The following is a 57049-nucleotide window of genomic DNA, read 5'->3' as shown; positions in this document are numbered from 1 at the left end:
AGCACCTGCGGGACCGGCCCGTCTCCGACCTCCTCCCACAGGGACTGGCGCACGAACCCGTCCCCTCCGTGTTCGAGACCGGCGGCACCACCGGCTCGCCCAAACGCCTCCTCTACACCGAGCGCTGGGTGCGCCGGGCCCTCGACTGGAAGACCGCCGAACTGCGCGAGGCGGGCTTCCCCAGCGGCAGACCGTGGCTGGTGGCGATGCCCTCGGGCCCGCACGCCTTCGGACACACCACCCGCCTCCAGGCCAAGGCCCTGGGCTCCGTCCTGCACACCGTGGACCTCGACCCGCGCTGGGTGAAGAAACTGATCGCCGCGGGCGACAGCCCCGACCCCTACCTCGCGCACCTGGTCGACCAGCTCGGCCACGTCATACGCAGCCAGGAGGTCGCCGCCATCACGACCACCCCACCGATCTTCTCCGAACTGCTCCTCCACGACGAACTCGCCGACCGGCTGCGGGGCACCCTGAAGTACCTGGCCTTCGCCGGGGCGCACCTCGACGACGACACGTACGACCTCATCGCGGACGCCCTGCCCGACACGGTGATCCAGAACATCTACGGCAGCACCATGGTCCTCACCACCGCACGGGCGCGCCCCACCGAGGACGCGTCCGACACCGTCTACGACGGCTACTCCCCGTTCGTGGTCTTCGCCGTCGTCGACCCCGAGACCCGGCTCCCCGTCGCGTACGGGGAACGGGGACAGGTGCGCATGACGCACATCAGCAGCGGGGTCTTCATCCCCAACAACGTGGAACGGGACTCGGCGATCCGGGTGCCCGCGCCCGACGGGGCCGTCGGGGACGCCCTCGGGTCGCCACGACCGCTCGCCGCGTTCGACGGGGAGCCGGTCATCCAGGGGGTGTACTAGATGGGAGCCCCCGCCCGCGTCCCGTCCCGCGCCGACCGCCAGGCCGAAGACGTCCTGGAACTCCCGCTGTTGACGCACCGGGGACGGCTCAGCACCCGGGCCAGGGAAACCGTCCACGCCCTCGACGGTTCCCCGCTGGCCTCCCTGTCGCTCAGCCCCGACCTGCTCCTCTCGCAGAGCGTCCGGGCCCAGGCCGCCGCCGCCCCGCTGCCCGCCCGGGAACGCGCCGCACGGCTCGTCGAGGCGTCCCGACGGTTCCTGGACGACGTCCTCGGCGGACTCTCGTTCGCGGAACACTGCGCGTACGTCAACCGGGTGTCCGGCCACAACGCCCCGCTCACCGAGGAGTTGGGGCGCGCCGTCGCCCTGGCCATCGCGCAAGCACCCGACCGGGCCGACCGCGCCCGGCCCCACGGCTCGGTCCGCACCTGGCAGGAGGCCGCCGCCGGAACGGGCAGCGGCGTGTGGACCCGACGGGGCGAGACGCTCGCCGCCGTGCTCTCCGGCAACACGCCCACCATCCAGAACGGCTGGCTCCAGGCGCTGGCCCTCGGGTACCGGGTCGCGGTGCGCCCCTCGCGCCGCGAACCCTTCACCGCCCACCGGGTCATCGAGGCGCTCCGGGCGGCGGGCTTCCCGGACACCGCCGCGGTGTACCTCCCGACCACGCACGGGGGAGTGTCCACCCTGCTGCGCCGGGCCGACCTCGGTCTCGCCTACGGCGGCGACGAGATCGCGAACGCCTACGGCTCCTCACCGACGGTCAAGGTCGGCGGACCGGGTCGCTCCAAGACGCTCGTCGCCCGCGACCGCCTCTCCCCGGCCACCCTCGCCGCCGTGGCCGACTCGGTGAGCGCCCTGTCCGGCTCCGCCTGCGTGAACACCACCGCGGTGCTGGTGGAGGGCGACCACGAACGGTTCGCCCGTGACCTCGCGGCGGTGCTGCGGGCTCGCGCCGGCGCACACCAGACCACCCCCCGACACCTGGGCCCCCGGGTGACCCGTGCGTCGGCGGACGCGCTGATCGGGTACCTGGAGCGCCACGCCTCCCACGCGCACCCGCTGATCCCCCTCCAGGAGGTGACCACCGACCATCCCGACGGCGGTGTGGTGCTCGGCCCCGCGGTGTTCGCCGTCGCGGACCCCCAGGACCGGCTCCTCGCCACCGAACTGCCCTTCCCCTGCGTCTGGGTGGCCCCCTGGACCGCGGCGGACGGCATCGGTCCGCTCCGTGACTCCCTGGTCGTCAACGCCGTCACCCGGGACGAGGACCTGATCGGTGCGCTGCTGCGCGACCCGAGCGTGCGCAACGTCCACGTCAACGCCCCCACCGTGCACAGCGACGGGAACCTGCCCCACGAGGACTACGTCGGTGACTTCCTGATGCGGAACAAGGCCGTCGTGTCCGTCTGACACGTGCCGCACCGGCAGCCGGCCGAGGACGTCCGGACCGGCGCCGTGGAGGAGGCCGACCGACCCCGTGCCTCCTCCACGGCTCCCCTCCCGCTCCCACCCGGCCCCGACCCGCCTCCCGCTTCGACCGTCGCAGCAGGTCACCACCGGTTCGGCGGGTGGGTACGAGGGCGGCGCGGTGCCCTTGAGGAACTGCGGGTACGGTCCCCTCGGCGCATCCTGGTTTCCGTGACAGGGTGTTGCGGGCAAGCCTCAGGGGCCGACAGAAGAGGGGGAACCGTGATCGTCTGGATCAACGGTGCGTTCGGTGCGGGCAAGACGACCACCGCACGGGAACTGATCGAGCTGATCCCGAACAGCACGCTCTTCGACCCCGAGGTGATCGGCGGTGCGCTGTCCCAACTGCTGCCGCCCAAACGCCTCGACGAGGTCACCGACCACCAGGACCTGCCGATCTGGCGCCGTCTGGTGGTGGACACCGCCGCGGCGCTCCTCGCCGAGGTCGGCGGGGTCCTCGTCGTCCCCGCGACCCTGCTGCGCCAGGACTACCGGGACGAGGTCTTCGGCGCGCTCGCCTCCCGGCGGATCGACGTGCGCCACCTCCTGCTGGCGCCGGCCGAAACGATCCTGCGAGAGCGGATCGAGCAGCGGGAGGCCCCGTCCGGCCCGGTGGACCGCCAGACCTGCGTCCGACAGCGGAGCCACGACCACGTCGAGCCCTACCTGGCCGCCCTGGGATCGTGGCTCACCGCGGACGCCCACCTCATCGACAACGGCAGGCTCAGCCCGCACGAAACGGCCGTGCGGATCGCCGAGGCCGTCCGCAGCGGAGCCGCACCCGCCGTCGACATCGTGCAGACGCCCCAACCCACCGCGGAGACGGTGGCCGCCGGAGTGCTCCTCTTCGACGCCCGCGACCGCGTCCTCCTGGTCGATCCGACGTACAAGGCCGGCTGGGAGTTCCCCGGCGGGGTCGTCGAACCCGGAGAGGCACCCGCCCGCGCGGGACTGCGCGAGGTGGAGGAGGAGACCGGGCTCCGCCTCGACGGCGTGCCCCGGTTGCTCGTGATCGACTGGGAGCCCCCGGCGCCGCCCCGCTACGGAGGGCTGCGCTTCCTCTTCGACGGCGGTCGTCTCGACCCCACCGCGACGGACCGGCTGCTCCTGCCCGACACCGAGTTGCGCGACTGCCGCTTCGTCACCGAGGACGAGGCCGGGCGGCTGCTGCCCCCCGAGCACCACGCGCGCCTGCGGTGGGCGCTGCGCGCCAGGGAACAGGGCGCGCCCGTCTACCTGGAGGCCGGGGCACCGGTCTAGGACCCCGCCGACGCCCGTCGTCCCGGCACCCGAGGGGCGGCACCACCGGCACCGGACGGGACGCCCCCGGCACCCGACCCGCCGTCACCGAGGGGCGCGGGGGCGACGACCCCCGCGCCCCCCACCGTCAGGCGCGCGCGTACCCCGTCAGGAACAGGGCCTCCGCCAGGGCCAGCCGCTCCAGTTCCTGCGGGGACACGCTCTCGTCGACCGCATGGATGCGGGCCTCCGGCTCGCTCAGCCCGATCAGCAGGATCTCCGCCTGCGGGTACAGGGTGGCGAGCGTGTTGCACAGCGGGATCGAACCCCCCTGCCCGGCGTACTGCATCCGCTCGCCCGGGTACGCCGTGCTCATCGCCTCGGCCATGGCCCGGTACGCCGGACTCGACGGGTCCGCACGGAACGGCTGGCCCTCGCCGCTCTGCTCCACCCGCACCCGTGCCCCCCACGGCGTACGGGACTCGACGTGCGCGACCAGCAGCCGGGTCGCCTCGGCGGCGTCCACGCCCGGCGGCACCCGCAGGCTCACCAGGGCCCGCGCACGCGCCTGCACCGACGGCGTCGCCTCCGCCACCGACGGGCAGTCGATGCCCAGGACCGTCACCGCCGGCCGCGCCCAGATCCGGTCCGCGACCGTACCCGAACCGATGAGCTCCACCCCGTCCAGCACCCGGGCGTCCGCGCGGAACGACTCCGGCGGATACGCCAGGCCCTCCCACGTCCCCTCGCCGGACAGCCCGTCCACCGTGGTCGAACCGTCCGGCGCGCGCAACGAGTCGAGGACGCGGATCAGCGCGCCGAGCGCGTCCGGGGCCGCTCCGCCGAACTGCCCCGAATGCAGATTGCCCTCCAGGGTCTCCATCTCGATCCGGACCATCGTCATGCCGCGCAGGGTCGTGGTCACCGTCGGCAGCCCCACCCGGAAGTTGCCCGCGTCACCGATGACGATGCTGTCCGCGCGCAGCAGCTCGGGGTGCTGCTCGGCGTACCGTTCGAGCCCTCCGGTGCCCTGCTCCTCGGAGCCCTCCACGATGATCTTCACCCCCACCGGCACCCCGCCGTGCTCCTTCAGCGCCCGCAGCGCCACGAGGTGCATGACCAGCCCGCCCTTGCAGTCGGCGGAGCCACGCCCGTACCAGCGGCCGTCCCGCTCGGTCAGCTCGAACGGCGGAGTCGACCACGCCGACTCGTCGAGCGGCGGCTGCACGTCGTAGTGCGCGTACAGCAGCACCGTCGGCGCGCCCTCGGGACCGGGCAGGTGGCCGTACACCGACTGGGTGCCGTCCGGCGTGTCGAGGAGGGCCACGTCCTGGAAGCCCTCGGCGTGCAGGGCGTCCACGATCCAGCGCGCGGCCGCCTCGCTCTCGCCCTTCGGGAACCGGGTGAAGTCCGCCACCGATCTGAAGGCCACCAGTTCGGCGAGGTCGGTGCGGGCCCTCGGCATCAGCGAAGCGACGGTGGCAGCGAGCGGATTCGGCGACATGGGCACGCTCCTGGAGGGTGCGACGTTGGTACTCGTGTACGGGGCGGGACGCTGGGTCCGTGGGAGGTGCCCGTGCGATGCCGGTGGAGGGCACGTACCGGGCGCCGATGATCCTCCCACAGCGGCAAGCGGCGGCGCCCGCCGTAGGATGCCTGATGGAAGCGCGGCAAGCTGTGGGATCGGAGCGGTAGACCAACGTGAGCAGCGAGAACACTTCGGACGAGGCCCGTCACGTCTGGGACGTCGTCGTGGTCGGGGCGGGACCCGCAGGGGCCTGTGCCGCCTATGCGGCGGCAGTGGCGGGGCGCAGCGTCCTCGTGCTGGAGAAGGCCGAACTGCCCCGCTACAAGACGTGCGGCGGCGGCATCATCGGCCCCTCGCGCGACGCGCTGCCGCCCGGCTTCGAACTGCCCCTCCAGGACCGGGTGCAGTCGGTGACCTTCACCCTCGACGGCAAGTTCAGCCGGACCCGCCGGTCGAAGCACACCCTGTTCGGCCTGATCAACCGTCCCGAGTTCGACCAGCAACTGGTGGAGCACGCGCAGAAGGCGGGCGCCGAACTCCGTACCGGGGTCACGGTCACCCGGGTCGAGCAGCACGGCTCGGCCGTTCCCGACCGGCGTACGGTCGCCGTGGTCCTCCAGAGCGGCGAGACCCTGCTCGCGCGGGCCGTCGTCGGCGCGGACGGCAGCGCCAGCCGGATAGGGGCGCACGTCGGGGTCAAGGTCGACCAGGTCGACCTGGGGCTCGAAGCCGAGATCCCGGTGCCGCCGACGGTCGCCGAGGACTGGAAGGGGCGGGTCCTCATCGACTGGGGCCCCATGCCCGGCAGTTACGGGTGGGTGTTCCCCAAGGGAGACACCCTGACCGTGGGGGTCATCTCCGCCCGCGGCGAGGGCGCCGCCACCAAGCGGTACCTGGAGGACTTCATCGCCCGCCTCGGGCTCGCCGGTTTCGAACCGAGCATCTCCTCGGGCCACCTCACCCGTTGCCGCAGCGACGACTCGCCGCTGTCCCGCGGGCGCGTGCTGGTCTGCGGTGACGCGGCCGGGCTGCTGGAGCCGTGGACCCGCGAGGGCATCTCCTTCGCCCTGCGTTCGGGCCGACTGGCCGGTGAGTGGGCGGTGCGCATCGCCGAGTCGCACGACGCCGTCGACGCCCGGCGGCAGGCGCTCAACTACGCGTTCGCGGTCAAGGCGGGCCTGGGCGTCGAGATGAGCGTCGGCAAGCGGATGATGTCCCTGTTCGAGCGGCGGCCGGGGATGCTGCACGCCGCGCTGACCGGATTCCGACCGGCGTGGAAGGCGTTCACCCGGATCACCCGGGGCACCAGCACCCTCGGGGAGATCGTGCGGACCCATCCGATGGCCGGACGCGTGCTGTCGTCGATCAACCGCTGACCGCGGCCGCCCGCCTGTGGCACGGGTACCCGGATACTCCCCAGGGAGTATCCGGGCCCACCTCGTCCGGTCGACGCCCCGAGCACCCCGGACGTCTAGCGTGAGGGCCATGGCAGAGCGGCAGGTGCACGACGACGACGGCCCGGACCGGGAGGGCCCGCCGTGGCGGTGGTGGACCGGGCCGGGGCGGGGCGACGGCCCGGACGAGGGCCCGACGGGAACCGGGGCCGGCGCGCGGTGGCCCTGGCGCTCCACCCTCCTCGTCACCGCGGTCGCCGTCATCGGCACCACCTTCGCGGCCCAGGCCCAGCCCGACCGCGAGCCCCTCGGAGTCGCCGGCCGACTGCTGCTCGTCGGGTGCGGACTGCTCCTGGTGGCCCGGTGGCGCCACCCCGTCGCGGTCGTCTTCGGCACCGCCCTCGGGGCGCTCGCCTACCTCGCCGCCGGATTCCCCTACGGACCGGTGTTCCTGACCTTGGCCGTGGCCTGCTTCAGTGCGGTGGTGGCCGGTCACCGGCGGGCCGCGTGGACGGCCGTCGGCCTCTGGTGGGCGGGGCACCTGCTGGTGTCGCACGCAGGGACCCGCTGGCTGCCGCCGACCGGTGACGCCGCCGCCCCCTGGAGCAGCGAGGTGATCATCGGCGCTTGGCTGGTGGCCATCCTCGCGGTGTCGGAGCTGGGCCGGGTCCGCCGGGAACAGTGGCACCGCGAGCGGGCCGAGCGCAGGGCGGCGGCGCACCGCCGCGCCGACGAGGAGCGCCTGCGGATCGCCCGTGAACTGCACGACGTCCTCGCCCACAGCATCTCCGTGATCAACGTGCAGGCGGGCGTGGGCCTGGCCCTGCTGGACTCCGATCCGGAGCAGGCCAGGACCGCGCTGACCACCATCAAGGGGGCCAGCAAGGAGGCCCTCGGCGAGGTCCGGCAGGTCCTCGACGCGCTCCGCACCCCGGGCACCGCCCCGCTCGCGCCCGCTCCCGGCATCGACCGGCTCCCCGAACTGGCCGAGCAAGCGGCCCGTGCCGGACTCGCCGTCGAGGTCACCACCGAGGGCACGCCCCGCCCGCTGCCGCCCGGGACGGATCTGGCCGCGTTCCGGATCGTCCAGGAAGCACTCACCAACGTGGTGCGGCACTCGGGTTCGCGGCGGGCCCGCGTGCTGGTGCGCTACGGGGACGACCGCCATCTGCTGCTGCTCGTCGACGACGACGGTCCGGCGACCGCAGCGGAGGCGGGCGGCAGCGGCAACGGACTCGCCGGGATGCGGGAGCGCGCCGCCGCGCTCGGTGGCACCATCGAAGCGGGGGCCCGGCCGGACGGCGGGTTCCGGGTGGGCGCCGACCTGCCCCTCGTGACCCGGCGAGCGCCCGTCGAGCCGCCCCGGGAGGGCCCGTGATCCGCGTACTGCTCGCCGATGACCAGGCCCTGGTCCGGGCGGGGTTCCGGGCGTTGCTGGACGCACAACCGGACGTCGAGGTCGCCGGTGAGGCCGCTGACGGCGAGCAGGCCGTGCGGATGGTCCGGGAGCTACGGCCGGACGTGGTCCTCATGGACATCCGCATGCCGCGGCTCGATGGGCTGGCGGCGACCCGCCGCGTCGTCGGTGACCCGGACGCCGGCGCGGTCCGCGTGGTCATGCTCACCACCTTCGAACTGGACGAGTACGTCTTCGAGGCCATCCGGGCGGGCGCCTCGGGGTTCCTGGTCAAGGACACCGAACCGGAGGAACTGCTGCGCGCCGTGCGGGCGGTGGTCGCCGGGGACGCACTGCTGTCGCCCGGGGTGACCCGGCGGCTCATCGCGGAGTTCGCGGCCCGTTCCAAGGTGCCGGAGGCGGCGGCGTCGTTGGACCCGCTCACCGACCGGGAGCGCGAGGTGATGGCCCTCGTCGGGATGGGCCTGTCGAACGAGGAGATCGCCCGGCGGCTGGTCGTCAGCCCGCTCACCGCCAAGACGCACGTGAGCCGGGCGATGGTGAAGCTGGCGGTCCGGGACCGTGCCCAACTCGTCGTCCTCGCCTACGAGTCCGGACTGGTCCGGCCCGGCTGGCTCGGTTGAGGACCCCGCCGTTCTCCGTTCGCTCCCGGGCCCGGCGGACGACCGTCGGGAAACGGGGACCGACCCGGGCCCGTCGATGCCGGACTGCGCCCGGAGGCGGTCGGCGCGCACCCCGGTGATGAGGAAGTTCTCACTGGTGCAAAAGGGGTTGAGGGGGCCGTCCCGCGCCGCTGACCCCGTCTCAACGGGGCGTATGGACGTCGGGGCACACCGGATGAGAAGGTCCCCAGCCGTCACGAACCGGCCAGCTGTTGTGTACGCGTCGAAACCTCACACCTCCTTCACCCACCCCCTGCTACGGTTGCCCGCCATGACCGTGAAGTCCTCCGAACACCCCCTCGTGGACCGCTGGCGGGAGATCCTGACGCTGCACGCGCGCACCATGTGCGAGTTGGACCGGGAACTCCACCGGTACGGCCTGGGCGTCAGCGACTTCGAGGTGCTCGACGTCCTCGCCGAGTACGAGGAGCAGGGCAGAGTCGGGGAGCACCGCGTCCAGGAGATCGCCGCGCACGTCCATCTGAGCCAGAGCGCGCTGTCCCGGCTGATCGGCCGGCTGGAGCGGGACGGGCTCGTGGAGCGCGGCATGTGCGCCCGGGACCGGCGGGGGGTCCAGGTGCGCTTGACGCCCAAGGGACGGGAAGCCCACGCGGGTGCGCTGCCGGCGCAGCGCGCGGTGCTCGGAAGGACGTTGCGCGAAGCCTGAGCCGGCCTCCGGTCCGACGGACGGGGGAACGGGACCGCTCGGGACCAGGAACTCGGGGCACCGCCGGAAGTGTTCGGTGAGCGGGCACCGCCGCCGCACGGCGAACGGCGATCCGGTCATCCTTCGTCCGCCGCAGGCCATTCTTTGCCGCCTCATTTCCTTGCGGATGCTTTCGCTTGACCCTGTGCCCAAGGCGGGCCGTCCGTCTCGTCGCGCCCCGCAAGGGGTCCGTGCCCGACCAGCGAGGCCGGTCCGCAACGCCACGGCAGAAGGAGTCCCGGCATGATCCGCGTTTCCCGGACGCTGTCTTCAGGGTGGTTCGCGGCGGTGGGGGCCGCCGCGCTCATCACCGTGTTGACGCCCGCGCACGCTGCCCACGCCTCGCCGCTGTCCTGCGGTCAGACCGTCACGACCAGCGTCGTCCTCACCGCCGACCTGCTCAACTGTCCCGGAGACGGACTGGTCGTCGGCGCCGTCGGCATCACCGTCGACCTCAACGGGCGCACGGTCGACGGCGTCGGTCTGGGCGTCGGCATCCGCAACGACGGCTTCGCCAACGTCACCCTCACCAACGGCAGTAGCACTCCCGCCCGCGTGCAGGAGTTCGACCACGGCGTGCGGCTCAATCCCGGAACGTCGGGCAACATCGTCGAGAAGGTCACCGTCCAGAACAACGAGTTCACCGGCATCGAACTCAACGGTGCCGTCAACAACAACCGGGTGCGCAACAACCTCGTCGAACGACAGGCCAAGCGAGGCATCCTGATCGCCGGCGGATCGCGGGACAACGTGATCACCGGCAACACGCTCAACGCCAACCAGGGCGAAGGCGTGTTCGTGCAGAACTCCCCCGGCAACCGCCTCGAAGGCAACCAGGTCACCGGCAGCGGCGGCGCCGGCCTGGTCCTGGAGGGCTCCAGCGGGAACAGCCTGCTGACCAACACCGTCGGCGGCAGTAGCGACGGCGCGATCGTCCTGCGGCTCGCCTCGAACGACAACCTCGTCCAGGGCAACTCGTCCACCCGGAGCGCGGACGCCGGGCTGACCGTCGCCGACTCCACCGGCAACCGCATCCTCTCCAACACGGTCCGGGGCAGCGGTGACAGCGGGATCGTCCTCCAGTCCTCCCACGGCAGCACGGTCACCGGCAACGACGTCAGCGCGAACACCGGCGGCATCGAGCTGAGCTTCGCCAACAACAACCTGATCCAGTCCAACACCGCGAACGACACCACCGGGGACGGGATCAGCCTGACGCAGTCGCTCAACAACGGCCTGGAGCTCAACCAGGCCAACCGCAACAACGCGCGGGGCATCTACGTGGTCGGCGACGCGACCCCCGGCAATGGCAACCGGTTGCTCCGCAACACCACCAGCTCCAACAAGGGCGACGGCATCTCCGTCTCGAAGGCCGGCCACACCATCCAGGGCAACACCGCCCGGAACAACAACAGTTGGGGTGTCTCCGTCGACCCGGGCAATGTGGACGGCGGAGGCAACCTGGCCAGCGGCAACGGTCAGGCCGCCCAGTGCAAGGGCGTGGTCTGCGCCCCCTGAGCCCCGCCGATGCGCACCGCGCCCGCCCGCGGGCCCCGTTCGCCCGCGGGTAACGTCGTGACCATGGACTCCTCGAACGGCGCAACCACCGACCAGGCACCAGCCGATCCGGCCGCCACCGACGACGAGCTGGTCAGCCAGCCCATCGGCTACTGGAGCGGCCGGGCCCACGCGGTCGTCACCCGGCAGCTGCGTGACGCGATGGCCGGGATCGACGTCACGCAGCCGCAGTACTGGGTGCTCAACACCGTCAAGTACAGCCCCGAACCGCCGAGTCCGGACGAGACGTCCGCCCAGTTGTCGCCCCTCGCCGACGGTCCGCACGAGATCCCCCGCGTCGTCGCCCAACTGCTCCACCGGGGGTGGCTGCGGACCGACGCCGGAGCCCGTCTCCACCTCACCGACGCGGGAGAATCCGCCAGGGTGCGGCTGCGCGCCTTGGTGGGCGAACTCCGGGCCGTGGTCCACGACGGCATCAGCGACGAGGAGTACGTGGTCACGCTCAAGGTGCTGCGCAGGATGATCGCCAACGCAGCCGCCGCCGGGACCCCGTAGCCCCGTGGTGGGGCCGCCGTGCCTCAGCCCCGGTCGGTCGACCGCATCGCGTAGGCGATCAGCGCGGCCACGGCGGACAGGACCGCGACGCTGGTCAGTGCCGAGGGCAGGGTGGACCAGTCCGCCATGAAGCCGATGGCGGGCGGCCCCAACAGGAGACCGCCGTACCCGAGGGTCGAGGCCACCGCGATGCCGTTCGGGCCGGCGAGGGCTCCGGCGCGCTCGATGGCCACCGGGAAGAGGTTCGCGAGGCCCAGGCCGGTGACGGCGAAACCGAGGAGCGTGCCCCACACGGTCGGCGCGAGCGCCCCGGCGAGCATCCCCACGGACGCGGTCAACCCGCCCGCCACCAGCGTGCGGGTGCGCCCCAGCCGTTCGAGGAGCGCAGTACCCGAAAACCGACCGATCGTCATGGTCAGGGCGAAACACGAGTAACCGGCCGCCGCGACGCCGGGATGGGCACCCAGGTCGTCCTCCAGGTGCAGGGCGCCCCAGTCGGCGAGCGCCCCCTCGCCGTACGCCGTGCACAGGGCGATCAGACCGAGCACCAGCACCAGGCGTCGGGTCCGACGGTCCATGCGGCGGTGCGCCGTGCGTCGGGTGTTGCCGGGGGCCGGGTCGGGCGCCGGGTCGGGGATGCCGTGGCGGAGCAGGGGGCGTGCCGCGACGACGGTCACCGTGAGGCCGATCGTCGCCAGCAGGACCAGGTGGGGGGTGGGGGACAGGGAGCCCGCGAGCAAGGCGCCGAGCCCCGCCCCGACCATGCCGCCCAGGCTGTACGCGGCGTGGAAGGCGGGCATGAGCGGGCGACGGACCGCGAGCACCACGTTGACCGCCGCGCTGTTCAGGGCCACGCTCAGGGAGCCGTAGGCCGCCCCGAACAGCAGGAGCACGATGCCCAGCGCGGTCGCGGACCGGGCCAGTGGCGGCAGGAGCACGCTCAGGGACATCAGCGCCGCGCACGCGATGGTGACCCGGAGGCTGCCGAAGCGGCGGCAGAGCCGGCCGGTGAGCGTCATCGTGACGACGGCGCCGGCGGAGAGGCACAGCAGGGCGAGACCGAGCGAGGTGGCGGAGGCGCCGGTCTGTTCCTTGATGGCGGGGATCCGGACGACCCATCCGGCGAAGACGAAGCCGTCCAGGGCGAAGAAGGCGGTGAGGGCGGTGCGGGGGTTGGACCGCAGGGGGGTCGACCCGCCGGCCCGGGAGGAGGCGGCGAGTTTGTTTAGTATCGGCACAAAGTCAGGGTAGGGGCCGGGTCGGGCCCGAACAAGAGTCGTGCGTTCGATGGTGCGAGTGTCTGGGGGTTCCCCTGGGGGGTCGTGTGGACTTGTGGGCGCACCGTACGGGGCGGGGGCTGCCCCGCACGGCCAGGGGCCTGCCGCTCGGCCCTCTGTCCGATCCTCTGCCCGGACCGCCGCGCGGTCCTCCGGGTGGTCTTGGGTAGGCCCTCCGGCAGCGGGCGCCCACCGGTGGGGGTGGCGCGCCGCTCCGCCGGAGGGGGCGGCGCGGCCGGTGAGGGCCCTCGGCGGTCGGGGGCCTCAGACCGCCAGGACGGTGATGCCCGCTTCCTCGAAGCGGCTGAGCACGGCGGGGTCGGCGGCCCGGTCGGTGACCAGGGTGTCCACTCCGGCCGCGGGCCGGATGTGGGCGAACGCCCGGGCCCCGAGCTTGCTGGAGTCGGCGGCGACCACCACCCGCTCGGCCCGTTCGCACAGCAGCCGGTTCGTGGCCGCCTCGCCCTCGTCGTGCGCGGAGGCCCCGTGCCGCACGTCGAAGGCGACCACGCCGAGGACGGCGACGTCGACGGTGATCTGCCGCAGCACCGCGTCCGCCAACGGGCCGATCAACTCGTAGGACTGCGGGCGCGCCACCCCGCCCGTCAGCACGATCTTGAACTGGGGGCGGACCGCCAACTCGTTGGCGATGTTCAGGGCGTTGGTGACGATCGTCAGAGCCGGGGCGCCGGACGCCAGCTCGGGCCGTACCGCCAGGGCGCGCGCCACCTCGGTGGTCGTGGTCCCGCCCGTGAGGCCGACCGCCTCCCCGGGGGTGACCAGCGTGGCGACCGCCTCTGCGATCCGTTGCTTCTCGGGCGCCCGGCGTGCGGACTTGTAGCGCAGCGGAAGTTCGTACGACACCCCGTGCGCCACCGCTCCGCCCCGGGTCCTGACGAGCAGTTGCTGCTCGGCGAGCCCGTCGAAGTCACGTCGGATGGTCGCGGCCGAAACCTCCAGGGCCGTGGCGGCCTCTTCCACGTCGAGGCGCCCCCGCTCCACCAGCAGTTCCAGCAGTGCCTTCCATCGGGCGTCGCGGGACATCGACATGCTCCGTTCAGGTCCGGTCGGTGGGCCGGGTCGCTGGATCGTTGGGGTGACCCTAGCGTAACTTCCTGCAAGAGAAATGCTTGAAGATGCTTGAAAGTGCGCTGTATCTTGCAGAAATAAGCATTCATGGGAGAGGGGACCCGGCATGAGCCATGTCGAGAACGAACTGAACAGCCAGCCCGAGTGCTGGACCCGCGCCGCCGCGCTCGCCGCCGAGCACGCGGCGGCCCTGCCCGCGCCCGGAGAGCGCGTCGCCCTCGTCGGCTGCGGCACCTCGCTCTTCATGGCGCAGGCGGCCGCCGCCCTGCGGGAAGGAGCCGGCCAGGGCGAGACCGATGCGTTCGCCGCCTCCGAGTTCCCGCACCACCGCCCCTACGACCGCGTCGTGGCGCTCACCCGCTCCGGCACCACCAGCGAGGTCCTGGAACTGCTCGGGGCGCTGCCCCCGGGCACCCGCACCACCGCCGTCACCGCCGACCCCGAAACGCCGGTGATGCAGGCCGCCGACGCCGTCGTGGTCCTCGACTTCGCCGACGAGCGGTCCGTCGTGCAGACCCGCTTCGCGACCACCGCGCTGACCCTGCTCCGCGCGCACCTCGGGCTGCACTCCGAGGACGTCGTCGCCGACGCCCGCACCGCACTGGCCGAGCCGCTGCCGGAAGGGCTCGTCGACCGGACGCAGTTCACGTTCCTGGGCCGCGGCTGGACGGTCGGCCTGGCCAACGAAGCCGGGCTGAAGATGCGGGAGGCCGCCCTCGCCTGGACCGAGGCGTACCCGGCGATGGAGTACCGGCACGGCCCCATCAGCATCGCCACCGAGGGGACCGCCACCTGGATGTTCGGCGAGGCGCCCGAAGGGCTCGCCGAGCAGGTGCGGGCCACCGGCGCCCAGTGGATTCCCGGTGGCCTCGACCCGCTCGCCGAACTCGTGCGCGCCCAGCGGCTCGCCGTGGCCGTGGCCGTCGCCCGCGGCCTCGACCCCGACAGCCCCCGCCACCTCACCCGCTCGGTGATCCTCACCGCCTCCTGACACGTCACACCACGCCCCGAACCCCCGGGCGTCGTGGGCTCCCGGGCCGCCACGCCCGCCCGGGAGCCCACCGCCCCGGCGTCACCGGGGCGCCGCACGGAACCAACAGCACGGACGAAGAGGAAGGAGGGGCCCCGATGCCCCTCGCAGCAACAGGCGACCTCGTCGCGCAGGCCGCCGCCGCCCGCGGAGCCGTCGCCGCGTTCAACATCATCACGCTGGAGCACGTCGAAGCGGTCATCGCCGGCGCCGAGGCCGTGGACGCCCCCGTCGTCCTCCAGATCAGCGAGAACGCCGTCAAGTTCCGCTACGGGCGGCTGCTCCCGCTCGCCCGGGCCGCCGTCGCCGCCGCGGAAGGGGCCGCCGTCCCCGTCGCCCTCCACCTGGACCACGTCCAGAGCGACGACCTGCTGCGGCAGGCCCACGACGCCGGGTTCAGCTCGGTGATGTACGACGCGGCCCGACTCCCCTACGCCGAGAACCTGGCCGCGACGCGGGCCGCCGCCGAGTGGGGCCACCGGCGCGGACTGTGGGTCGAGGCCGAACTCGGTGAGGTCGGCGGCAAGGACGGCGCGCCCCCGCTCGACGCGCACGCCCCGGGCGCCCGCACCGAACCCGAGGAGGCCGTACGGTTCGTGGCCGAATCCGGAGTCGACGCGCTCGCCGTCGCCGTCGGCAGTTCGCACGCCATGACCAGCCGTACCGCCGTCCTCGACCACGCCCTGCTCGCCGACCTGGCCACCGCGCTCGACGTGCCGCTGGTCCTGCACGGTTCGTCCGGCGTGCCCGACGGAGAACTGCGCCGGGCCGTCGCCGGGGGGATCGCCAAGGTCAACGTGGGCACGGCACTGAACGCGGCGATGACGCTGGCCATCCGTGACTTCCTCGCCGCCCACCCCGAGGCCGTGGACTCGCGCAAGTACCTGAGCGTGGGCCGGGAGGCGATGGCGGCCACCGTCCGCGAACTGATCACCGTCCTGCGCTCCGCCCCGACCCCGGTGAACGTCTGACGCCACCCCCGGGGCGGGCGACCGTCCCGGGCGGAACGCGCCACCCCGACGGAGGCGGCGACGGCTCCGTTCCGGACGGGATGCTGACCGATGTCCCACGCTCAGTATCCCCGCTGTCGCTCTGGGCATATGCTGAATGGCCCTAGCGAGGGGAATGCGGCATGACGTCGGACGCCAAGATCCTCATCGTCGCCGACCATGAGGACACGCTCTACGCGCTGGAGAGCGCGTTGTCCCCGCTCAGCCACGAGGTCGTCTGCGCCACCAGCGGTGACGCGGCACTGAAGGAAGTCCTGAGAGGCAACACCGGCCTGCTGCTGATCGACGTCAGGATCCCCGACGCCGGCAGCCTGGAGGTCGTCCGCTACATGCGGCGGGTCGAACAGACCCAGTACATACCCATCGTCCTGGTCACCGGCTTCGGGCCGGACGCCGCACTGTCGTCGGCCGCGCTCCGGCTCGGCGTCGCGGACCTGGTCCCCAAACCCGTCGACCCCTGGGCCCTGCGCACCAAGGTGGACTTCCTCTTCCGAACCCATCAACGACTACGCGCACTGGAGGCCGAGTTGCGCGAGCTGCGGGCCCGACCCCCGTCGCGGACCCTGTCCGTCCGGGGCCGGGCCCGCAGCTCGCGGGCGGCCGTCCCACGGGAGCTACCGCTCCAGCCGGACTCGGCACCCCAGGGCGGCTGATCCGGTCGAGCCGCCCGCACCGCCCGTCCGCACCGCCGTCCCCTCCGTCCGGACACACCGCCCGGACGGAGGGACCGGCGGCCCGACGGAGCCCCACGGGGGAGCGGTACGGAGCAGAACACGCCATGAACGGCCGGGTCCCGGCCGAGACCCGCACCCGGGGGTCGCGTACGGAACGCGCGGCGCGCCGATCATGACAGACTCGCTCCCATGAGCGGCAAGACGGCACCGAGGACGGTGGGGGACGGGTCCACGCGCACCCGACTCGAACGGGGGCGCGGCGCCCTCGGACCAGCACTGGAGCTCGTGCACACGGGACGGGCCCCCACCCGGGCCGTCCTCACCACGGAACTCGGCGTCACCCGGGCCACGGCCGGCGCGGTCGCCGCCGAACTCGAATCCCTCGGGCTGATCCGCGTCGACTCGCACCCGAGTGCGGCCACCGGTTCCCAGGGCCGTCCCTCCCACCGCCTCCACCTCGCCGACGACGGGCCCGTGGTGCTCGCGGCGCAGATCCACTCCGACGGGTTCCGCGCCGCGTTGGTCGCGCTCGGCGGACGCATCGTGGCGACCGCGCCCGGCTGCGGGACGGTCGGCGCGGACCCGGCGGGCGTCCTCGGCGCGGTCGTCGCCGCCGGCGCCGACCTGCTCGCCGCCACCGGGCGGCGCTGCGTGGGCGCCGGCCTCGCCGTGCCGTCCGCGGTCGCCGAGCCCGAGGGGACCGCGCTCAACCCCGTCCACCTCGCCTGGCCGCCCGGCTCCCCGGTGCGGGACGTCTTCGCCGAGCAGGTGCGGGCCGCCGGGATCGAGGGACCCGCGCTCACCGGCAACGACGTCAACCTCACCGCGCTCGCGGAGTACCGCCACGGAGCCGGCCGGGGCGCCCGTGACCTGCTGTGCGTGGCCACCGGGCACACCGGTGTCGGCGGGGCGCTGGTGCTCGACGGCAAGCTGCACACCGGCAGTTCGGGACTCGCGCTGGAGGTCGGTCACCTCCGGGTGGACCCCGAGGGACGGCCCTGCCACTGCGGAGGCCGGGGCTGTCTGGACGTCGAGACCGACCCGCTCGCGTTCCTCATCGCCGCGGGCCGCACCCCGGGCCCGGAGGTCTCGCACCTCCGACAGGCCAAGGACCTCATCCGGGACGCGTACGCCGACCCCGCGGTCCGGCGGGCCACCGAGCGACTGATCGACCGGCTCGGCCTCGGCCTCGCCGGGCTCGTCAACATCCTCAACCCGGACCGGATCATCCTCGGCGGCCTGCACACGTCCCTGCTCGAAGCCGACCCGGAACGGCTGCGCGCGGTCGTCGCCGACCGCAGCCTGTGGGGCCGCAGCGGGGGCGTGCCCATCCTGCCGTGCGTACTGGACCACAACAGTCTCGTCGGCGCCGCGGAACTCGCCTGGCAGCCGGTGCTGGACGACCCGTTGGCCGCACTGGGCCACGACTGACCGGCGCGGCCCGGGCGCACCGGGCCGGACACCGGTCAGCCGTCCGGGGCCGTCCCGCTCCACAGCGCCGACACCAGGGGCCGCCGCAGATCGGCGCGACGTACGCACAGGCCGATGGTCAGCGACTCGGGTTCGGGATCGACGGGAACGACCGTCAGGGCGTCGCGGACCACGCTGTGGTCGAGGACCAGCCGGGGGACCACGCCCGTTCCGCAGCCCAGTGCCACCAGTGCCAACAGCGCCTCGTGCCCGTCCGGTTCGGCACTGATGTGCACCGTGCGGGCGTGTGCGCGGAACCAGCGCTGGGCGGCCTCGCGGACCAGCCCCCGCCGGGGCAGGACGAACGGACCGGTCAGCTCCGGGTCCGGGCGGTCCCGCGCGGTGACGAACACCACCGGGGTCCGCGCCAGCGTGCGGCTCGCCAACGGGTCCGGCACCCGGACGGGAACGCCCGCCACCGCGATGTCCACCTCGCCCTCGTCCAACCGGGCCAGCGCGGTGGCCGCGTCCCCGGTCCGTAGGTCGATCCGGACCTGCGGATGCGCTGCCCGGAACGGCGCCAGCAGCTCGGGCAGCAGGGTCTGACAGGCCGTCACGGTCGCGAACACCCCGAGCGTTCCGGTCAGTTCGACCGGATCGGCATGTCCGGCGCGGTACTCGTGCCACAGGTCGAGGGCGCGGGCCGCGTACTGCCTGAAGCGTTGTCCCTCCGCCGTCAACGCCACCCCGCGCGGGCCGCGGTCGAAGAGCCGGGCCCCCGCGCGGACCTCCAGCCGTTGCACGGTCCGGGTCAACGTCGCCGGACTGAGGTGACAGTCCAGACTGGTCCGACCGAAGTTCAACGTCCCCGCCAGGTGCAGGAACACCCGCAGTTCCTCATGATGCTCGGACACCCTGCCACCTGGGCCTTTCTCCTAGCGGAACGCCCCGCTGCACAAGTTGCGCTTGCTGCAACGGCGTGCCGGAGCCTACAACCCTTGGCATGACACCGAGCAACCACGCCCATCCGGCCGCACCCACCCGCCGGCCCGCCGCGACCGCCCCGCAGCCGACGAGCCCGCACCCGACGAACACCTTCGCCTCCGCCGTCTTCGCCCCCGAGACCATGGACGTGCCCGGCGGCACCGAAACGGTGCTGCGCGGCGGACGCCACCTCTTCCCCCTGCTGCCCGCGGCGTTCGCCGGAGTGCGCCGCATCGGAGTGATCGGCTGGGGTCCGCAGGGCCGCGCCCAAGCCCGCAACCTCCGCGACTCCCTCGCCGGTACGGACGTCCGCGTCACGGTCGGCCTGCGCCCCGGTTCGGCCTCCGCCGCCGATGCCCGCGCCCACGGCTTCACCGAGGCGGACGGCACCCTCGGCGACTGGCTCGACGTGACCGCCGGGAGCGACCTCGTCGTCCTGCTCATCGCCGACGCCGCGCTCGCCACCCACCACCAGCGGATCTTCGCCGCGCTGAAGCCCGGTGCCACCATCGGACTCTCCCACGGGTTCCTCCTCGGCCACCTACGGTCCCGCGGCGCCGACTTCCCGGCCGGACACGGCGTGATCGCCGTCTGCCCCAAGGGGATGGGCGACTCCGTGCGGCGCCTGTACGAACAGGGCGCCGAAGTCAACGGCGCCGGCATCAACAGCAGCTTCGCCGTCCATGCCGACCCGGACGGCCACGCGGTCGACCGCGCCCTCGCCTGGTCCGTCGCGCTCGGTTCCCCGTACACGTTCCGCACCACGCTGGACAGCGAGTACCTCTCCGACATCGTCGGGGAGCGCGGGATCCTGCTCGGTGCCGTGCACGGCCTGGTCGAGGCGCTCCACCAGCACTTCCGGCTCGCCGGCGACGACCCGGTGACCGCGTACGAACGTTCCTGCGAGAACGTGACCGGACCGCTGGCCCGCACCGTCTCCCGCGCGGGGCTACGAGCCGTCCGCGAGGGTTTCGACGCCGCCGGTCGCGACGCCTTCGACCGGGCGTACACCGCCGCGTACGGCCCCGCGCGCGAGATCGTCGCGGAGATCTACGACGAGGTCGCCGACGGCACCGAACTGCGCAGTGTGGTCCTCGCCGAGGACCGACTCGCCGCCCGGCCCATGACCGAGATCGGCGGGTCCCCGATGTGGGCCGCCGGGCCCGCCGTGCGCGCCCGCAGGACGACCCGTCAGTTGGCCGTCGACCCGCTCACCGCGGGGATGTTCCTCGCCACGATGACCGCACAGATCGACGAGTTCGTCGAGCGCGGCCACCCCTGGTCGGAGATCGTCAACGAGTCCGTCATCGAGGCCGTCGACTCCCTGTTGCCCTACATGCACGCCCGCGGTGTCGCCCACATGGTCGACAACTGCTCCCGCACCGCGCGGTTGGGCGCCCGCCGCTGGGGACCGCGGTTCCAGGCCGCGTACCAGCAGATCGCGCTGCCCGCCGCCGCAGGGCCCGCCGACCCTGCGCTCCTGGAGGCGTTCGGCGCGCACCCGGCGCACCGGGCCCTGGCCGCGGCGGCGGCGCTGCGACCCGCGGTGGACATCGCCGTGGTCTGAGCCGGGCCGCGCGGATCAGACGACGTGGGACTCCGGGCGCGGGGCGGCGGCGCCCGGGGCGAAGCGCCCGGCGTGCAACGGGCCGACGTCGACGAACGGCGCCCGCCCCAGGCACAGGTCCCGGACGATCTCGCCCACCGCCGGAGCCTGGAGGAAACCGTGACCGGAGAACCCGGTGGCGTACACGAAGTTGACGGGCGTGACCGACCGACCGAGCACGGCGTTGCCGTCGGGACTCATCTCGTACAGGCCCGCCCAGCCGCCGCCGAGTCCCACGTCCAACAGCGCCGGCGCGCGCCGGGCCATGGCGGCGCCGAGCCGGGGCAGCCAGCGGGACGAGTACGAGGTGGCGAAGCCGGGTTCCTGCATCGGGTCGGACATGCCGATCAACAGACCGGGGCCCTCCTGGTGGAAGGAGAACGACGTGCCGAAGTCCACGGTGAACGGCAACGGCTCCGACAGCTCCCGCAGGCTCCGCATCGGGCCGGTGCACAGCATCTGCCGCCGCAGCGGGGTCACCGGCAGGTCGACCCCGGCCATCGCACCCACCGCACCGGACCACGCACCGGCCGCACAGACCACGGTGTCCGCCGTCACCCGGCCCCGATCGGTGACCACGGTGCGGACCTCGTCGCCGCGCAGTTCCAGGTCGCGCACCGTCACCCCCGTGTACAGCCGGGCCCCCAGCCGTCGGGCCGCCCCGGCGTAGCCGAGGACCACGGACTGCGGGGTGCAGTGGCCGTCGCGGGGGGAGTGGACGGCGGCGAGCAATCCCTCGGTGGTGATCAGCGGGGACAACCGGCGCGCCTCGGCCGGGTCGACCAGCCGGCTCTCCACGCCGAGCGCGTTCTGGAGGGCCACGCCACGGGTGAACGCGGCGACGTCGTCCGGCTCGGAGAGGAGGAACAGATGGCCGACCCGGCGCAGTCCGATCTCCTGACCCGGCCGCTTCCCGAACCGGGCGTACGCATCGAGGCTGCGGGCGCCGATGAGGACGTTCAACTCGTCGGAGAACTGGGCGCGGACCCCGCCCGCCGCCTTGCACGTCGACCCGGAGCCGAGGGCGCCGCGCTCCAGGAGCACCACGTCCCGGACACCGGCCTCCGCCAGGTGGAAGGCGATGCTGGTCCCGATCACGCCGCCGCCGACGATCACGACGGAGGCCCGGCGCGGCAGCGGCGCGGACGAGGCGGTGGCGGCCAGCGCCAGTGCGGTCGGCGGGAGCGGGGAGACGGGGGCGGGAGCACGGGCACCCGGTCCCGTGGTGTCCGCGCCGGCCGGGCCGGGTGCGGGGCGCGCGGACGGTGGCTGGGGGGTGGCCAAGGGGGAGGTCCTTTCCGCTCGGAGCGACCGGCGGTCATGGTCCCCATGGTCCGACGGGACCCCGACCGTCGTCCACCGAGCCACGCCCGGTTCCGCCCACGACCGCCCTCCCGGTCCGTGCCGTGCGCCCGGCCGGCCCGTCGACCCTGCGCCCCCTCAGCCGCCCGGCACCCGGAAGCAGCACGTGCCCCCGTGCGGTACTCCCCGCGCGGTACCCGGAGTGCCGCTGGAGGGACGACGCCCGAAGCCCCCCTGCCGCGGGAGGCTCGAAACATCCGCACCACCACCGGGCACGGCGTCGACCGGGCCCGTCTTCGAGGAGATGAACCGTCATGGTGACACTGGCCGACTGGGGCGGCGGCGGGCCCGGCCCCTGGATCCTGCTGATGCCGCTCGTCTGGGCAGCCGTGGTGATCGGCGTGGTCACCGCCCTGCGCCGCACCGGCCGGGGCGGCGGGCGCGGGCCGTGGGGGTACCGCGCGGACCGACGTCCCCGGGTCGCCCCGCACGCCGACGCGGCCTCGCCGCTGGCCGTCCTCGGCCGCCGGTTCGCCGCCGGGGAGATCGACGAGGACGAGTACTGGCGGCGGCAGTCCGTCCTCGACCCGGACTTCGGCGCCCGACCGGGCGACACCTCCTGACCCCGACCGGGCGTGATCCGGTGCCCCGCGTACGGGGACCGGGTCAGCCCGGCAGCGCCGAGTGCGCCGGCACGGCGGTGACGGTCACCCACTCGTCCAGGGGGCCGGTCGTCACCGACCCGTACACCGCGTGGTCGGCGACGGTGGCCACCACGGGGGCCGGAACGGCGGCCGGGAGGGTGAACCAGACGATCTTGCCGGAGGTGCCGAACGGCCGCGCGCCCCAGCTCTCGCTGACGGCTGCGACCATCGCCAGCCCCCGCCCACTGGTGTCGAACGGGCCGGCCGGCCGCACCTGCGGCAGTCGCGGATCGTGGTCGAGCACCGAGACGGTCAGCCGGTCGAACAACAACTCCATGTCGACGGTGCACGTCTTGTCGGGCTCGGCGTGGCGGTGGACGTTCGCGAGGAGCTCGGTGACACCGAGCGACGCATGGTCGATCAGAGCGTCCACGTGCCAGTAGCGCAGTTGCGCGGAGACGATTCTGCGGATCTGTCCGATCCGCGACGGCAGGGCCTGTAGCTCCACCGTGCAGTGCCTGCTTGGCTCGCTGATCACGGCAACGACTCCCCGAATTGAGGTCCGGAAGAGGACGGAGTACCGATGCCAGCAGAACGGCTCCCCACCACCACCGCCTGCTGCCTGTCCGGCGGGCTGGTTCGCAGCGTCATCGCCGGTAAACCCTGAGTAACCTGAGTGAGGTGAGACCAGCGTGACGCAAGGGGGCCGGCGCCGCAACTCACGACCGCCGCGGACCGGTCAGGGGCGCCGCCCGGCCGAGGGTGCGCGCCGCCCTCAGCTGCGCCGTCGCACCCGGCCGGTCCGGTCGCCGGCCCGGCGCACGGCCTCCACGAACCGACGCGCCGCGGAGGGGTCCGACCGCTCCGCCGGCTCCTCGGCGTCCAGAGTGAGCACGTACCGGGTGCCGTTGACATCGGCATGGGCCCGGTCCCCCGGCGCGAACCACGAGGTGCCCGCGCGGACCGTCCCCACCGGCGCGCTGTCGATCTCGCTGCCGTAGCTGGTGAGCAACTCCAGCCGGCCGTCGGTGATCCTCACCTGGCCGGCGCGGGTGAGGGAACGCAGCCGCTTCTCGATGCGCACGCCCCGCGCCGTGAACTCCGGTTCCGTCGCCATGCCCTGGCCCCCTCGTCGCCCCGTGCTCGTCCCGCAGTGGCAGTGTGCCCCCGCGCGAGGCTCCCGCGCCAGAGCGCGTCCCAAGGTTTGCCTTGAGCCTACCCAAGCGGTGTTTATGCAGGTGAGATGCGGTACGCAGACGCATATGATCGAGGCATAGGGCCCACCACACGGGTGGGTTTAGCCGGCGCCCCGGCACCGGGTGCCCCGAGGAGACGCGATGAGCACCCCCCGAGCGGAAGACCTCCCCGCCCCGTCGCCGCACGACGGTCCCGCGCCGACCGCGCCCCCTTCCGCCGGCCTCCCGGACCCCGTTCCCGCGGGCGCTGCCCCGGCCGGCGCGGGCCCGCGCCCCACCCTCGACACCGACCGCTCCGACGACGGGTACCGGCGCTGGCTGAAGGACGCCGTCCGCAAGGTCCAGGCCGACGCCAACCGTTCCGCCGACACCCATCTGCTCCGCTTCCCGCTCCCCGACGCCTGGGGCGTCGACCTGTACCTCAAGGACGAGTCGACGCACCCCACCGGAAGCCTCAAGCACCGGCTGGCCCGCTCGCTGTTCCTCTACGGGCTGTGCAACGGGTGGATCAGGCCCGACCGCCCCGTGATCGAGGCGTCCAGCGGCTCGACGGCCGTCTCGGAGGCGTACTTCGCCAAGCTGATCGGTGTCCCCTTCATCGCGGTGATGCCCCGTACGACCAGCGCTGAGAAGTGTCGTCTGATCGAGTTCCACGGCGGCCGGTGCCACTTCGTGGACGACCCCCGCACCATGTACGAGGAGTCCGCCGCGCTCGCCCGGGAGACCGGTGGCCACTACATGGACCAGTTCACCTACGCGGAGCGGGCCACCGACTGGCGCGGGAACAACAACATCGCCGAGTCGATCTACCGTCAGTTGGAGCGCGAACGCTACCCGGAGCCCGCCTGGATCGTCGCCACCGCGGGCACCGGCGGCACCTCGGCCACCATCGCCCGCTACGTCCACTACATGCAGTACGACACCCGGATCTGTGTCGCCGACCCGGAGAACTCCTGCTTCTTCGACGGCTGGACGACCGGGAACCCGGACGTCACCACCGACCGCAGCTCGCGGATCGAGGGCATCGGGCGCCCCCGGATGGAACCCAGCTTCCTCCCCGGGGCCGTCGACCGGATGATGAAGGTCCCCGACGCCGCCTCCGTCGCCGCCGTCCGGGCGCTGGAGGACGCCATCGGCCGCAAGGCCGGGGGATCGACCGGAACCGGGCTGTGGGGCGCACTGAAGATCGTCTCCGAGATGGTCGCCGCGGGCCGCACGGGCAGCGTCGTCACCCTGCTCTGCGATCCCGGCGACCGCTACCTGGACAAGTACTACTCCGACGACTGGCTGGCCGCCCAGGGCCTCGACATCGCCCCGTACCGGTCGGCGATCGCCACGCTGTTCAGCACGGGGCAGTGGCCGTGAGCGGGCTCTGGCCGGACCCGGGCGCCCCTCACCGCCACGAGCGCACGGCTCAGCCGTCCGGGGCGGCGAGCCGTTGCGCCAACTCCTCCATGGCGTCCCGGAAGGACCGCCCCAGCGCCGGGCGCGCCCGCCGCATCACGAACCGGAACACCGCCGTGCCGTCCGCCGCCACCGTCCACTGCACCCGGGTGCCGTCCGGCGTCCGCGTCAACACCCACTCCTCCAACAAGCCGTGCACCCCGGGCGCGTTGGTGAGGTCGACCCGGTAGGCGTACTGCGCGGGCGCGTCGGAGGCGACGACCGTCTCCTCGAAGCGGCCCCCGCCGCGCAGCCGCACCAGGCGACCGCCGTCCGTCGGCCGTGCCTCGGTGACCGCGCGGAACCACAACGGCCACTGCTCCACGTCCCTCGCCAAGGCCCGGAACACCACGTCCGGAGCGGCCGGGACCTCCCGCGCGAAGACCAGCAGCACGGGCGCGGTCGTGGTGAAGTCGAGCCCCACCGGGCTCAGACGGCGTGCCATGAGGACCCCCTCACAGATTCCGGTGCCGCGTGCGACCCCGGGTCGAGCGCCGAGCTGACGTCACCCTAACCGGCTGTGCGTCAGCTGTCTGTACCGTCCAGTTCGTCGTCCGGCTCGCCCGCGACGATCAGCCGGGGCAACACCTCCGCGATCTCCGCGCGGGCCTCGGCGCGCAGCCCCGAGTCCGTCACCAGCGTGTCCACCTGATCCAGCGACGCGAACGAACTCAGGCCGACCGTGCCCCACTTGGTGTGGTCCGCGACCACGACCACCCGACGGGCCGAGCGCACCAGCCGCCGGTTGGTCTCCGCCTCCGCCAGGTTCGGCGTCGACAGTCCGGCCCCGGCCGATATGCCGTGCACCCCGAGGAACAGCACGTCGAAGTGGAGCGAGGCGATGGCCTGGTCGGCGACCGGACCCACCAGCGAGTCCGAGGGCGTGCGCACCCCACCGGTCAGCACCACGGTGGCCAGCCCCTGCCGTTGGCCCGAGCCGCGCTGCGCCGAATGGAAGACGTCGGCGACGCGCACGGAGTTGGTGACCACGGTCAACTCCGGTACGTCCAACAGGTGGTGGGCCAGCGCGAAGGTGGTGGTGCCGCCCGACAGCGCGATCGCCGCGCCCGGCACGACCAGGTGCGCCGCCGCCCGTGCGATGTCCTCCTTGGCGGTCAGCTCCAAGGCCGACTTCGCCTCGAACCCCGGCTCGTGCGTGCTCGCCTCGACCACCGGGACCGCGCCGCCGTGCACCTTCTCCAGCACGCCCTGCCGGGCCAGGGCGTCCAGGTCCCGACGGACCGTCATGTCCGACACGCCCAACCTGCGCGTGAGTTCGTTGACGCGGACCCCGCCCCGGCGTCGCACCTCGTCGACGATCAGGGCCCGACGTTGCTCCGCGAGGAGGTTCTGGTTCTCGCTCACGGCCCACTCCACCCGTTCGGCATCCGTCTGTCCCTCGCTGTCCATCACCGGTGCGGGCCGACTCGCTGCCACGCGCCCCCGCGGCGGGCGGGACGCTACCGGCCGATCGGTCCGACCGGGTCCGCACGCGTGCTCGGGCGGCACCGCGCGTCGACTCCCTCTCCCGGGGCACACGGGCTCACGGCAACCCCAGGGTCACCCATCCTCGCACGCGCCACTGACCGTCGTGTCGCCGGCGTTCCCTCCCGACGCCCGCGACGACCCCGCCGACCGGAAGTGCTCCCCCCAATCGGGGAGATTCCGTCAGGACCCGTGTGCAAGGACCCGGCCCGCGCGATTCTGGGCTCCTGACACGACACACCCCCCGGGGGGAAGCGCCATGAAGCGTGCGCGCACACCGTCCTCACCACCGGCGGAGGCTCCGCCGCACCCGCCCGGAGCCGCATTGGAACTCCTCGTCCACGGAGTGGGCGGGGCCAGCGCACCACAGATGCTCAACGATCCGCGGACGGTCCGGGTCACCGGCGACGACACGGCGGCCGTCCACCGTCGGGCGGGTGACCTGGACGCCGAACGGCGGCCCGCCGGGGACGGCCGCCCGGTACCGGAGGCGTACGTCTGGTCGAACCTCACCTCCGGCAGCGGCAGCCGCGCGCTGTGGCTCCTGCTGCTGCCGTTCATGGTCGTCAACCTCGCGCACTGGATGCGCCCGGCCTCCGACGGGAACGGTGGCGCCGCCCGCACCTACGCCCTGTGCGTGCGCCTGGTCGCGCTCACCCTCACCGTGTTGTTCGTCGCCGCGGCCTGTGAAGTCGCCCTCGACCTCGTCGCCTGGCAGTGCGCGGGGTCCCGGCGCTGCGCCGGGGAGCTGCCGTGGTTCGGGTTCCTGTCGCCGGACCTCTCGCCGGGCGGCTGGTGGACCCAGCCCGGCCGCCGCCTCGCCCTGGCCGCCCTCGCCCCGACGGCGCTGACCGGCCTGCTCTGGTACCTGTCGCACCGCACCTGGAACGCCTACGAGTCCCAGCGGCCCCCGGACCTGCGCTCTCGTACCCCGAACGCACCCGACGCGGCGACGGTCGCCGAGGCCGGGGACCCGGTGGACCGGCCGGACGCCCGGACACCGCTGGCCCGGCCCGGCTTCTGGTACGGGCGCAGGCTGGTCGCACGCTTGCGGGCCGCCCACACGGCCGCCGCGCTCCTCACCGTGGCCGCGGCCGTCACGGCGCCCGCCCTCGGCTTCGACCACCGCAGCGGGGATTGGGGCCCGTTGACCGTCCTGGGCTTCGTGGTGACGGGGACCATCGCGGCCGGCACGGCGCTCACCGTCGCCGTGGTCGCTCGGCGGGGCCGCAGCGAACGACGGCCGGACCGGCGCCGGGACGGGGCCCGGGTGCGGTTCCTCCCGCTGGTGGCGGTCGCCGTGCTCACCTTGGCGGTCGGCTACGCGGGTTGGTCGCGGCCCGGGTGGCGCTCCCACGGCCGTCTGCCGGGGGACCTGGCGTTCGGCGCGCTCGCCCTGCTCCAGTGGGCGCTGGTCCTGGTGTTGGCCGTGGTCGCACACGCCCTGTACCGCCGGGCCCCCGATCCCCGGACCGTGTTGCGCGGCTTCGGCGGACCCGCGGCCACCGTGCTCGCCTGTGCCCTCGGCGGGGTCATGGCCGGCGGCGGCGCCCACCGGACCGCCGTCTGGCTGGACGACACCGGGCCCCCCGCCGGAGGCGGCGCTCCCCTGCCGGGTCCGCCGGTCCTGCTCGGCTGGCAGGCGGCGGTGCTGCCGCCGCTGTTGCTCGTCGTCGTGCTGGTGCTGGCCGGGCTCTCGGCGGTCGCCCTGCACCGCGCCCGCACGGGGACGGCCGACGTCCGCGCGGACTACCCGGAGGAGCATCCGCCGGGTCCGCCCGGCGCCGGCCCGCCCACCCCACCCGCCTCGGCCGCGGTGGACCCGGCGGACGGGGGCGCCGCCGCCGCGGCACCCGGCGGCCCGCCCGACACCACGCCCGAGGACGCGGTGCGGGCCCGGAACATCGCGCTGGCCCGCGCCGGAGCAGCCCTCACCGATCGGGCCCCGCTCGTGGTCGGCACGCTCGCCGCGGCGACCCTGGTGTGCCAGGTGGGCGCCCTCGCCGGCGCCCGGGCCACCCGCGCGCTGCCCGCGCAGGCCGTCGCCGGGGCGCCGGAGGTGGTGACCGGCGCGGTGGACCTGGCACAGGCCGGGGGGTCGTGGCTCGTCGGGGCCGGGTTCCTGCTGCTCGTGGTCGCGGCCCGGCGCGCCTACCGGGACCCGAAGGCCCGGCGCACCATCGGCATCCTCTGGGACGTCGGCACGTTCTGGCCCCGTGCCGCCCATCCGTTCGCCCCGCCCTGCTACGCGGAACGCGCCGTCCCCGACCTCACCTGGCGGGTGCACACCTGGACCCGGCGGACCCGGGGGCGCCTGATCATCTCCGGCCACTCCCAGGGCAGCGTCCTCGCCGCGGCGGCGGCCTGGCAACTCGCCCCCCGCAGCCGTGAACGCGTCGCCCTGCTCACCTACGGCTCCCCGCTGGAGCGTCTGTACGGGCGCTGGTTCCCGTCCTGCTTCGGCTCGGCGGCCCTGGCCGACCTGCACCGCGACGTGGACTGCTGGCGCAACCTCTACCGGCGGACCGACCCCATCGGCGGGCCGGTCCTGCTGCCCGGGGACCGCGGCCCCGAGGTGGACGGCAGCCCCCTCAAGGACCCCCTCGCGTACGGTCGCACGTTCACCCATCCGCTGCCCGCACCGATCCTCGGGCACTCCGACTACCAGGCCGACCCGGTGTTCGCCCGGGAACGCGAACGGCTGCTGGACCGGCTGCGGCCGTCCGCCGTTCCGCCGCCCCGGCCGGACGGGGAGGTCTGACCCACCGGCGCGTCCGCCCCCCGTCTCGTGCGGTCAGGGCAGTTCGGGCAGGTCCCCCGGGTAGAGCAGGGTGAGGTCGTCGGTGCTGGGTTCGGCGATCTGGGCGACCCGGCCCGCGTGCCGCTCGACCATCGCCTCGAACGTCTGCCGCGCGGTGCGGCCGTTGCCGAACGCGGGGCCCTTGGGAAGGGCGGTGAAGTACTGGACCAGCGCCTGCGGTGTGTCCTCGCCGAGCCGGTACTCGTGTTCCTCGGCCTGCTGCTCGACGATCCGCAACAACTCGTCCGGCACGTAGTCGTTGAAGGTGATGGTGCGCGAGAAGCGGGACGCGACGCCGGGGTTGACGGTGAGGAACCGCTCCATCTCGGCGGTGTAGCCGGCGACGATGACCACGACCTCGTCCCGGTGGTCCTCCATCAGCTTGACGAGGGTGTCGATCGCCTCCCGCCCGAAGTCCCGCCCCGAGTCCTCCGGCGACAGTGCGTACGCCTCGTCGATGAAGAGCACTCCGCCGCGGGCGCGGTCGAACGCCTCCTGGGTGCGGATGGCGGTCGAGCCGATGTGCTCGCCGACCAGGTCGACGCGGGACACCTCCACCAGGTGCCCCTGGTGGAGCACTCCGAGCGAGGCGAGGATCTCGCCGTACAACCGGGCCACCGTGGTCTTGCCGGTGCCGGGGGAGCCGGTGAACACCAGGTGGCGCCGGGCGGACGCCGCCTTGAGGCCGGCCAGTTGGCGCCGTCGGCCCACTTCGATCATGTCCGTGAGCGCCCGGACCTCGCGTTTGACGCTGTCCAGACCGACGAGGGCGTCGAGTTCCCCGAGCACCTCGTCGGCGGACCGTACGGGCTCGGCGGGGGCTTCGGAAGCAGCCGCCGCCGAGCCGGGTATCGCCGCGCGCGGGGCGGGCCCGCCCGACAGCAGGCCGACCGACCGGGTCGCGGGGCCCGCCCGCTCGGCCGTCGGGAGGGCGGCCTGCTCGGTGGCCACCGCGGGCGCCGTGGGCATGCGGATGCCGGCGCTCTCGTCGCTGGTGCAGTCCTCGGCGACGGGCCCGTCCTCGGCGAACTCGAAGCCGCCGCGGGCGCAGCGCTCCGTACGGCACTTGCGGAGCGTCGTGCGGCAGCCGTCTATCACGTGGAAGCCGTAGCCGCCGCTGCCGGTGACCTTGCAGCCGGTGAAGGTGCCCCGCCCGCCCGCCGACACGTAGAAGCCGGCCTCGGCGGGGGAGGTGACGGTGCAGCGTTCGACGGTGGGATCGGCGCCCTTGGTGACGATCACCCCCGTCTGGACGGCGTCCACCGTGCAGTTCGACAGGGTGCCGCCGCTGCCGTGGTCACGGAACCACGCCCCGGTCGCGGCCTCCCGGATGCGGCAGTCGTCGAGCTGGGCCGTCGCCCCGTCGCTCACCGACACGGCCGTGTTGCGGACCTGGGTGAGGTCCGTGTCGACGACGTCCGCACGGGACCCGCGGTCGAGCACGAACAGCGCGTCGGGCACGTCCCGCACCCGGCAGGAGTCGAGCACGACGGCGGCGCCGTCGCTGACCCACACCGCCGGATAGTCCCCGGTGCTGTCGTGGATCTCGCACTGGTGGGCGTCCACCCGGGTGCCGGGGTCCCACACGGACAGCCCGTTGCGGCCGAAGCGGCTCACGGTGGACCGGGTGAGCGTCAGCACGGAGCGTGAACGCAGGTCCACCGCGTTCTCGGGGACGTCGTGGATGCGGCAGTCGGCGAGGGTGAGCACCGCGTCCGTGTCGAGGGTGATCCCGTCGGCGGTCGTCCGGTGCACGTCGCAGTCCGTGAGGTGGGCGGTGGCCCGTCCGGTGACCTGGACGCCGGAGCCCTTGACCTCGTACACCTCGCAGCCGACGGCCTCCAGGGCCGAGCCCTCGCCCGTCACCGACAGGCCCGAGCCGGAGGCGTGGTGCACCCGGCACCGGTCCAGCCGGGGGTGTCCGCCGCTGCGCACCGCGACCCCGGACTGACCGGCGGCGACGACCTCGCAGTCCTCGAAGACCCCGCCGCCGCCGTCGAGGACGGCGATCCCGATGCCCGCGGGGTTGTCGACGGTGCAACGGCGCACGGTCGGCCGGGCGTTGCCCCGGACCTCGATGCCGACCGCGGACCTGGTCACGATCCGGACGTCGGTCAGCTCCGGCACGGACTCCTCCACGAGCAGCGCCGGAGCGGCCGAGTCCTGACCCTCCAACACCAGCCCGTGGACGGCCGCGGGCGCCCGCACCGTCAGCGGCACGCCGTCGACGGGCGCGATGCGCACCGAACCCGGTGCCCCCTCGGGCCCGCGGAGCGTCACCGCCCGGTCGATCACCAGGTTCTCCCGGTAGGTACCGGGGGCGACGGTGAGTACGTCGCCGTCCCCCGCGGCTTCCAGGGCCGCGGCGAGGGAACCGTACTCACCCGTGCGGCGTCGCCACCGCGATGTGCCCGTGTGCGTCACCTGGACCGTGCCCTGTGCCATGGCGCTGTTCTGTCCCCACCTCGTCGGATGCGCGGGTGTCGCGAGTGCTGCCGAAGACCTCGGCCGCTCCACCGTAGCGTGTGCGGAGCAGCCGAGTTGACCAGAGCGAAAGGCCGGTCAGCGGCCCGTACCGGTCCGGTGGCGGGGGCTCGCGACGGCCCCCGGCCACGGCCGTCACCCGAGGACCGTCAGGGGGTCACCGACCCGGAGCGTGCCGGGGTGTTCCGGGACGAGGTTCTGACCGAAGACGAGCTTCCCGTCGATGCGGCGGTGGCGGGCGAGCGTGCGCAGGGGCTCCCGGCCGCGGACGGCCGTGTGCTGGTCGGTGGTGGTCACCGCGCAGCGCCCGCACTTCTTGGCGACCCGGAAGGTGACCTCGCCGACCGCTATCCGCGACCAGTGGTCCTCCGCCCACGCCTCGGTGCCCGTCACCACGAGGTTCGGCCGGAAGCGGTTCATCGGCAGGGGGCCCTCCTGCGCGTGGTCGCCCTGTGCGATCAGCGCGTTGAGGGCGTCGAGCGAGGCGAGGCTGGTGACCAGCAGGGGGAACCCGTCGGCGAAGGAGACGGTTTCCCCCCGGTGCGCGTAGTCCGGGTCGATGGGTCGGTTGACCGCGGGGTCGGCCAGGTGCACCAGCCGGACCTCGATGCCGAGGAACGCGCTGAACCAGTCGCCCGCCGCCTCGTCGGCGGGCACGGCCTCCACCTTGTCCCCCCAGATCTGGACGGACGTCCGGTGCACCGGGTCGGGCACGGTGACCGTCAGGGGCGCGCGGTCGGGTGCGGACAACCGGACCGCGCCCCCGGGCAACGGCTCGGCGCGGGTGAGCGCCAGCCGGGCGTGCTGGCGTTGGGTGACCACCTTGGCGGAGTCGTCGACGAGCATCCAGCGTCGGTCGCCCGAGATCCCCCACGGCTCCACGAACGCCTGGTCGGGCGCGTGGCCCTGGGCGGCCTTCACCGGAAAGACATGCAGGGACGCCAACACGGGACTCGCCATGGATCCATCCTGCCAGGAGCGTTCACCGGGCGGGAGGGGAGGGCGTCCGCGCCGGCGTCCGTCAGTACCCGCGGTAGGGGCGGTGCTGCGGATCCTCGTAGGAGGCCGGTCCCGGGGCGGGCCGCGGGGTCGCCGGGCGCATCGCCTCGTAACCGACGGGCGGTGCCGGCCGCGGCGGCTGGGGCTGGGCGCCGGGGTAACCGCGCGGCACGCCGGTCGCCTGCTGCGGGAAGTGGGGCGCGGCCTGCTGGAGCGGCGCCGGTTGCTGCTGTTGCGGTGCGTACCCGTACTGCGGCGGGTACGGCTGAGGAGAGGGCGCCGCGGGCAGCGCCGGCAGGGCCGACGGCAACGCGGGCAGATGGCTGCCGGTGTCGTACGCGGCGGGGACCCGGATCGGGGCGATCTGGGGAGTGCCCCGTTCTGCGACGAGGGAGTCGTAGATCGGAGTGTCCTTGAAGGACGGCGCGGAGTAGTAACCGCCGCCATAGGTGGAGCGGGGGGAGGTCATGGCACCTAAGTTAAGCCCACGATGTGCTGGTTGGGGAGACAGATAAGAGGGTTGTTTTCCGTGCCGGACGTAGCTGCTGATCGTCAATCCGAGTGAATTCGGAAAAAACGGTCGCACTGTGGCGTAAGGATCGTGTAAGAAGGGCGATTTCGAGGGTGGTTACCGGTGGTTGACCAGTGATCATCCACATTCGCCGGAGTCCACCTCCGCTTGCCCGTGGGGCAAGGAACCGGCTCCGGGAACGAGGGAACACCCCGGTGTACCCAGACATGCGCAGGTACAGCCGGGGGAACAGGGGCCGCGTGCACCGGGGACCGGGTCCGGCCGTGGACGGTCCGGGTGCGGTGTGCGGCGGCGGACGCTGACGAGGGGGCATACATGAGGGGGCACGCATGACCATGGCGAAGGGCACCAACGCCGTCGTACCGACGACCGCCGTGCGGGTGGAACTGGAGTGGGGGGCGGGGCCGGGCGTCCCACGGGCGGACTCCGTGGCGCTGCTCCTGGTGGGGGGCAGGGTGCGCGGAGACGCGGACGTGATCCGGCCGGCCGGTCCGGGCCGGCCGGACGATCCGGGCGCCGCGGTCCGCTACGAGGACGGGCGCGGCGGGAACGGTCGGGTCACCGACACCCTGGCCGTGGACCTGGCCCGCGTGGACGACGCCGTCGAGCGGATCGTGCTCGCCGTGTCCACTGCGAGCGGCACCTTCGGGCAGGTGTCGCGGCCCGGCGTCCGCGTCCTCGACGCGGCACGCGGAGCGGAACTGGCGCGCTTCGACTGCACGGACCTCACCGTGGAGACCTCGTTGGTCCTGGGCGAGCTGTACCGCAGGGGAGACGGCTGGAAGTTCCGCGCGGTCGGCCAGGGGTACGGGGAGGGGCGCCGGGCCCTCGCCGAGGACTTCGGGGTCACCCCCACCGCGCTCGCCCCCGCACCCGACGCCCCGCCCCCGGCCGTCCCGACCCCGCCCTCGTCCCTGCCCGTGGCGCCGGCTCCGTCCCCGCCGCGCGCACCCGCCCGGACCCCGACACCCGACCCGCCCGCCACCCCGGTACGGCTGAGCAAGGTCACGCTCACCAAGGACGCCCCCGCGGTGTCACTGGCCAAACAGGGCGGCACCGGCGGAACGCTGCGCGTGAACCTCAACTGGGGCGTACGGGAACGTCCCCAGGACCGCGGCTCCCGGTGGCGCAGGCTCACCGCCCCCCACCGGAACCTCGACCTCGACCTGTGCGCCCTGTACGAACTCACCGACGGGCGCAAGGGCGTGGTGCAGGCCCTCGGCCACGCGTACGGCGCCCTGCACGCGCCCCCCTACGTCCACCTCGACGGCGACGACCGCACCGGCGCCGCGGAGGGCGGCGAGAACCTCACGATCAACCTCGACCACCGCACCGCACTGCGCCGGGTCCTGGTCTTCGTGATGATCTACGAGGGCGCCGACTCGTTCGCGGACCTGCACGCCACCGTGACCCTGCGACCCCAGCACGGGGCACCGGTCGAGTTCTTCCTCGACGAGTGCACCGTCACCGCACCGGTCTGTGCGCTCGCCCTGCTCACCCAGGAGGGCGGCGACCTGGTGGTCCGCCGCGAAGCCCGCTACCTGGTGCCCGAACCGGGCATCGGCATCCAACGGGCCGTGGACCACGCGTACGGGTGGGGCCTCAACTGGACCCCCGGCCGGAAGTGACCCCCGCGCACGGCCCGGGGACGCAGCGGGGACGCACCGGGGGAGCGGGGCGCGCGACCGGCGTGTCACCGCTCCTCCGGAGCCACCCGTGGCGCCCGACCCGGGCCCGCGTACGTCCGGCCCTTCCACGCCGCCCCGCGCCCGCGGTGGTGCCGCACCGCCGAGTCCACCGTCATCAGCAGGTACAGCAGCGCGGTGAACGGCAGCGTCGGGGCGAGCCAGAGGCTCTGCCGGTAGTACCGCAGCACCGGTACGTACGTCACCGTCATCACCAACCACCCGAACCCCCCGAGCAGGGCCGCCGCCACCGACGGCGGACGGGCCCAGAGCGCCGCCACCACCACCGCGGGCGGCACCAGGTACACCACCACCAGACCCACCACCGTCCCCGCCAACAGCACTGGCTGGTAACGGAGTTGGCAGTAGGCGCTGCGCGCCACCATCCGCCACAGGTCACCGAGGCGCGGATAGGGCCGCACACTGTGCACCCGGTCGGCGAGCCCCAACCAGATCCGGCCGCCGGTGGACTTCACCGCCCGCGCCAACGACACGTCGTCGATCACCGCGTGCCGGATCGCCTCCGGCACCCCCGCCCGCTCCGCCGCCGCCGACCGCAGCAGGACACAGCCGCCCGCCGCCGCGGCCGTCCGGCTCCCGTCCCGCCGCACCCGGCGGAACGGGTACAGCTGCGCGAAGAAGTACACGAACGCCGGAACGACCAGCCGCTCCCAGACACTCGCCACCCGGAGCCGGGCCATCAGCGACACCAGGTCGTGACCGCCCGTCTCGGCCGCCGCCACCAACTCCCGCAGACTGCCCGGTTCATGGGCGATGTCGGCGTCCGTGAGCAACAGGTACCGCGGGGCGCCCCCGCGGGCCAGCCGCATGCCGTGCCGCACGGCCCACAGCTTGCCCGTCCAGCCGTCCGGCGGCTCGCCCGGTGAGGTCACGGTCAGCCGAGGCCCCCCGTACCGCTCGCCCAGCTCCCGGGCCAGCCCCCCCGTACCGTCCGTGCTGCCGTCGTCCACCAGGAAGACCTCGAACGGCCCCGGGTAGTCCTGGGCCAGCAAGGAGGGCAGGGACAGCGGCAGCATCCCGGCCTCGTCCCGCGCCGGGACGACCGCCGCGACCGGGGGCCACACGTGCGGCGCCCGCCCCGGCGGCAGCCGCACGTCGGTGCGCCAGAAGAACCCCTGGCCGAGCAGGAGCCACCCCCAGGCGGCGGCGGACACCACGGCAATCCAGACCATCGCGCTCACCCGCGCAGTGTCCCCCACGGCCCCCGGGCCGCACCGGCCCATCGTCTATGGTGACCGGGTGAAGATCGCGCTCATGGACTCCGGAATCGGACTGCTCGCCGCCGCCGCGGCGGTACGGAGACTGCGCCCCGACGCCGACCTCGTGCTGTCCAGCGACCCCGACGGCATGCCGTGGGGACCGCGCACCCCCGAGGACCTCACCCGGCGGGCCCTCACCGTCGCCGGGGCCGCCGCCGAGTGCGGCGCCGACGCCCTGATCGTCGCCTGCAACACCGCCACCGTGCACGCCCTGCCCGCGCTGCGCGCCCGGCTCGAACCGGCGCTCCCGGTGGTCGGCACCGTCCCCGCGATCAAGCCCGCCGCCGCCGGCGGCGGACCCTTCGCCATCTGGGCGACGCCCGCCACCACGGGCAGCGCCTACCAGCGCGGCCTGATCGCCGACTTCGCCTCCGGCGCGCAGGTCACCGAAGTGCCCTGCCCGGGCCTCGCCGACGCCATCGAGTACGCCGACGAGGACGCCGTCGACCGGGCGATCGCCGCAGCGGCGGCCCGTACCCCGGACGGAGCAAGGGCCGTCGTCCTGGGCTGCACCCACTACGAACTGGTCGCCGAGCGGGTCAGGACCGCCCTGGGGCGCCCGGGGGACGAGGGCGGGCTCCAGGACCGCCCGGCCCTGATCCTGCACGGCTCCGCGGGCGCCGTCGCCGCCCAGGTGCTCCGCCGCCTCGGCGCGTCCCCCGCCCCGGACGCCGCCCCTGTCGGATCGGTCACAGTCCTGCACGGCGGACGGCCCGCGACCCTCGCCGAACGGGCCCTCGCCTACCCCGAAGGACGGCTCCTGGCGGCGCTCAGCCAGGCCCGGTGACCTCCGGCGACACCCCGTCGTCACGCTCCGTGCTCCGGTGCCGGGCCGGCGGGTCGTCTGTACTCTCGACAGCATGAGGGACCACCCGCAGGGCGACCGGGGCCCCATCGAGGCCCCCGTCGAGATCTGGACCGGACGAGCGAGCAACCGCGTGCAGTGGCTGCTCGCCCTCGCGGGCGCGGCCTGTGTGGCGCTCGGCATCGAACTGGCCGTCGTGTCCGAGTGGAACAGCGGCGTCCTCGCCCTGGTCATGTCGGTCGTCGGCTGCATCGCCGCCGGCCTGCTCGTGCTGTTCGGCACGCTGGCCTTCGTCCACGTGGCGGTCCGCGTCGACCAGGACTCCCTGGAGGTCCGCTGCGGACACATCGGTCTGCCGCGCCGCCGCATCCCGCTCGCCCAGGTCGTCGACGCGGACTTCGCCCCCACCGTCACCCCCCGCCAGTGGGGCGGCTGGGGCTACCGCTGGCGCCCCGAGATCGGCACCGCCGTGATCGTCCGCCGCGGCGAGGGCGTGGTCCTCAGCCTCGGCGACGGCCGCAAGTTCACCGTCACCGTGGACGACGCGGAGGCCGCCGTGCGGATCATCCGCGACCGGCTGCGCCCGCCGACCACGCCCCCGGCGCCCACCGCCGTCTGACCGGCACCCGGCCGCCCGCACTCACCACCGCTCCAGGGCCAACGGCCGGGCCGTCGCCATTCCCGCGAGCAGACCGCTCCCCACCGTGACCGCCGTGAAGCTCAGGGCGTCACCGATCGCCGCCAGCGTCGCCACCGCGGTCAGCGCGGCCCCCGCGGTCACCGCCACCACGGTCGGCCGCGGCGAGCGCAACAGGGCGTACAACACCCAGCCGAACGCCAGGGCCAGCAGCGCCACGCCCACGAAGCCCTGCTCGGCCGCCTGCTGGAGCAACGCCGAGTGCGGACGGCCGTCCGGGACCAGGGAATCCGCCACCGTCGGGCTCAGCTCCCCGAAACGGTCCGGCCCCACCCCGAGCACCGGATGGTCCTGCGCGATCTCCAGCGCGTCCCGCCACAGCAACACCCGGTACGGCGTGAGCTGGCCCTCCAACAAGGACATCAGTCCGTCCGGCAGCGCATCGTCGGCGACCGCCCACGCAGCGGCGGCCACCCCCGCCGCCCCCGCCGCCAGGGCACCCAGACCGAACGCCCGACGGGCCAGCCGGGCCGCCGCCAGCGAACAGAGCAGGATGCCGACACAGAGCGTCAGCCCCGCCATCGAATCGAGCACCGGCGCCGCCGCCGTGATCACCAGGGCCAGCGCCCACAGCGCGCGGCGCGCCAGCACGCCGTGCGCCACCCACGCCGCACAGCACGCCGCTCCCGCGGCCAGGGCGAGCAGTGCCGCGGTGGCGCCGCCGTGGCCGAGCGGGGACGAGCCCTCCGGCGCGGTGCGCACGTGCGGCAACAGGAACGCGAGGACCAGGCCCACCAGGGCGGTCGTGGCGAGGGCGCCCACCGGGAGCAACGCCCCGTAGATGCGTCCGAACGCGTACGCCGCCGACACGGCCAGCACGGCGAGCAGCACCCCTTCGGGACGGCCGCCGCTCGCCGCGGCGCTCATCAGCGCCCAGCCCGCACAGACACCCAACAGCACCATGCCGACCGGATCGGAGACCGTACGGGCGTCCGGCACCAACGCGGGAGCGTCCGACCCCTCGCCCGGGGCGTCCCGGGTCCGCCCCGTGTGGCCCGCGGCCCCCGTGTTGCTCCATGTCCCCATCCGTCGTCCCCCCGACGTCATGACGGGCCCCGGCGGCCCTGGGATGTGGCCGTTCGTGCGGGGCTGTGGCTCACGGTAACCGCTGGTGCCGTGGTTTGTGGATGGGTTCGGCGAGATCGTCTTGCGGGGTCGGGGGGCGCCGTGGCCGGGTCGTAGACTCCTGGGGTGACCGTCATCGCCACTCCGACCGACGAGCCGGAGCGCCTCACCCCGAAGCCCGCGGACCGCGCGCGGCCGTCGTTGACGAGGCGCGTGGCGCTGCGGCTCGTACCCGCCGTGGTCGCGGCGCTCTCCGGGGTGCTCCTCTACGTCAGTTTCCCGCCGCGCACCCTGTGGTGGCTGGCGCTGCCCGCGTTCGCGGGGTTCGCGTGGTCGGTCCGCGGACGGTCCTGGAAGGCCGGGCTGGGCAGCGGGTACGCCTTCGGCCTCGGCTTCCTGCTGCCGCTGCTCGTCTGGACGGGCGTCGAGGTGGGGCCCGGGCCCTGGCTCGCGCTGGTGGCCATCGAGGCGGCGTTCGTCGCCCTGGTCGGCGCCGCGGCCGCCGCCGTGTCCCGGCTGCCCGCCTGGCCGGTGTGGGCCGCCGCCCTGTGGATCGCCGGGGAGGCGGCCCGCGCGCGCGTGCCGTTCAACGGCTTCCCCTGGGGCAAGGTGGCCTTCGGGCAGGCCGACGGCGCGTTCCTGCCGCTGGCCGCGCTCGGGGGGACCCCCGTCCTGGGCTTCGCCGTCGTCCTGTGCGGATACGGCCTGTACGAGGCGGTGTCGCTGGCGGTCGCCGCGCGGCGCGGAACGGCCGTCCGGCGGGTCACCGCCGCCGGTGCCGCGGTGGCGCTCGCCCTGCCCCTGCTGGCGGCCCTCGCCGCACGCCCGCTGGTCAGTTCCGCCGCCGAGGACGGCACGACGACGATCGCCGCGATCCAGGGCAACGTCCCCCGGCTGGGACTGGACTTCAACGCACAGCGCAGGGCCGTCCTCGACAACCACGTCAAGGAGACGGAACGCCTCGCCGCGGAGGTCGCCCGGGGGCGCGTCGCACAGCCGGACCTCGTGCTGTGGCCGGAGAACTCCTCCGACATCGACCCCTTCCGCAACGAGGACGCGCGTGAGGTCATCGAGCGGGCGGTGGCGGCGATCGGCGTGCCGATCGCCGTCGGCGGGGTCGTCACCACCGAGGACGACCGGCTCCTCAACCAGCAGATCCTCTGGGACCCGCAGAAGGGCCCCGTGGACACCTACGACAAGCGTCAGATCCAGCCGTTCGGCGAGTACCTTCCGCTCAGGTCGATCGTCAGCGCCGTCAGCAGCGACGCGGGCATGGTCCGCAAGGACTTCAGCCGGGGCTCCGAGCCCGGGGTCTTCACGATGGCGGGCGCCCGGGTGGGCATCGCGACCTGCTACGAGGCGGCGTTCGACTGGGCGGTGCGCGACACGGTCACCGAAGGAGCCCAGCTGCTGTCGGTGCCGAGCAACAACGCCACCTTCGGGCGCAGCGAGATGACCTACCAGCAGCTCGCCATGTCACGGGTCCGGGCCGTCGAGCACAGCCGCACCGTCGTGGTGCCGGTCACCAGCGGGGTCAGCGCCGTGATCATGCCCGACGGCCGGGTCGCCGACCGCACCGGGATGTTCACCCCCGACACGCTCGTCGCCGAAGTGCCGCTGCGGTCGAGCAGCACCCCCGCCACCCGGCTGGGCGTCGCGCCCGAGGTGCTGCTGGTGCTGGTCGCGGCCGGTGGCCTCGGCGGGGCGGCCGCCGTCCGGCTCCGGACCCGCCGGGAGTCCACCACCGGGTGAACCGGCCGACCGGCGGGCGCCCTTGGGTGCCCAGGCCCTATCGTCGGTCGCATGGCTACTCCTGAATTCATCTCCACCCTGCGGGAAACCGCGGGTCATCAACTGCTCTGGCTCCCGGGGGTGACGGCCATCGTCTTCGACGACGAGGGCAGGGTGCTCATCGGGCGGCGCAGCGACAACCGTGCGTGGTCGGTCGTCGGCGGCATCCCGGAGCCGGGGGAGCAGCCCGCGGCCTGTGCGGTGCGCGAGGTGTACGAGGAGACGGCCGTGCGCTGCGTGCCGGAGCGCGTGGTGCTGGTCCAGGCGCTGGAACCGGTGTCCTACCCCAACGGCGACGTGTGCCAGTACATGGACATCACGTTCCGGTGCCGGGCGGTGGGCGGCGAGGCGCGGGTCAACGACGACGAGTCGTTGGAGGTGGGCTGGTTCCCGCTCGACGCGCTGCCGGACCTCAACGAGTTCAGCCTCACCCGGATCAAGCACGCGCTCGCCGACACGCCCACCTGGTTCGAACCCACCGCGTGAACCGACGCGGTGCGCCCGTGCTCATCCGTCCGGGTGAGCGCACGGTGCGGGCGCGGGGGCGCCGGGCGACCGGCCCCGGCGCCGGTGGTCGGCCCCGGCTTCGGTCACCGCGTCGGTGACGGCCCGGGCGATCCGGGTGATGCCGGGGGAGCCGACCCGATGGGGCTTCGGGTCGGCCGCCGTCGGCGCCAGGCAGAAGGCAGGGAGCGCGTCCCGATGCGCTGGGCGCGGGGTGCGCTGACCGCGGCCCCCGCGTCCGCCAGCCGGTCGCCGGAACGCGCTGCCCGCGCCCGGTGGACCGCGTTCACCTCGCGGATGCGGTCCTTCGACGTCCGCGGCGTACCGCCGGAAGTGCCGCCCGGAGTCGCCGGAGTTGCCCCGGAGCTGGAGCACCACGTGGTCGGGCCGCACCGTGCGCACGAGGGCGGCGGCCTCGGCCCGGGCCGAGGATTCCTCGCGGGGTCCTCCAGACAGTCAGGTAGTCGCACGGGGTGGTGCCCGAGGCGGAGGCGCGTCGCCGGGGCACTCGGGGCGGGGGCCCCGCCCCGGTGGCTGACGGGGAACGGCTCCCGGTGATCCCGCCGCTCCGGCAACGGCCGCACCGCCGATCCGGCCACCACGGGCGCCGAGAACACGCCATCACCGTCGGCGCCCCACGGCCCGGGTCCGGCCGCCCGCCGCCGCGTCAGCGTCCCGTCAGGGCGCGGGGGTTCACCGTATGCGTCGCGTCATGGACCGCAGACCGCCCGGCCGCGGGGGCCTAGCGTCGGCAGCCGGCCCGCCCACCCGGCCGCCCCCACCCCCGCTCACCCGTTCCGTCGCTCCTGCGCGAGCCGTTGATCCCGAGGCTACCGACCATGAACCGACGCCCCTGGCTGCCCGCCCGGTGGGGTCCCCCGCTCACCGCGATCGGCGTGGTGCTGGCCCTGACCGTGCTCCTCGGACTCGGCTACCCCCTGGGCATGACCGCCGCCGCACAGGTGCCCGGACTGCGCGACCGCGCCGAGGGCTCGCCGCTGACCGGCCCGGACGGCGAGCGGCTCGGCAGCGAGCTGATCGGCCAGTCCTTCACGGACGTGGACGGCGAACCGCTGCCCGGCTACTTCCAGCCCCGCCCCTCGCACGCCGGCGCCGGCTACGACGCCTCGGCCTCCGCCGCCGGGAACCTGGGCCCCGAGTCCACCGTCGACACCCCGCCCGTCGGCAACGCCCCCGGCGTGCCGAGCCTGCTGACCCAGGTCTGTGCCCGCAGCAGGGCGATCGGGCTGCGCGAGGGCGTCGACGGCGGCCGGCCCTACTGCACCGCGGACGGCGTCGGCGCGGTCCTCGGGGTGTACCGCACGCACGGCACCACCGGTCGGGTCACCCGGGTGGTGAGCCTCAACCAGCCCTGTCCCGCACGCCCGTTCCGCGCCCGGTACGCCGGCGTCGCCGTCGGGTGCGCCCGGCCCGGCGAGGACCGCGCCCGTGCCGTGGTCACACCGGTCCGCGGTGACGCCCCCGCCCGACCGGTCGTCCCGGGCGACGCGGTCACCGCGAGCGGCAGCGGACTCGACCCGCACATCAGCCCCGCGTACGCCCGGCTCCAGACACCACGGGTGGCCGCACGGCGGGGCCTGACCGAGGACGCCGTGCGGACCCTGGTGACCGCGCACACCACGGGCCGGGCGCTCGGCGTCCTCGGGGAGCCGGTGGTGAGCGTCGCCCCGCTGAACGCGGCGCTCGACCGGCTCCGGCCCGGCAAGGGGGCCTGAGGTGCACGGCTGGCTCCAGAGCACCCTCGTGGTGGCGGTGGTGGTGGGGCTGCACGTGCCCCTCGGCGACCACCTCGCCCGGGTCCTCGACGGCGACCGACACACCCGCGCGGAACGGGTCCTGTACCGGTTCTGCGGCGTGGACCCGCACCGCGAGCAGGACTGGCGGCACTATCTGACCGCCCTGCTCGCGTTCTCCGCGGCGGGCGTCCTCGCCCTGTTCGTCCTCTTCACGCTCCAGGGCCGACTGCCCTGGTCCACCGGACACCCCGGCATGCCGTGGCGGCTCGCCCTGCACACGGCCGTCAGCTTCACCACCAACACCAGCTGGCAGAACTACGTCGCCGAGGACACCACCGGGCACCTGGCCGTGATGGCGGGCCTCGGCACCCAGGCGTTCGCCTCCGCCGCCGTGGGCGTCTGCGTCGCCCTGGCCCTGATCCGTGGCCTGGTGCGGCGGGACACCGACCACCTGGGCAACTTCTGGGTCGATCTGACCCGCACCCTGTTCCGGGTGCTGCTGCCGCTCGCCGTCGTCACCGGACTCGTGTTCATCGCGCTCGGCGTCCCGCAGAACCTCGACGCCCCGCAGCCGTTGACCACCGTCACGGGCGGCACCCAGAGCCTGCCCGGCGGCCCGGTGGGGTCCTGGGAGTCCATCAAGCCGATGTCGGGCGACGGCGGGGGCTTCTTCAACGCGAGCAGCGCCCACCCCTTCGAGAACCCTTCGGCGTGGTCCCACGCGCTGTCCGTGGTCCTGATGCTGCTGATCCCGACCGCGCTGCTGCGCACCTACGGGCGGCTCGTCGGGTCGACCCGCCAGGGGTGGACCCTGCTGGCCGTCGCCGGCGCCCTGTTCACGCTGCTGGCCGTCGCCGGTTCCGCCGCGCAGGGCGCCGCGGGCGGAACGGTGCCGCAGGCGGTCGGCGGTTCGTACGAGGGCACCGAGACCCGGATCGGCGTCGCCGGCTCCACCCTGTTCGGCCTCGCGGCCACCGCCAGCGCGGACGGTGCGTCGGGCGCCTCGTACGACAGCTTCACCGCGTTCGGCGGCGGGGTGCTGCTGAGCGCGATGATGCTCGGCGAGATCGCGCCCGGCGGTACCGGCAGCGGACTGTACGGGCTGCTGGCGGCCGTGCTGGTCGCCGTGTTCATCGGCGGCCTCATGGTCGGCCGCACCCCCGAGTACCTCGGCAAACGACTCGGTCACCACGAGATCCGGTACGTCGCCCTGTACACGCTCGTCGCCCCCGCCACGATCCTGCTGTCCGCGGCGCTCGCCCTCGCCCTCGGCCACGGCCGCTCCTCCATGGGCGAACCGGGGCCGCACGGACTGACCGAGCTGGTCTACGCGTACACCTCCAGCACGGTGAGCAACGGCAGCGCGATGGCCGGCTTCAACGGGGCCACCGACTTCCACCACCTGCTGATGAGCGCGGTGATGCTCCTCGGCCGCTACCTCCCGATGGTGTTCCTGCTCGCCCTCGCGGGCCGGTTGGCCCGGGGGCGTTCCACGGCCACCACGGCCGGTACCCTCCGCACGACGGGCGTCACCTTCGTCGCACTGGCCACCGGGGTGGCCCTGCTGTCGGCCCTGCTCAACCACCTGCCCGTGCTGTCCCTGGGGCCCCTGGCCGAAGGGCTGCGGTGAGGGCTCCCGGCGCCACGATCCGGCCTTTCCCGCCGGGCGCCCCCACCGCGTGAACCGCGCCGGACCCGCCCACGTACCCCTCCTCGCAACGGACTACCGACCGGAGGAGACCCACGTGCCCGAACCCCTGCGCACCGTCCACCCGCCCCCGCTGCACCCCCGCCGTACGGCGGTCACCGGACCCGCCGTACGGCCGGCCGTGGTGATCGCCCAGGCACTGGTCGGGGCCGGGGCCCTCGCCGTGCTCTGCCTGTGGTGGTTCGGCGCCGCGCCCGCGGGGGGCGCGGGGGGCCGGCTCACCGACGCGGGGCGCGTCACCGGGCTGCTCGCCGGCTACGCCGCCGCCGTACTGCTGCTGTTGATGGCCCGGGTGCCGTGGCTCGACCGGACGCTCGGCACCGACCGGCTCGCCCGCTGGCACGCACGGGGCGGCCGGATCACCGTGTCGCTGATGGTGGCCCACGCCCTGCTGGTCCTGAGCGGCAAGTCCGTCACCGAGGAGCGGAACCTGGTGGACGAGACCGCCGCCGTCCTCGGCTACCCGAACATGCTGAAGGCCGCGAGCGCCTTCCTGCTGCTCCTGTGCGTCGCCGCGCTGTCCGCCCGGGCGGCCCGGCGCCGGGTGGGCTACGAGACCTGGCACGCCCTCCACCTCCTCACCTACCTCGCGGTGTACCTCGGCTTCTGGCACCAACTGTCGTCCGGTGCCCACTTCATCGGCGACCGGGCCGCCCGGACCACCTGGTACGCCCTGTACGGGACGGTGGCCGCCCTGCTGGTCTGGTTCCGCGTCCTGGGACCCGTCCGGAACGCGCTGAGACACCGGTTGCTCGTCACGGAGGTGCGGCCGGAGGCCCCGGACGTGGTCTCGGTGTACCTGACCGGGCGGCGGCTGGACCGACTGCGGGCCAGACCGGGGCAGTTCATGCGCTGGCGCTTCCTCGCGCCCGGGCTGTGGTGGACCTCCACCCCCTACTCGCTGTCGGCGCCCCCGGACGGCCGTTCGCTGCGGATCACCGTCAAGGGCGTCGGGGAGCACAGCCGTGCCCTCGCCCGGATCGCACCGGGCACCCGGGTCTGGGCGGCGGGCCCCTACGGCGGCCTCACCGCGTCCCGGGCGAGGGCCGGCAGGTCGCTGCTGCTCGCGGGCGGCGTCGGGATCACCCCGCTGCGGGCGCTGTTCGAGACGCTGCCCGGGGACACGGTCCTCGTCTACTGGGCCCGCAGCGCCACCGATCTGGTGCTGCGCGGGGAACTCGACCGGATCGCCGCCGAACGGGGCCTGCGCGTCGTCTACTCGGTCAGCGACCCGGACGGCTACCGGGTGCCGTTGGACGCGCGCAGCCTGCGTCGGTTGGTTCCCGACCTGGCCCGGCGGGACGTCTACGTGTGCGGCCCGCCCCGGCTGACGCGGGCCGCGCTGTCCGCCCTCGCGGAGGCCGGGGTGCCGGGCTCCCGGGTGCACCACGAGTCGTTCTCGCTCTGAACGGGGACGCGGCCGGGGACGGGGTCGGGGTCGGGGACGGTGGCGGGGACGGTGGCGGCCGGTCCTGACCTGATCGGGTCCCCGAAGAAGCGGGCCCGGGCAAGCGTGTGCTGTGCGCCCGTTGCACTGCCGCCCCCTGCGTCCCGTACTGATGCACCCTCATATCGACGTCTACGGAGGATGGTTGGGGAGGTCAGCGGACGAGCAGTGGCCAAGGGGCCGTTGCCGTGCACTGATCGTGTGCGGGGAGGGGTCGGGGAAGGGCTTCCGGGCGGACGGCGCGGCCGGTTCACGCGGGCAGAATGGTCTAAACCCTTGACTGGTACAGACCAAGGCGATTGAGTGGCATCCCGCCCCCCACCGCGGTCCGCCCGTCGCGCACCAGCCGCCCCTACCGGCCCGTGCACGGGACGTGCTCCGTCCCGAAGACCCCCGGCGAGGCCGTACGCACGAGGAGTAGACGCATGTCCCAGCGACGCCTCACCGCCGCGCTCGCCTCCCTGGCCATCGCCACCGGCATCACGGTCGCCCTGCCCGCCACCCAGGCCGTGGCCGCGCCCTGTTCGAGCTACCAGGCATGGACCCCCGGCACCTCCTACGCGGTGGGCGACGTCGTCCGCTACCGCGACGGCAAGGCCTACATCGCCGAGCACGCCAACCCCGGTTACGACCCCACCGTCTCCACCTGGTTCTGGGACCCGTACGCGTGCGAGACCGGTCCGTCCGGTCCCGAGACCCCCGCCGGCACCTTCGTCGTCACCGAGTCGCAGTTCCACCAGATGTTCCCGGGCCGCAACTCCTTCTACACGTACGCCGGTTTGAAGGAGGCGCTGAGCGCCTACCCGGAGTTCGCGATGACCGGCGGCGAGACGGTCAAGAAGCAGGAGGCCGCCGCCTTCCTCGCCAACATCGGGCACGAGACCGGCGGTCTCGTGCACGTGGTGGAGCAGAACACCGCCAACTACCCGCACTACTGCGACGCGACGCAGCCCTACGGCTGCCCCGCGGGCCGGGCCGCCTACTACGGGCGCGGACCCATCCAGCTCAGCTGGAACTTCAACTACAAGGCCGCGGGTGACGCGCTCGGCATCGATCTGCTCCGCAACCCCTCGCTGGTGCAGACCGATCCGGCGGTCGCCTGGAAGACCGCCCTGTGGTACTGGAACACCCAGTCCGGCCCCGGCACCATGACGGGCCATCACGCGATGGTGACCGGAGCCGGGTTCGGCCAGACCATCCGCAGCATCAACGGTGCCCTGGAGTGCAACGGCGGCAACCCCGCGCAGGTCCAGAGCCGGATCAACAACTACCAGCGCTTCGCCGCGCTCCTCGGGGTCCCCACGGGAGGCAACCTCACCTGCTGAGCGCCTTCGCTCAGCGGTCACTGACCAGCGGGCGCCCGGGGTGAATCGCCCCCCGGGCGCTTCTGCTGTTGTCCGGCCCGCCCTACCCGCCGGGTCGGGGCGTCAGACGTCGCCGGCCGGCCCGGTCGCGTAGTACGCCAGGAACATGCCCACCCCGGCGTCGAGCAGCTTCTCCGTGGCCTCGTCGTCCAGCGCCGTTCCGTACTGGCCGACGACGAGGTGCGGGAAGACGAAGAGCGCGTAGAGCTGGAGGACGGCCACCTCCACGTCCCCGATGGCGAGACGGCCCCGTGCGTGCAGGGTGCGCAGCGCTTCGGCCACCTCGGGATGATGGCCGGTCGGGCCGTGGCGGCGCCAGGCGTCGCCGAGTTCGGGGAAGCGGTGCTGCTCCGCGGCGACGAGGGCGCGCAGGGTGATCACGTCCTCGTTGTCCCGCACCGAGCGCACCCAGGACCTGGCCACCTCGGTGAGGGCTCCGCGTAGATCCGCTGCTTCGGCGAGCCCGGCGAGCGGAACCGTGGCGTCCGTCGCGGTCAGCGGTTCGTCGAGGGCCCCGGCCACGACCGCCGTGAACAGGGCTTCCTTGCTGCGGAAGTGGTTGTACACCGTCACCTTGGAGACCCCGGCGGCAGCGGCGATCGCGTCCATGCCGACGCCGAAGCCGTCCCGGAGGAACAGGGCGCGCGCCGCCGCGATGATGTCCCGCCGCTTGCGCTCGGCCCGGGGGCCGCTGGGGGCGGGGTGGGGGAGGTCGCCGCTCATGCGGGCAGCCTATCAGCAACTGAACGGTTGAGTTCATGTGAACTGATCTGTACGGTACAGTTCAGTTCGGTCGGCCCGTCGAACCGTCGACCCGGGCCGACCTGCCCGATCGTCCGGCGCCCCGGGACCCGTCACGCCCCCGGTCGACGCACCCTGCCCGCGCCCGTCGAGGCGCACCCCTGCGCACGGAGGAACCGCCATGCCCTCTTCCCGGCCCCCCGCCGATCCCGACCCCGACCTCGACCCCGACCTTGGACCGGCACATCCGCACGGCGCCCACCCCGACCCGCACGGCAGCGCCCACCACGAGCCCGAGCCGCGCCGCTGGAGCGCGCTCGCGGTCATCTGCCTCGCCCAGTTCGTCCTGATCCTGGACGTCACCGTCGTGAACGTCGCCCTGCCCGACCTCGCCGTCGACCTCGACCTGACCCGGTCCGCGCTGACCTGGGCGGTCACCGCCTACACGCTCTGCTTCGGCGGGCTGATGCTGCTCGGCGGGCGGCTCGCCGACGCCTTCGGGGCCCGCCGGATGATGACCGTCGGGATCCTCGTCTTCACCACGGCCTCGCTGCTGACCGGACTCGCCCAGGACGCACCGCAGTTGCTCGGCGGTCGCATGGCCCAGGGGGTGGGCGCGGCGCTCCTGTCCCCGGCCGCGCTCTCCCTCGTCACCACGATGTTCCACGGCACCGAGCGCACCAGGGCCCTCGGGGTGTGGGCGGCCGTGGGAGGCTCCGGCTCCGCGGCCGGCGTGCTCATCGGCGGGGCACTGACCGACGGTCCCGGCTGGCGGTGGGCGTTCTACCTCAACGTGCCCGTCGGCATCGCGGTCCTGGCGGTCCTGCCCGCCCTGGTCGCCGCCCGCCCCGCCCGTCCCGCCCGCCTCGACGTACCGGGCGCGCTCCTCGTCACCGCCGGCACCGGCGCCCTGATCTACGGTCTGGTCCGGGCCGGCGACCAGGGGTGGGCCGATGCGGTCACCCTGCTGTGCCTCTTCGGCTCGCTCGCGCTGTACGGGCTCTTCTGGCTCGTCGAACGCGCCGGCCGGGCCCCGCTGATGGACCTGCGGATGTTCACCCGGCGTCCGGTGCTGGCGGGCGCGTTCCTCATGCTGGTCGCCACCGCGCTGTTGCTGTCGTTCTTCTTCCTCGGCAGCGTGTACCTCCAACACGTGCGCGGACACAGCGCGTTCCGCACCGGTCTGCTGTTCCTGCCGGTCGCCGTGGGCACCGCGGCGGGCGCCCACCTGGGGTCCCGGTGGGTCGGACGGCTCGGCGCGCGGCCGACCGCGGTCGGGGGCCTGGTGGTCGCCGCCGTGGGTTGCCTGCCCCTGACGGCCCTCGACGCCGGGACGCCGGTGTACACGGTGGTGTTGCCCGGGCTCGCCATGGCCTCGCTGGGGATCGGCGCGGTGTTCGTCACGGCGACGGCGACCGCACTGGCCCTGGTGGAGCCGCAGGAGTCGGGTCTCGCCTCCGGAGTCGTCAACACCTTCCACGAGGTCGGCGGTTCGGTGGGGGTCGCGGTGGTCTCCACCGTGGCCGCCGCCGGCATCGACGGGGGGACGCCCGGCGGCTTCGCCGACGCCTTCACGCTCGGCGCGGTGGTGGCCGCGGTGGGCGCGGTGGTCTCCCTGGCCCTCGTGCCGCGCGGCAAACCGCAGCTGAGCGGGGTGCCCGTCCACTGACCGGCCCGGCCGACGGGCCCGGCCGTCCGGCGGCCCGGTGCCGTCAGGGAGCCGTCAAGGACGGCGGGGGCGGTCGCCGGTCCGCCCGCGGAGTCGGACGCTGGACGTAGCGGGACGTGCCGGCCGTGCCCGGTCCGGGTCCGTGCGGACGAGCCCCCGTCCCTCCGCCGGGCCACGACGGCGACGGCCCCCGCGCCCCGCCACCGACCGCACGAGGGAGGCAGCGATGCGTACCCCGACACCCCCCGCGCGCGACCGGCTGGCCCTGGTCGCCGCCGCGGCGCTCCCCCTGCTCACCGCAGCGGCGCTCGTCCCGCTGCGGACCCGCACCACCAGCGCGGTGCTGGCCCTCGCCCTCGCCGTGGCGGTCGTCGCGGTGGCGGCGCTCGGCAACCGGCTCGCAGCGGTCCTCGCCGCCCTCTGCGCCACCGTGTGGTTCGACCTCTTCCTGACCCGCCCCTACGGGACGCTGCGCATCGTCGACACCGGTGACCTCCTCGCCGCCCTGCTCCTCCTCGTGATCGGGGTGGGCGTGGCGTGGATCGCCACCCGGGCCCGGCGGCTGAAGGCCGTCACGGTCACCGACGGGGCCCAGCTCACCGCCCTGCACGGCACCGCGGCCAGCGGGCGGCGTTCGCCGGACGCGGTCACCGAGACGGCGCGCCGCCAACTCGTCGCCGTGCTGGGGCTGCGCGGCTGCCGGTTCGAGTACGGCACCCTGCTCGGCCGCCCACCCCGGCTCGAACAGGACGGCACCGTCACCGTCGACGGCCGTCCCCATGACGTCGACCGCTACGGCTGGCCCGCGGGGGAGATCGAACTGCGGGCCGCTGCCGGGGGACGGTACGTCGGACGGTTCCTGCTGGACCCGGTGCCCGGGACGACGGCCGCACCGCGCGCCCGGATCGTCGCCGTGACCCTCGCCGACCAGGCCGCCGCGGCCTGGCTGGCGGGGGCGGTGGCGAGCGGCCCGCCGGAGCCCTGACCGGCCGCCGGCGCATTGCGGACGTGTGAACGCTCCACCGCCCCGGGAATACCGGTGGGGCGTTCCTCCTTGGCTCCGGATGACGCGGGTGGTGGTCATCCGCGCGCACGACCGCAGCGAGAGGAACCCCATGTCAGAGGCGCAGGCGCAGGCGTACGCGCCCACCGGTGACCGGGGGGCCGGGACGGGAGGGCCCGCGCCCGCCCGCAGCCCGGAGACCGCCCTCGCGGGTGTCCCGCACGTCCTCGACAACCCGGCGCACGCCGCGCTCAACGGAACGCACGCGCACCTCGCCGAGCGGCGCGGCCGAGTGGTCCGCTACCCGCTGGACGTCTCCCCCTGGCTCGGGCTCCCCGACGACCCCGGCCCACAGGACTGGCTGGACCTCGCGGCCCTGGTCGGCCCGGACACGGAGGTCCACCTGCCGGGCGTACGGGTGGCGCCGCCCGAGGGGTGGACGGCCGTCTCGCAGCACGAGGGCGTGCAACTGGTGGACGACGGGTTGGTACCCGCCCACGACCCCGAGACGGTCCGGCTCGGTCCCGCCGACGTGCCCGAGATGCTGGAACTGGTCGCCCGCACCCGGCCGGGCCCCTTCCTGCCGCGCACCGTCGAACTCGGCACGTACCTCGGCATCCGGCGGGGCGGGACGCTGATCGCGATGGCGGGGGAGCGGCTGCGGCCGCCCGGCTGGGCCGAGATCAGCGCGGTGTGCACCGATCCCGCCTACCGGGGCCAGGGCCTCGCCACCCGACTCGTGCGGGCGGTGGCGGCGGGCATCGGGGAGCGCGGCGAGACCTCGTTCATGCACGCCTCGGCCGGGAACACCGGGGCGATCCTGCTGTACCGCAGGCTCGGCTTCGCCCTGCGCAGGACCACGGAGTTCGGCTCCGTACGCACGCCCGCCCGCACCGAGGGGCACGACCTCTCGGGGGCGGTCGCCCGGTGACCGGGGTGGGGCCCGCCGGAAGGCGGCTGCCGTCCGCCCGGTGCGGTGGGCAGCCGCCCGCGGCGTTCAGCGCCGGTGCGGACGTGCCCGGCGCCGCAGGTACAGCGCGGCGGTGACGACCCCGACGGTGACCAGGGCGCCACCGCCCAGCAGGGTCAGGCCCCGGTAGTCGGTGGAACTGCCGCCCAGTCCGCCCCTGACCCCCGCCGGCGCGCTGGTCGCCGACACGGTGGGGGTCGTGTTGACGGTCACCGACTGGGTGCCGGCGGTGGTGCCGTCCGCGCACACCACCGCCACGGTGTACGTGCCGGAGCCGACGTCCGTCCAACTCGCGGACCGGGTCGCGCCCGAGCCGAGGGTGACCTGTCGCCCCTGCGCGAAGGCCGCCTGGGTGCCCGTCATCAGCGAGGCCGTGCCGCCCTGGCCGCAGGCCGCGGTGCTGACCCGCACCGTCGACCCGCTGGCCACGACGCTGATCCCGGACACTCCGGTGCCGCCGGCGAAGGCGGGCGCCGCGAGCCCCAGCGGGAGCACGGCGGCGGCCACGGTCAGTCCGGCACGGCCGGCTATCAGGGTGGTGCGCATGTGTCTGCCCTCCGGCCGCACGGTTGGCGGAACGTCCCGTGCGCCGCCGAAATGGGGAGTCGTCCGTGCTGCCTGAGGCGAGCCAACGGCCAAAAGCCCCGGTCCGCATGCGGGCACGGACCGGGCAGGTGACGCACTCCCACGTCCGGCGGTACGCCGGCCCCGGTCAGCCGCCCGTCACGACGGTCCGCTCCTGCGAGTACGCCCCGTACGTTCCGTCCGGCAGCATCGCCTGGATGCGCACCCGGTACGTCACCCCCTTCTTCTGGTCCACGTAGAAGCTGTGCTTCGCGCGCCCGGTCGGTGGCTCGCCGCCCCAGATCAAGGAGGTGGTCTGCTCGCGGTTGAGCTGGATGCGGTACTGCATCACGACCGCGTCGGTCTCGGGCGGGTCCCAGGACAGTTCGAGGTGGTACGCCCCGGACTTCGCCACGGACACCGCCCGGAAGTCGGTGGGCGCCGTGTCCCGCCCGTCGTCAGCGCCCTCGGCGGTGGTGAGCCGCACGGTCCGGGACTCCTTCGACGAGTTGTCCGCCGCGTCCCGGGCCTTGACGGTGAAGACGTACGCGGTACCGGGCCGCAGGCCGGTCACGACGGTACGGGTGTCCCGCGGGCCGGCACTGTGGATCTTCGTTCCGGACTGGTAGATGTCGTAGGAGACCACGCCCTGGTCGTCCGTGGACTCCTTCCAGGTCAGCAGGGCGCTGCGGCTGCCCTGCGCGCGGCCGGCGAGTGCGCCGGGCGCGGTCGGTGCCTTCTTGTCGGCCTTCGTGACCTTGGGGGTGGTCGCGGTGGCGGCACGGCTCTCGGGGCTGAGGGTTCCCCGGTCGTCCCGGGCACGGACGGTGAACGAGTACGAGGACGAGGGCTTGAGTCCGGAGATGTCGGCCATGTACTGCTCGCCGGGCAGCTCCTTCACCTTCTTGTCGCCCTGGTAGATCTCGTACCCGGTGACCTTCGCGCCCGGTCCGGGTCGGTTCCACATCAGGTGGACGGTGCTGGAGCTACCGGCCTGGGCGGTGACCCCGATGGGTGCGGCGGGCGGGGCGACCGCCTGTTTCTCGCCGGTCAGCCCGCAGCCGGCGGTGAGGAGGAGCGCCGCGGCGGCCAGCGGCAGGGCGCGGGCGGCGGACGTACGGAGTGGGGGGATGGGACGCACCGTGGTGCCTTCCGGTTGGTGGCATTGGTACAGACCTATATGGCACGGATGGTGAGTCCACATCAAGAGGTTGACGGTTGTTCCTCTCTCGGAGGAGGGGGCCGTCCGGGTCACGACACGCCGCCCCCGCCCCGACCGGGCGGCCCGTCCGGCCGTGTCGCGGTGGACACCGCTCGACGAACGGCAACGGTTCTGTGGTGGTTCGTCACGATTCGTCTATGGAGGGTCTGTTCCTCGTGCTCATGCGAACGGTGGTCCCGACCGCCGCCCTCGGTGCCGTCCTGCTGGTCCCCGGATCGTTGTCCGCCGACGCCCTTCCTCCCGCTCCGGGGGCCGGGGGAGGCATGCGGGCCCCCCGCGCGGACGCACCCACCGCCGCCGAACTGCTCGCGGCGGTGGGCGGTTGCGTCCAGGTGTCACGGGGCGCGTACCGCACCGACGCCTCGGCGGCCCGGGAGACGGTCCCGGTGTGCGGGAAGACCGGGGTCGTCCACTGGAAGGCCGATCTGGACATCGACTGCGACGGGCGCCGGGGCACCCACTGCAACGAGCGGACCGACCCCTACTTCTCACCGATGACGGCGTTCACCCAGTCCGACGGCCGGTACCTCAGCGCCGAGCAACTGCCGTTCATCGTGGTGCCCGCCCCCAGCAGCCGCTGGCGCTACGCCGACCACGGGGTCAAGGGCGGCAGCGTCGTCGCCGTCGTGTACCGCACGCAGGTGCTCTACGCGGTCGTCGGCGACAGCGGCCCGGCCGGGGTGATCGGTGAGGCGTCGTACGCGGCGGCCGAGGCCCTGGGCATCCCGCCCGACCCCCGCACCGGCGGTGTCGCGTCCGGCGTCACCTACATCGTCTTCACCGGCACCCGGGTCCAGCCGATCGAGAGCCACCGGGCCGCCGTCATCGAGGGCGAACGGCAGGCCCGGGCGTTCGTGGCCCGCCGGGGCACCGCCCGCACCGCCCCGGGCCCGTGGGGGTGACGGGGGAAGACCCCGCACGCCCCGTCGCCCGCCCGTTCACTGCTTGCGGTAGCCGTACGCCTCGGTGGCCGCCGCCGCGACCGCGTCCAGGTCCGCGCCGGTGGACGCGGTGACCACCGCCCCCACCGCACCCTCCAGGAACGGCGCGTCCACCAGCCGGGTGCCGTCCGGGAGTTCGTCCCCCTCCAGGAGCAGCGCCTTCACCGTGAGGACCGCGCTGCCGAGGTCCGTGAGCACCGCCACGCCGGCGCCCCGGTCGACCCGGGCCGCCGCCGCGGAGATCAGCTCCGCGCTGGTCCCGAAACCCCCGTCCTCGGTGCCGCCCGCCGCGGCCACCGGGGCGGGCGCACCGCCGCCCGCGAGGCCCACCGCCAGCGCCGCCACGGCTTCGGCGACCGCCGCGCTGTGCGACACCAGCACGATCCCCACCACCGGTTCACCGCGTCGGGCGTCCGCCGAGGAGCCCCCGCCGTTCCCGCCGCCCACCGTGTCACTCACCCGCGCCGCCGCCCTGGGCGATGCCGAGCGCGGCGATCAGCAGCGCGGACGAGGTCGCGCCCGGGTCCTGGTGACCGATGCTGCGTTCGCCGAGGTAGCTCGCCCGCCCCTTGCGCGCCAGCATCGGGATCGTGTCCTGCGCCCCGGTGTCGGCGGCGGCCCGCGCCGCGGCGAACGTACCGCCCTGCGTCAGCGCTTCGACCGCCGGCACCAACGCGTCCAGCATCGTCTTGTCCCCGGGGGCCGCCCCGCCGAGCGTCGCCACCGCGTCGACCCCGGTGCGCAGCGCGTGCGCGAAGTCGGTACCGGACACCTCGGGGGCGCCCCCCAACGCCTTGCCGGTGCGGCGCAGCAGCGTTCCGTACAGCGGGCCCGAAGCCCCGCCCACGGTCGAGATGAGCCGACTGCCGGCGAGGACCAGCACGGCGCCGGGGGTCTCGGGTGCCTCGGTCGCCAGGGCGTCCCGCACCGCGAGGAACCCCCGTTGCAGGTTGCTGCCGTGGTCGGCGTCTCCGATCGGGGAGTCGAGGGCGGTGAGCCGGTCCGCCTCACGGTCCACGGCCGTGGCGGTGGCCCGCATCCAGCGGAGGAAGAACTCGGTGTCCAGCACGGGGAACTCCTGGTGAGGGGTGGTGGGGGAGCGGGTGGCGGGGAGGCGCGGTCACCTGCCCCAACGCAGCGCGGGCGTACTCACCGGGGCGTCCCACAACCGCAGCAGCTCCCCGTCCACCTGGCAGAGGGTGACGGAGGCCCCCGCCATGTCCAGCGAGGTGACGTAGTTGCCGACCAGGGTCCGGGCGACGGTGATCCGCCGCTCCCCGAGGACGCGCTGCACTTCGGCGCTGAACCCGTAGAGCTCCAACAAGGGGGTCGCGCCCATGCCGTTGACCAGCACCAGGACGGGGTTCCTCGGGGTGAGGTCGTCGAGGACCGTGTGCACCGCGAAGTCCGCGATCTCCCGGGAGGTCATCATCGGTCGGCGCTCCCGCCCCGGCTCCCCGTGGATGCCGATGCCCAGTTCCAGTTCCCCGGACGGCAGGTCGAAGGTCGGACTGCCCTTCGCCGGGGTGGTCACCGAACTGAGGGCCACCCCGAAGCTGCGGGAGTTCTCGTTGACCTGACGGGCCAGGGCCTCGACCCGGTCGAGCGGCAGCCCCTCCTCGGCCGCCGCGCCCGCGATCTTCTCCACGAAGAGGGTGGCGCCCGTCCCGCGACGCCCGGCGGTGTACAGGCTGTCGGTGACCGCCACGTCGTCGTTGACGAGGACCTTGGCGACCCGGATGCCCTCGTCCTCGGCCAACTCGGCGGCCATGTCGAAGTTGAGCACGTCGCCGGTGTAGTTCTTGACGATGAAGAGCACTCCGGCGCCGCTGTCCACGGCGGCGGCCGCCCGCAGCATCTGGTCGGGCACGGGCGAGGTGAACACCTCGCCGGGGCAGGCCGCCGACAGCATGCCCGGACCCACGAAACCGCCGTGCAGCGGTTCGTGTCCTGAGCCCCCGCCCGAGACGATTCCGACCTGGCCGGCGACCGGTGCGTCACGGCGCACGATCACCCGGTTCGCCACGTCGACGGTCAGATCCGGGTGGGCCGCGGCGATGCCCCGCAGGGCGTCGGCCACCACGGTCTCGGCCACGTTGATCAGCATGCGCAAGGGGTTCCTCCCGGGAGGCGGTCCGGCGGACGTACGAGCGGCTTACCCGATGAGATGGGTCGTCTCCAGTATCGAAGACGACGGGGTGATCGTGCAGCACCGCCCCGCCGGCGGAGGCGCGGAACCCGCCCGCTCGGGGTCGCGGCGCCGGCGCTGCTCGTGCCGGCTCCGGCGTCCGTCACCCGAGCAGACGACGTATCTCCTCGGCGATGATCCGGGGCTCGCCCACGGGGACCATGTGGCCGGAGCGCAGGGCGTAGACGTGACGCCCCCGGCGGGACTCCGCGGCACGGTGCGCATGGGCCGCGTCGAGGGCCGCCCGCAGCTCGGGCGCCATCCCGGGGGTCTCCAGCGCCGCCGAGACCACCGTCACCGGCACGTCCCCCAA

51 protein-coding genes (2 of these 51 cut by a window edge) are annotated in these 57049 nt (G+C 74.1%); 30 read left to right on the top strand and 21 right to left on the bottom strand.

What is annotated here, in order from left to right; all coding sequences use genetic code 11:
- The 3 genes from ACFYOU_RS14490 to ACFYOU_RS14480 form a co-directional block, all read left to right on the top strand.
- Window positions 1-881 carry the 3' portion of an AMP-binding protein gene (locus ACFYOU_RS14490; RefSeq protein ID WP_391305745.1) on the top strand. 196 nt of this gene lie to the left of the window's left edge, so only the last 881 of its 1077 coding nucleotides appear in the window; its start codon lies beyond the left edge, outside the window; the stop codon is at window positions 879-881.
- Window positions 882-2294, top strand: a complete 1413-nt coding sequence (locus ACFYOU_RS14485; protein ID WP_391305743.1) for an aldehyde dehydrogenase family protein — start codon at window positions 882-884, stop codon at window positions 2292-2294.
- Window positions 2295-2573: 279 nt separating this feature from the next.
- The gene (locus ACFYOU_RS14480; RefSeq protein WP_391305741.1) at window positions 2574-3611 is read left to right on the top strand and encodes an NUDIX domain-containing protein; all 1038 of its coding nucleotides are present in this window, start codon (window positions 2574-2576) and stop codon (window positions 3609-3611) included.
- A 127-nt stretch (window positions 3612-3738) separates the two neighbouring features.
- Here the strand turns inward: ACFYOU_RS14480 and ACFYOU_RS14475 are convergent, their stop codons facing one another.
- Complete coding sequence (locus ACFYOU_RS14475) at window positions 3739-5094, bottom strand: dipeptidase (protein WP_389767418.1); 1356 nt, start codon at window positions 5092-5094, stop codon at window positions 3739-3741.
- Window positions 5095-5291: 197 nt separating this feature from the next.
- Between ACFYOU_RS14475 and ACFYOU_RS14470 the strand changes: the two genes are divergently transcribed.
- The 6 genes from ACFYOU_RS14470 to ACFYOU_RS14445 all read left to right on the top strand — a co-directional run bounded on the left by ACFYOU_RS14470 (window position 5292) and on the right by ACFYOU_RS14445 (window position 11370).
- Complete coding sequence (locus ACFYOU_RS14470; protein WP_389767420.1) at window positions 5292-6494, top strand: geranylgeranyl reductase family protein; 1203 nt, start codon at window positions 5292-5294, stop codon at window positions 6492-6494.
- 109 nt (window positions 6495-6603) lie between these two features.
- Entirely contained in the window at window positions 6604-7890 is a 1287-nt protein-coding gene (locus tag ACFYOU_RS14465) for a histidine kinase (protein ID WP_391305739.1), read from the top strand.
- A complete protein-coding gene (locus ACFYOU_RS14460; RefSeq protein WP_391305737.1) occupies window positions 7887-8552 on the top strand; it encodes a response regulator in 666 nt (221 codons plus the stop codon). Before ACFYOU_RS14465 ends, ACFYOU_RS14460 begins: the two co-directional genes overlap by 4 nt.
- Before the next feature lie 310 nt (window positions 8553-8862).
- Window positions 8863-9258: a MarR family transcriptional regulator gene (locus ACFYOU_RS14455; protein WP_391305735.1), complete on the top strand. Its 396-nt coding sequence runs from the start codon at window positions 8863-8865 to the stop codon at window positions 9256-9258.
- Between the two features lie 282 nt (window positions 9259-9540).
- On the top strand, window positions 9541-10815 hold the full coding sequence (locus tag ACFYOU_RS14450; RefSeq protein ID WP_391305733.1) for a right-handed parallel beta-helix repeat-containing protein: 1275 nt from the start codon (window positions 9541-9543) through the stop codon (window positions 10813-10815).
- 63 nt (window positions 10816-10878) lie between these two features.
- Entirely contained in the window at window positions 10879-11370 is a 492-nt protein-coding gene (locus ACFYOU_RS14445; protein ID WP_391305732.1) for a MarR family winged helix-turn-helix transcriptional regulator, read from the top strand.
- Between the two features lie 23 nt (window positions 11371-11393).
- On the opposite strand, the gene ACFYOU_RS14440 is transcribed toward ACFYOU_RS14445, so the two are convergent.
- Window positions 11394-12608 carry an MFS transporter gene (locus tag ACFYOU_RS14440; RefSeq protein ID WP_391305730.1) on the bottom strand — a complete coding sequence of 405 codons (1215 nt, stop codon included), beginning with the start codon at window positions 12606-12608 and terminating at the stop codon, window positions 11394-11396.
- Between the two features lie 303 nt (window positions 12609-12911).
- Window positions 12912-13691 (bottom strand): DeoR family transcriptional regulator, encoded by a 780-nt coding sequence (locus ACFYOU_RS14435; protein WP_391305728.1) that lies wholly within the window; start codon window positions 13689-13691, stop codon window positions 12912-12914.
- A gap of 151 nt (window positions 13692-13842) precedes the next feature.
- On the opposite strand from ACFYOU_RS14435, the gene ACFYOU_RS14430 reads away from it, so the two are divergent.
- The 4 genes from ACFYOU_RS14430 (at window position 13843) to ACFYOU_RS14415 (ending at window position 17881) form a co-directional block, all read left to right on the top strand.
- Window positions 13843-14727, top strand: coding sequence for an SIS domain-containing protein (locus tag ACFYOU_RS14430; protein ID WP_391305726.1), 885 nt, complete (start codon window positions 13843-13845; stop codon window positions 14725-14727).
- Between the two features lie 137 nt (window positions 14728-14864).
- Window positions 14865-15737: a ketose-bisphosphate aldolase gene (locus ACFYOU_RS14425; protein ID WP_389767437.1), complete on the top strand. Its 873-nt coding sequence runs from the start codon at window positions 14865-14867 to the stop codon at window positions 15735-15737.
- Window positions 15738-15898: 161 nt separating this feature from the next.
- On the top strand, window positions 15899-16429 hold the full coding sequence (locus ACFYOU_RS14420; protein WP_387005461.1) for a two-component system response regulator: 531 nt from the start codon (window positions 15899-15901) through the stop codon (window positions 16427-16429).
- 210 nt (window positions 16430-16639) lie between these two features.
- Window positions 16640-17881 (top strand): ROK family protein, encoded by a 1242-nt coding sequence (locus tag ACFYOU_RS14415; protein WP_389767439.1) that lies wholly within the window; start codon window positions 16640-16642, stop codon window positions 17879-17881.
- 35 nt (window positions 17882-17916) lie between these two features.
- Here the strand turns inward: ACFYOU_RS14415 and ilvY are convergent, their stop codons facing one another.
- Entirely contained in the window at window positions 17917-18774 is an 858-nt protein-coding gene (gene ilvY / locus ACFYOU_RS14410; RefSeq protein WP_391305723.1) for an HTH-type transcriptional activator IlvY, read from the bottom strand.
- Between the two features lie 212 nt (window positions 18775-18986).
- On the opposite strand from ilvY, the gene ACFYOU_RS14405 reads away from it, so the two are divergent.
- Window positions 18987-20411 carry a ketol-acid reductoisomerase gene (locus ACFYOU_RS14405; RefSeq protein WP_391305813.1) on the top strand — a complete coding sequence of 475 codons (1425 nt, stop codon included), beginning with the start codon at window positions 18987-18989 and terminating at the stop codon, window positions 20409-20411.
- A gap of 15 nt (window positions 20412-20426) precedes the next feature.
- On the opposite strand, the gene ACFYOU_RS14400 is transcribed toward ACFYOU_RS14405, so the two are convergent.
- Window positions 20427-21587, bottom strand: a complete 1161-nt coding sequence (locus ACFYOU_RS14400) for an FAD-dependent oxidoreductase (protein ID WP_391305812.1) — start codon at window positions 21585-21587, stop codon at window positions 20427-20429.
- A gap of 479 nt (window positions 21588-22066) precedes the next feature.
- Between ACFYOU_RS14400 and ACFYOU_RS14395 the strand changes: the two genes are divergently transcribed.
- A complete protein-coding gene (locus ACFYOU_RS14395; RefSeq protein WP_391305721.1) occupies window positions 22067-22375 on the top strand; it encodes an SHOCT domain-containing protein in 309 nt (102 codons plus the stop codon).
- A gap of 43 nt (window positions 22376-22418) precedes the next feature.
- On the opposite strand, the gene ACFYOU_RS14390 is transcribed toward ACFYOU_RS14395, so the two are convergent.
- On the bottom strand, window positions 22419-22934 hold the full coding sequence (locus ACFYOU_RS14390) for an ATP-binding protein (protein ID WP_391305720.1): 516 nt from the start codon (window positions 22932-22934) through the stop codon (window positions 22419-22421).
- A 237-nt stretch (window positions 22935-23171) separates the two neighbouring features.
- Complete coding sequence (locus ACFYOU_RS14385; protein WP_391305718.1) at window positions 23172-23513, bottom strand: hypothetical protein; 342 nt, start codon at window positions 23511-23513, stop codon at window positions 23172-23174.
- A 220-nt stretch (window positions 23514-23733) separates the two neighbouring features.
- Between ACFYOU_RS14385 and ACFYOU_RS14380 the strand changes: the two genes are divergently transcribed.
- Window positions 23734-24957, top strand: coding sequence for a pyridoxal-phosphate dependent enzyme (locus ACFYOU_RS14380; protein WP_391305717.1), 1224 nt, complete (start codon window positions 23734-23736; stop codon window positions 24955-24957).
- A gap of 49 nt (window positions 24958-25006) precedes the next feature.
- Here the strand turns inward: ACFYOU_RS14380 and ACFYOU_RS14375 are convergent, their stop codons facing one another.
- Both ACFYOU_RS14375 and ACFYOU_RS14370 read right to left on the bottom strand, forming a co-directional pair.
- Complete coding sequence (locus ACFYOU_RS14375) at window positions 25007-25480, bottom strand: SRPBCC family protein (RefSeq protein ID WP_391305716.1); 474 nt, start codon at window positions 25478-25480, stop codon at window positions 25007-25009.
- 80 nt (window positions 25481-25560) lie between these two features.
- Window positions 25561-26400, bottom strand: a complete 840-nt coding sequence (locus tag ACFYOU_RS14370) for a DeoR/GlpR family DNA-binding transcription regulator (RefSeq protein WP_389767453.1) — start codon at window positions 26398-26400, stop codon at window positions 25561-25563.
- 379 nt (window positions 26401-26779) lie between these two features.
- On the opposite strand from ACFYOU_RS14370, the gene ACFYOU_RS14365 reads away from it, so the two are divergent.
- Window positions 26780-29281, top strand: coding sequence for a hypothetical protein (locus ACFYOU_RS14365; RefSeq protein ID WP_391305714.1), 2502 nt, complete (start codon window positions 26780-26782; stop codon window positions 29279-29281).
- Window positions 29282-29314: 33 nt separating this feature from the next.
- On the opposite strand, the gene ACFYOU_RS14360 is transcribed toward ACFYOU_RS14365, so the two are convergent.
- The 3 genes from ACFYOU_RS14360 to ACFYOU_RS14350 form a co-directional block, all read right to left on the bottom strand.
- Window positions 29315-31765 carry a right-handed parallel beta-helix repeat-containing protein gene (locus tag ACFYOU_RS14360; RefSeq protein ID WP_389767457.1) on the bottom strand — a complete coding sequence of 817 codons (2451 nt, stop codon included), beginning with the start codon at window positions 31763-31765 and terminating at the stop codon, window positions 29315-29317.
- 174 nt (window positions 31766-31939) lie between these two features.
- Window positions 31940-32764, bottom strand: a complete 825-nt coding sequence (locus ACFYOU_RS14355; RefSeq protein ID WP_391305712.1) for an MOSC domain-containing protein — start codon at window positions 32762-32764, stop codon at window positions 31940-31942.
- Between the two features lie 61 nt (window positions 32765-32825).
- The gene (locus ACFYOU_RS14350; RefSeq protein WP_389767461.1) at window positions 32826-33272 is read right to left on the bottom strand and encodes a DUF6643 family protein; all 447 of its coding nucleotides are present in this window, start codon (window positions 33270-33272) and stop codon (window positions 32826-32828) included.
- A gap of 398 nt (window positions 33273-33670) precedes the next feature.
- On the opposite strand from ACFYOU_RS14350, the gene ACFYOU_RS14345 reads away from it, so the two are divergent.
- On the top strand, window positions 33671-34963 hold the full coding sequence (locus ACFYOU_RS14345; RefSeq protein ID WP_391305810.1) for a TerD family protein: 1293 nt from the start codon (window positions 33671-33673) through the stop codon (window positions 34961-34963).
- 65 nt (window positions 34964-35028) lie between these two features.
- On the opposite strand, the gene ACFYOU_RS14340 is transcribed toward ACFYOU_RS14345, so the two are convergent.
- The gene (locus tag ACFYOU_RS14340) at window positions 35029-36213 is read right to left on the bottom strand and encodes a glycosyltransferase (protein ID WP_391305808.1); all 1185 of its coding nucleotides are present in this window, start codon (window positions 36211-36213) and stop codon (window positions 35029-35031) included.
- Window positions 36214-36280: 67 nt separating this feature from the next.
- On the opposite strand from ACFYOU_RS14340, the gene ACFYOU_RS14335 reads away from it, so the two are divergent.
- Both ACFYOU_RS14335 and ACFYOU_RS14330 read left to right on the top strand, forming a co-directional pair.
- The gene (locus tag ACFYOU_RS14335) at window positions 36281-37087 is read left to right on the top strand and encodes an aspartate/glutamate racemase family protein (RefSeq protein WP_391305709.1); all 807 of its coding nucleotides are present in this window, start codon (window positions 36281-36283) and stop codon (window positions 37085-37087) included.
- Between the two features lie 73 nt (window positions 37088-37160).
- Window positions 37161-37724 (top strand): hypothetical protein, encoded by a 564-nt coding sequence (locus tag ACFYOU_RS14330; protein WP_385494450.1) that lies wholly within the window; start codon window positions 37161-37163, stop codon window positions 37722-37724.
- A 21-nt stretch (window positions 37725-37745) separates the two neighbouring features.
- On the opposite strand, the gene ACFYOU_RS14325 is transcribed toward ACFYOU_RS14330, so the two are convergent.
- Complete coding sequence (locus ACFYOU_RS14325) at window positions 37746-38705, bottom strand: O-antigen ligase family protein (protein WP_389767610.1); 960 nt, start codon at window positions 38703-38705, stop codon at window positions 37746-37748.
- 288 nt (window positions 38706-38993) lie between these two features.
- Here ACFYOU_RS14325 and lnt point away from each other — a divergent pair, with 288 nt between their 5' ends.
- From lnt to ACFYOU_RS14295, 6 genes are all read left to right on the top strand, one after another.
- Window positions 38994-40619, top strand: a complete 1626-nt coding sequence (lnt, locus tag ACFYOU_RS14320; RefSeq protein ID WP_391305707.1) for an apolipoprotein N-acyltransferase — start codon at window positions 38994-38996, stop codon at window positions 40617-40619.
- A 51-nt stretch (window positions 40620-40670) separates the two neighbouring features.
- Window positions 40671-41144, top strand: coding sequence for an NUDIX domain-containing protein (locus ACFYOU_RS14315; protein ID WP_389767469.1), 474 nt, complete (start codon window positions 40671-40673; stop codon window positions 41142-41144).
- Between the two features lie 857 nt (window positions 41145-42001).
- Complete coding sequence (locus tag ACFYOU_RS14310; RefSeq protein ID WP_391305704.1) at window positions 42002-42898, top strand: potassium-transporting ATPase subunit C; 897 nt, start codon at window positions 42002-42004, stop codon at window positions 42896-42898.
- 1 nt (window position 42899) lies between these two features.
- Window positions 42900-44549 carry a potassium-transporting ATPase subunit KdpA gene (kdpA, locus tag ACFYOU_RS14305; RefSeq protein ID WP_391305702.1) on the top strand — a complete coding sequence of 550 codons (1650 nt, stop codon included), beginning with the start codon at window positions 42900-42902 and terminating at the stop codon, window positions 44547-44549.
- Between the two features lie 115 nt (window positions 44550-44664).
- Entirely contained in the window at window positions 44665-46035 is a 1371-nt protein-coding gene (locus ACFYOU_RS14300; protein WP_391305700.1) for a ferric reductase-like transmembrane domain-containing protein, read from the top strand.
- Between the two features lie 464 nt (window positions 46036-46499).
- Complete coding sequence (locus ACFYOU_RS14295; RefSeq protein ID WP_389767477.1) at window positions 46500-47399, top strand: glycoside hydrolase family 19 protein; 900 nt, start codon at window positions 46500-46502, stop codon at window positions 47397-47399.
- A gap of 102 nt (window positions 47400-47501) precedes the next feature.
- Here the strand turns inward: ACFYOU_RS14295 and ACFYOU_RS14290 are convergent, their stop codons facing one another.
- Complete coding sequence (locus ACFYOU_RS14290; protein WP_391305698.1) at window positions 47502-48161, bottom strand: TetR/AcrR family transcriptional regulator C-terminal domain-containing protein; 660 nt, start codon at window positions 48159-48161, stop codon at window positions 47502-47504.
- Window positions 48162-48360: 199 nt separating this feature from the next.
- On the opposite strand from ACFYOU_RS14290, the gene ACFYOU_RS14285 reads away from it, so the two are divergent.
- The 3 genes from ACFYOU_RS14285 (at window position 48361) to ACFYOU_RS14275 (ending at window position 51782) form a co-directional block, all read left to right on the top strand.
- The gene (locus ACFYOU_RS14285; RefSeq protein ID WP_391305697.1) at window positions 48361-49848 is read left to right on the top strand and encodes an MFS transporter; all 1488 of its coding nucleotides are present in this window, start codon (window positions 48361-48363) and stop codon (window positions 49846-49848) included.
- Between the two features lie 226 nt (window positions 49849-50074).
- Entirely contained in the window at window positions 50075-50833 is a 759-nt protein-coding gene (locus tag ACFYOU_RS14280) for a DUF4118 domain-containing protein (RefSeq protein ID WP_391305695.1), read from the top strand.
- Between the two features lie 130 nt (window positions 50834-50963).
- Entirely contained in the window at window positions 50964-51782 is an 819-nt protein-coding gene (locus ACFYOU_RS14275; protein ID WP_391305693.1) for a GNAT family N-acetyltransferase, read from the top strand.
- Between the two features lie 66 nt (window positions 51783-51848).
- Here ACFYOU_RS14275 and ACFYOU_RS14270 read toward each other — a convergent pair whose 3' ends face one another.
- Both ACFYOU_RS14270 and ACFYOU_RS14265 read right to left on the bottom strand, forming a co-directional pair.
- The gene (locus ACFYOU_RS14270; protein WP_391305690.1) at window positions 51849-52367 is read right to left on the bottom strand and encodes a hypothetical protein; all 519 of its coding nucleotides are present in this window, start codon (window positions 52365-52367) and stop codon (window positions 51849-51851) included.
- 166 nt (window positions 52368-52533) lie between these two features.
- Window positions 52534-53526 carry a fibronectin type III domain-containing protein gene (locus ACFYOU_RS14265; RefSeq protein WP_389767489.1) on the bottom strand — a complete coding sequence of 331 codons (993 nt, stop codon included), beginning with the start codon at window positions 53524-53526 and terminating at the stop codon, window positions 52534-52536.
- A gap of 218 nt (window positions 53527-53744) precedes the next feature.
- On the opposite strand from ACFYOU_RS14265, the gene ACFYOU_RS14260 reads away from it, so the two are divergent.
- Window positions 53745-54509 (top strand): glycoside hydrolase family 75 protein, encoded by a 765-nt coding sequence (locus ACFYOU_RS14260; protein WP_391305688.1) that lies wholly within the window; start codon window positions 53745-53747, stop codon window positions 54507-54509.
- 36 nt (window positions 54510-54545) lie between these two features.
- On the opposite strand, the gene ACFYOU_RS14255 is transcribed toward ACFYOU_RS14260, so the two are convergent.
- The 4 genes from ACFYOU_RS14255 to ACFYOU_RS14240 form a co-directional block, all read right to left on the bottom strand.
- The gene (locus tag ACFYOU_RS14255) at window positions 54546-55007 is read right to left on the bottom strand and encodes a PTS-dependent dihydroxyacetone kinase phosphotransferase subunit DhaM (protein WP_389767493.1); all 462 of its coding nucleotides are present in this window, start codon (window positions 55005-55007) and stop codon (window positions 54546-54548) included.
- A complete protein-coding gene (gene dhaL, locus ACFYOU_RS14250; RefSeq protein WP_391305685.1) occupies window positions 55000-55617 on the bottom strand; it encodes a dihydroxyacetone kinase subunit DhaL in 618 nt (205 codons plus the stop codon). Before dhaL ends, ACFYOU_RS14255 begins: the two co-directional genes overlap by 8 nt.
- Before the next feature lie 51 nt (window positions 55618-55668).
- Window positions 55669-56661: a dihydroxyacetone kinase subunit DhaK gene (gene dhaK / locus ACFYOU_RS14245; protein ID WP_391305683.1), complete on the bottom strand. Its 993-nt coding sequence runs from the start codon at window positions 56659-56661 to the stop codon at window positions 55669-55671.
- A gap of 178 nt (window positions 56662-56839) precedes the next feature.
- Window positions 56840-57049, bottom strand: the 3' end of a protein-coding gene (locus tag ACFYOU_RS14240; protein WP_391305681.1) for an alpha/beta fold hydrolase. It continues 687 nt past the right edge of the window; only the last 210 of its 897 coding nucleotides appear in the window; the start codon falls outside the window, past its right edge — the gene reads right to left on this strand; it ends in the stop codon at window positions 56840-56842.

The sequence above is a fragment of the Streptomyces sp. NPDC005955 genome (assembly GCF_042871255.1).
In the GTDB taxonomy this organism is placed as follows: Bacteria; Actinomycetota; Actinomycetes; order Streptomycetales; family Streptomycetaceae; genus Streptomyces.
The sequence above is the reverse complement of the archived record's forward strand: the minus strand, read 5'-3'. Positions and strand labels throughout refer to the sequence as shown.

Bases quoted from the DNA above. Each gene is read 5' to 3' on its own strand.
- ACFYOU_RS14485 (WP_391305743.1), top strand. From the start codon at position 882: ATGGGAGCCCCCGCCCGCGTCCCGTCCCGCGCCGACCGCCAGGCCGAA.
- ACFYOU_RS14405 (WP_391305813.1), top strand. From the start codon at position 18,987: ATGGACGTGCCCGGCGGCACCGAAACGGTGCTGCGCGGCGGACGCCAC.
- ACFYOU_RS14375 (WP_391305716.1), bottom strand. From the start codon at position 25,480: ATGGCACGCCGTCTGAGCCCGGTGGGGCTCGACTTCACCACGACCGCG.
- ACFYOU_RS14260 (WP_391305688.1), top strand. From the start codon at position 53,745: ATGGAGGGTCTGTTCCTCGTGCTCATGCGAACGGTGGTCCCGACCGCC.
- ACFYOU_RS14475 (WP_389767418.1), bottom strand. From the start codon at position 5,094: ATGTCGCCGAATCCGCTCGCTGCCACCGTCGCTTCGCTGATGCCGAGG.
- ACFYOU_RS14295 (WP_389767477.1), top strand. From the start codon at position 46,500: ATGTCCCAGCGACGCCTCACCGCCGCGCTCGCCTCCCTGGCCATCGCC.
- ACFYOU_RS14365 (WP_391305714.1), top strand. From the start codon at position 26,780: ATGAAGCGTGCGCGCACACCGTCCTCACCACCGGCGGAGGCTCCGCCG.
- ACFYOU_RS14450 (WP_391305733.1), top strand. From the start codon at position 9,541: ATGATCCGCGTTTCCCGGACGCTGTCTTCAGGGTGGTTCGCGGCGGTG.
- ACFYOU_RS14360 (WP_389767457.1), bottom strand. From the start codon at position 31,765: ATGGCACAGGGCACGGTCCAGGTGACGCACACGGGCACATCGCGGTGG.
- ACFYOU_RS14430 (WP_391305726.1), top strand. From the start codon at position 13,843: ATGAGCCATGTCGAGAACGAACTGAACAGCCAGCCCGAGTGCTGGACC.
- ACFYOU_RS14435 (WP_391305728.1), bottom strand. From the start codon at position 13,691: ATGTCCCGCGACGCCCGATGGAAGGCACTGCTGGAACTGCTGGTGGAG.
- ACFYOU_RS14445 (WP_391305732.1), top strand. From the start codon at position 10,879: ATGGACTCCTCGAACGGCGCAACCACCGACCAGGCACCAGCCGATCCG.
- ACFYOU_RS14340 (WP_391305808.1), bottom strand. From the start codon at position 36,213: ATGGTCTGGATTGCCGTGGTGTCCGCCGCCGCCTGGGGGTGGCTCCTG.
- ACFYOU_RS14330 (WP_385494450.1), top strand. From the start codon at position 37,161: ATGAGGGACCACCCGCAGGGCGACCGGGGCCCCATCGAGGCCCCCGTC.
- ACFYOU_RS14310 (WP_391305704.1), top strand. From the start codon at position 42,002: ATGAACCGACGCCCCTGGCTGCCCGCCCGGTGGGGTCCCCCGCTCACC.
- ACFYOU_RS14280 (WP_391305695.1), top strand. From the start codon at position 50,075: ATGCGTACCCCGACACCCCCCGCGCGCGACCGGCTGGCCCTGGTCGCC.
- ACFYOU_RS14270 (WP_391305690.1), bottom strand. From the start codon at position 52,367: ATGCGCACCACCCTGATAGCCGGCCGTGCCGGACTGACCGTGGCCGCC.
- ACFYOU_RS14315 (WP_389767469.1), top strand. From the start codon at position 40,671: ATGGCTACTCCTGAATTCATCTCCACCCTGCGGGAAACCGCGGGTCAT.
- ACFYOU_RS14385 (WP_391305718.1), bottom strand. From the start codon at position 23,513: ATGGCGACGGAACCGGAGTTCACGGCGCGGGGCGTGCGCATCGAGAAG.
- ACFYOU_RS14290 (WP_391305698.1), bottom strand. From the start codon at position 48,161: ATGAGCGGCGACCTCCCCCACCCCGCCCCCAGCGGCCCCCGGGCCGAG.
- ACFYOU_RS14345 (WP_391305810.1), top strand. From the start codon at position 33,671: ATGGCGAAGGGCACCAACGCCGTCGTACCGACGACCGCCGTGCGGGTG.
- ACFYOU_RS14355 (WP_391305712.1), bottom strand. From the start codon at position 32,764: ATGGCGAGTCCCGTGTTGGCGTCCCTGCATGTCTTTCCGGTGAAGGCC.
- ACFYOU_RS14455 (WP_391305735.1), top strand. From the start codon at position 8,863: ATGACCGTGAAGTCCTCCGAACACCCCCTCGTGGACCGCTGGCGGGAG.
- ACFYOU_RS14395 (WP_391305721.1), top strand. From the start codon at position 22,067: ATGGTGACACTGGCCGACTGGGGCGGCGGCGGGCCCGGCCCCTGGATC.
- ACFYOU_RS14380 (WP_391305717.1), top strand. From the start codon at position 23,734: ATGAGCACCCCCCGAGCGGAAGACCTCCCCGCCCCGTCGCCGCACGAC.
- ACFYOU_RS14420 (WP_387005461.1), top strand. From the start codon at position 15,899: ATGACGTCGGACGCCAAGATCCTCATCGTCGCCGACCATGAGGACACG.
- ACFYOU_RS14415 (WP_389767439.1), top strand. From the start codon at position 16,640: ATGAGCGGCAAGACGGCACCGAGGACGGTGGGGGACGGGTCCACGCGC.
- ACFYOU_RS14325 (WP_389767610.1), bottom strand. From the start codon at position 38,705: ATGGTGCTGTTGGGTGTCTGTGCGGGCTGGGCGCTGATGAGCGCCGCG.
- ACFYOU_RS14425 (WP_389767437.1), top strand. From the start codon at position 14,865: ATGCCCCTCGCAGCAACAGGCGACCTCGTCGCGCAGGCCGCCGCCGCC.
- ACFYOU_RS14285 (WP_391305697.1), top strand. From the start codon at position 48,361: ATGCCCTCTTCCCGGCCCCCCGCCGATCCCGACCCCGACCTCGACCCC.
- ACFYOU_RS14350 (WP_389767461.1), bottom strand. From the start codon at position 33,272: ATGACCTCCCCCCGCTCCACCTATGGCGGCGGTTACTACTCCGCGCCG.
- ACFYOU_RS14275 (WP_391305693.1), top strand. From the start codon at position 50,964: ATGTCAGAGGCGCAGGCGCAGGCGTACGCGCCCACCGGTGACCGGGGG.
- ACFYOU_RS14465 (WP_391305739.1), top strand. From the start codon at position 6,604: ATGGCAGAGCGGCAGGTGCACGACGACGACGGCCCGGACCGGGAGGGC.